Here is a 56,354-nt window from a genome sequence, read left to right on the forward strand (position 1 = left end):
CACGCCTTCGCTCGACAGCTGGGCGATCTCGCGCAACTGCACGACGTCGTGCATCGAGTAGCGTCGCGATTTTCCGGCCGTGCGGGTCGGTGAGACGAGCCCAAGCCGGTCGTACTGCCGCAGCGTCTGCGGGTGCATGCCCGCGAGCTCGGCGGCGACCGAGATGACGAAGAGCGGGCTCCGCTCGTTCATCTCCACCGCCCTACTCCCGAGCCTTCGCCAGCAGTTCGTCGCGCGGGTTCTCGTCGGGCAGCAGTGCTGCGAACTCCTCGAGCTTCTGCTCTGCGTCTTTCGAGAGGTGCGAGGGCACGGCGATCTGCACGACCGCGAGCAGGTCGCCGACGCCCTTCGTCGTCTCGACGCCTCGGCCCTTCACGCGCAGCACGCGGCCGCTCGGAGTGCCCGGTGCGACCCGAAGCTTCACGGGGGCGCCGCCGAGCGTCGGCACCTGGATGGTCGCGCCGAGCGCAGCCTCGGCGAAGGTCACGGGCACGTTGACGCGCAGGTTCAGTCCGTCGCGCTCGAACACCGGGTGCTTGCGCACGCCCACGGTGAGCACGATGTCGCCGGGCTCGCCGCCGTCGGGCGAGGGCTGGCCCTTGCCGCGCAGGCGGATCTTCTGCCCATCGGCGACGCCCGCCGGGATGCGCACGGTGATCGGCTTGCCCTCGGCGGTCTGGAGCGTGATCTGCTCGCCCTTGGTGGCGGTGAGGAAGTCGAGGGTCGTCGACGCCGTGACGTCCCGACCCCTGGACGGGCCGCCGGAGCCGCGGTAGCCGCCGGTCGGCTGGCCGAATCGGCCCCCGCCGAACAGCCCTCCGAGCAGGTCGTCGTATTCGCCGCCCTGCTGGAAGGTGTACTGCTGACTGCGGCCGCCGCCACCCTGGCCGAACATGCCGCCGAAGACGTCTTCGAAGCCGCCGGCACCTCCCGCGCCGCCCGGCGCGGTGAAGCGGGCACCGGAGCCCATGGCGCGTACGGCGTCGTACTCCTTGCGCTGCGCGGAGTCCGAGAGCACCGAGTTCGCCTCGCTGATCTCCTTGAACTTCGCCTCGGCGGCAGCGTCGCCGGGGTTGGAGTCGGGGTGGTACTTGCGTGCGAGCTTGCGGTACGCCTTCTTGAGCTCCGCATCGCTCACGTCTTTGGAGACGCCGAGCACCTGGTAGAAGTCCTTGTCGAACCAATCCTGGCTGGCCACTGGCACCTCCCTCTCGTACTGAAATCTAACCGAGTACGCCGGTCGAGGAGCGACGAAGCAGCGTACCGAGACCTCGTGAGGGGTCTCGATACGCGCTCAGCGCTACTCGACCGGCGGTTGCATCACTGCGGCGTCTTGACGACGACCTTCGCCGCGCGAAGCTGCGTGCCGCCGAGCATGTACCCGGTCTCGACGACGTCGGCGACCGTGTCGACCTCGACCTCGTCGGAGGGCTGCTGGAAGATCGCCTCGTGACGCTGCGGGTCGAACGGTTCTCCGACCTCGCCGAACGGGGCCAGACCGAGCTTCTCGACGGCCCCGCGCAGCTTCGCCGCGATGGTCGCGAACGGCGCGTCGCTCTCGAGGTCGCCGTGCTTCTCGGCGCGGTCGAGATCGTCGAGCACGGGCAGCAGCACGGCGACGGCCACGCCGACCGCGCGCTCGCGCTCGATCTCGCGGTTCGCCTCGGTGCGCTTGCGGTAGTTGGCGTACTCGGCGCTGACGCGCTTGAGGTCGGCGAGGTGCTCGTCGGTCGGATCCTGCACTTCGGCGTTCGCCGCGTTCAGGATGTCGTCGACCGTGAGCACCTCTTCGTCGACCGGCACCTCGCCGACGCCCTCAGGCGCCTCGCCGTCTTCGGGCATCTCGATATCGGGCCCCTCGGCCTGGATGAGTTCGTCATCCAGGCCATCGGGCTCGTTCTCATGCTGGTCGGACATGGGCTACTTCTTCTCGTCGTCGTCGTCGATGACCTCGGCGTCGACCACGTCTTCGTCGGACGGGGCCTGCTCACCGGTGGCCGTCGCGTCTTCGCCGGCGGCGGCGCTCGCGTCGGCCTGCTGGCCCTGCGCGTAGATCGCCTCTCCGAGCTTGCCCTGCGAGGCGTTGAGCTTCTCGAAGGCCGACTTCACTGCATCGTCGTCTTCGCCGGCGAGCGCCGACTTCAGTGCGTCGACATCGCCCTGCACCTCGGACTTGACGTCGGCGGGGAGCTTGTCGTCGTTGTCCTTGATGAGCTTCTCGATCGAGTAGACGAGCTGCTCGGCCTGGTTGCGGGTCTCGGCCGACTCGCGGCGCGCCTTGTCTTCGGCGGCGTGCTCTTCTGCCTCGCGCACCATGCGCTCGATGTCGTCTTTCGGGAGGCTCGAGCCGCCCGAGATCGTCATGCGCTGCTCCTTGCCGGTGCCCTTGTCTTTCGCGGACACGTGCACGATGCCGTTGGCGTCGATGTCGAACGTGACCTCGACCTGCGGGATGCCCCGCGGCGCCGGCGCGATGCCGGTGAGCTCGAAGGTGCCGAGCGGCTTGTTGTCACGGGTGAACTCGCGCTCGCCCTGGAAGACCTGGATCGCGACCGACGGCTGGTTGTCGTCGGCGGTCGTGAAGGTCTCGCTCCGCTTCGTGGGGATGGCGGTGTTGCGCTCGATGAGCTTCGTCATGATGCCGCCCTTGGTCTCGATGCCGAGGCTGAGGGGGGTGACATCGATGAGGAGCACGTCTTTGCGCTCGCCCTTGAGAACGCCGGCCTGCAGGGCGGCGCCGACGGCGACGACCTCATCGGGGTTGACGCCCTTGTTGGGCTCCTGGCCGGTCTCCTGCTTGACGAGTTCGCTGACCGCCGGCATGCGCGTCGACCCGCCGACGAGCACGACGTGCGCGATGTCGGAGAGCTTGACGCCGGCCTCGCGGATGACGTCTTCGAACGGCTTCTTCGTGCGGTCGAGCAGGTCACTCGTCATGTTCTCGAACTCGGCGCGCGTGAGCGTCTCGTCGAGGTTCGCGGGGCCGTTCTCGGTGAGCGAGAGGTAGGGCAGCTGGATGCTGGCCTTCATGTTGGAGGACAGTTCCTTCTTGGCCTGCTCCGCGGCCTCTTTCAGGCGCTGCTTGGCGATCTTGTCGTTCGAGACGTCGACGCCCGTGGTCTCCTTGAACTTCTTGATCAGCCAGTCGACGACGCGCTGGTCCCAGTCGTCGCCGCCGAGGCGGTTGTCGCCTGCGGTCGCGCGCACCTGGATGGTCGAGAAGTCGTCGTCTTTGCCCACCTCGAGGAGCGAGACGTCGAAGGTGCCGCCACCGAGGTCGAAGACCAGGATGAGCTCGTCTTCCTTGCCCTTGTCGAGGCCGTAGGCGAGGGCGGCCGCAGTGGGCTCGTTGATGATGCGAAGCACGTTGAGGCCCGCGATCTCACCGGCCTCCTTGGTGGCCTGGCGCTCGGCGTCGTTGAAGTACGCGGGCACGGTGATGACCGCGTCGGTGACGGTGTCGCCGAGGTACTGCTCGGCGTCTCGCTTCAGCTTCTGCAGGATGCGCGCCGAGATCTCTTGCGGCGTGTACTGCTTGCCGTCGACCTCGTCGGTCTTCCAGTCGGTGCCGACATGGCGCTTGACCGACGCGATGGTGCGGTCGACGTTGGTGACCGCCTGGCGCTTCGCGGTCTCACCGACGAGGACCTCGCCGTCTTTGGTGAATGCGACGACCGACGGGGTGGTGCGCAGCCCCTCGGCGTTGGCGATGACCGTGGGCTCGCCGCCCTCGAGGACCGCGACGACCGAGTTGGTGGTTCCGAGGTCGATTCCTACTGCACGTGACATGTGTTCTCTCCTTCTCTCCGCCCGCAGGCCGAGTCGCGCGACAGCGTCGCACGCTTCATGGCCAGACGGGCCGGATGCCGGTTCGACCCTTGCCGGCCCGCAACCGAAGTACCTGAGCCAAGACTTGAGCCTTGGCGACTCAAGCCTCTCAACGCCTCGTGAACGTGTCAAGTCGAGGCGGTGAAACTTGAGCGTACTCGACTCAACTCACAGGTGGCGTTCAGTATTCCGGCCTCCGCGGTGTCAGCGACATGTCAGCCACGACTGTATAGTCAGCGTGTGCTGACTCTTGCTTCTCGCCTCGACGTGATGAACCGACTCGGGCGCGCCATGGCCGACCCGACGAGATCCCGCATTCTGCTCACGCTGCTCGACCACCCGAGCTACCCGGCGGTCCTCGCTCGCGACCTCGAACTGACCCGGTCGAACGTCTCGAATCACCTGAGCTGCCTCCGCGACTGCGGCATCGTCGTGGCGGAGCCCGAGGGCAGGCAGACGCGCTACGAGATCGCCGACCCGCACCTCGCCCGGTCGCTCGCCGCGCTCGTCGAGGTGACGCTCGCCGTCGACGAGAGCGCCCCCTGCATCGACCCGGCGTGCACCGTCGACGGATGCTGCGGAGTAGACGAATGAGCGCCGAGCTGACCACGGACCGGCGACACCGCCTCCATCGCCGGGTGCGCTTCATCGTCGGCTTCACGATCGCCTACAACGTGCTCGAGGCGATCGTCGCGATCTGGGCCGGATCCGTCGCCTCCTCCGCGGCGCTCATCGGTTTCGGCCTCGACTCGGTGGTGGAGGTGCTCTCCGCGGCGGCGGTCGCCTGGCAGTTCACCCGCGCCGATCCCGAGCGGTGGGAGCGGGCCACGGTCCGCACGATCGGCATCGCGTTCTTCGCCCTCGCGGCATACGTCACGGTCGACGCCGTGCTCGCCCTCACCGGGGTGCAGCAGGTCGAGCACAGCCCCATCGGCATCGGCATCGCGGCACTGAGCCTCCTCGTCATGCCGGCGCTCGCCTGGTTCGAGTTCCGCACCGGCCGCGAGCTCGGTTCGCGCAGCGTCCGGGCCGACGCCAAGCAATTGCTGCTCTGCTCGTACCTGTCGGGCACGGTGCTCGTCGGCCTCCTGCTCAACACGTTGTTCGGTTGGGCCTGGGCCGATTCCGTCGCCGCGCTCGTCGTCGCGGTGCTCGCGATCCGCGAGGGCATCGAAGCCTGGCGCGGCGATCTCGAATCGCCCTTCGAGGTGCTCGAGGAGCTGGAAGAACGCGAAGCGCGCGAAGCAGACGAGGCGCCGACCGGGCGGTCGTGACCTGAGCCACCGAGCGGCCACCCCGGCGCGTTACGATGCCCGCATGCCGAAGCGGTCCATTGAGGATGACACCACCGGGCACGTCGTTCACCTGCTCGACCAGCTCGATGCCTCGGCGCCGGCGCCCGAATCGCTCCAGTTCCCGAAGCGGCTGCGCACACCAGGGCGGGTGGTCTTCGCGCTCGTCAGCCTGATCGCGACGGGCGGTGCACTGTACGCGATCTGGGTGCTCTGGACCGAGGAGACACCCGGTTGGTGGTTCAGCCTGCTCTTCACCGTCATGATCGGCGGCATCCCGGTGGCTCTGTGGGCGATCCTGATCGGCTCGATCCAGGAAGCCGGCGTCGAGCGTGCCATGCAGCTCGCCTGGAACGATGGGCGACACCGCGCCCGCGCCGAGACGGGCAGCGTGGCGGAACGGCGCACCGGCCTCTCCGACGACGGCTCGGTCTCGTCGTTCGACCTCATCGTGACGCTCGCTGACGGCTCGAAGCTGAGCGGAAGCTGGCGGCCGCGTACCGCGACGAGCCGCTCGCTGCTGCAGACCCAAGTGCCCGGCGTCGGCACGCCCGTGCGCGTCTGGCGCCTTGCGGAGGCCGACCGCAGCGCAAGCGCCGGCCCGGTCATCATCGAAGTGGCCGACCCGACCGTCGTAGTCCGGCCGTGATCGGACCGGGCCCTGTTCAAGTCGGCCGGTGGCCGATACGTTCGTCGTGAGCCACAATCGGTGTGGCGGTTGGTGCCATCGGGGGGTCGCATGCCGCACCACGCTCGGCGTTCCCGGCGTTCGCAAGCCTGCGGCGTCGCCGTCCTGTTCCTCCTGAGTGTCGTGGGCTGTGTTCCGTCACCTCCCGGCCCGGGCGAACATCCCTCCGACGGACCCGGCTCGGAGAATCGACTCGGTGACCGCCTCAACGACGACGGCACGATCCCGCTGGACCTCGCACTCGACCTCTTCGCTGCCGGCTTCGGCCCGATCGACGGGGGCGAACCCGACGCTGTCGAACCGCCCGCGCTCTCGGGCACCATGGCGATCCGCGGTCTTCTCGGGAACTGGGAGGAGTTGACCCCGGAGCAGCAGGCGACCGTCGATCGAGTGCTCGTGCCCAGCGAAGGCGGCGCAACGGACTCCGGCCTCGGCGCTCTCGTCGTGCCAGCCCTCCAGATGGAGCCGGACGAGAGCATCCGAGGCATCACTGCCCTGGTTGCGGAGTTGCAAGCCGAGTTCGAGGGGCTGCTCGGCGTCCGGCTGGGGGTCCCGATCGTGGCGGGCGCGAGCAGCGAGGCCACCGACCCGTCGTACCACGCGTTCGCCTGGGGCACCGTCGACGGCCGACGTGTCATGACCGGGCGGATGGATGCCTGCGAGATCTCCGTCCTGCAGCCGGGGTGGGACTTCATCGATACTCCCCGGTTCCGCACGATGATCGCCCACGAGGTGATGCACTGCTTCCAGTTCGACGGAGCCGGGGGTGTCGCCGACGTGCACAGAGGCGCCTCCTGGGTCGTCGAGGGCGCAGCGACGTTCGCCGCGATGGCCCTCGAACCGACCGACCACTACGACGAGCGCTGGGACTCCTGGTTGGGAGAGCCGGCCGTCGAATTGCACAAGCGCGACTACGACGCTCTCGGCGTGTACGCGGTGGCTGAGCAGGAGGGAGCAGACGTCTGGCGGCACCTCATCCCGCTGCTGCAGACGGACGGTCTCGATGCCGGGCTCGGCCGACTCTTCGAGCGCCCGGCAGACGCGGCGATGATGGCGATCGCGCGGCGCCTTGTGCGCGAGCCGGAGGTGGGTCCGTCATGGCAGTCGGACGGCCCCGGCATCACCGGCACTCGGGGCGCGGTCGGGATCGACGTCCGCAACGGGGCCTCGATGGACGACGAACTGTGGGTCCTGCCGTTCGCAACGGCCCCGTACCTCGTCGGCAGTGACGCTGCCACCGAGGTGATCGAAGTCGCCGTCTTCGGCGGAACGGGTGTGCTCGGCGTGCCGAGTGGCTCGACCGAGGAGATCGGTCCGGAGTTCCTCGGGCGCTACTGCGTGACCGGCTTCTGCGAGTGCCCCGACGGCGGCGACCTCGGCGGCACCGAGATCCCGTCGGGCGGGCCGCTCGGGATCGGCCTCATGAGCACGCACCCGAGCGATGCGGTGAAGGTGACCATTCAGGTCGCTTCGATCTCGCGGACCGAGGCCTGTGGCAACCGGGTTCCGGCAGAGGTTCTCGTCGTCCGGTTCCAGGAGCCGGAACCGTTCGAGGTCCACGGCGGCCACTGCATCCTCCAGGACAGCGGCGACCTCCTCATCCAGGCCGGCGACGGGCGGATGCCCGAGGGCTACGACGCGCCGCCCGAACATCGGGACGACGTCTCGATGTCGATCTACAAGAACCCCGCCTCGCCGCCGGAGGCAGGCAGCGTCGACCTCCGGGTCGGTGGCACCCAGCACGTCGGCGGGTCGACCATCATCGTCTCGCCCGACCGATTGAGCGGGAGCTTCGCGCTGGACGCCGGTTACACCGGCGAATGGGTGTGCACCGAGCTCCTCACTCCCGACGAGGCCTTCGGCACCGGCTGACGCGCCTACGATGTCCGAATGACCCGCTCGCTCGCGACTTCACCCGAGCCCGGGAGCCCGCTCGATGTCGCGCGAGCCTGGGACGCCCGCGCCGACCGCTACCTCGAGCTCTTCCGCCACGAGCTCGACGGCAAGCCCTTCGACCGGGCGATGCTCGCCGAGTTCGCCGAGCGGGTCGGCAGCGGAGGCCGGGTCATCGACGCCGGTTGCGGTCCGTGCGGGCACGTGGCGGCGCTCCTCGCCGACCGCGGTCTCGACGTGCTGGGCATCGACCTGGCGTCGCGCTGCGTCGAGCTCACCAGGGCGGAGCAACCGGGAATCAGGTTCGACGTGATGGACCAACGGACGATCACCGCGGCCTCGGTCGGCGGCCCACTCGACGGACTGGTCTCGTACTATTCGCTGCACGACCAGCCGAAGCGAGAGCTGCCGTCCACGTTCGCGGCATGGGCCGCGGCGATCAGGACCGGCGGCCGGCTCCTCGTCGTGGCCAAGGAGGGCACGGGCGACGGCGTCATCGCTGACCCGCTCGGCAGCGGCATCCGCGTCTACTGGGCGGAGTACTCGGAAACGGAACTCAGCGCCGCAGCGGAAGCGGCCGGCTTCCGTGTCGACGAGGTCCTGGGCCGCGATGCCTACGCCGACGAGATCGACGTGCGGCGAATCACCCTCTCGGCCGTGCGGCGCTGAGGCTCGTCGGAACCGCGCATCGCGACCGTCAGCAGCGACCGCAGCGCCGGCGGGATGCGCGACTCGTCGAGTGACTCGACCATGATCGGCGCGAACCGCGCCTTGCGCCCGCTGTGCGTGCCGAGGAAGCGGCGCAACTGCGCAGCAGTCGGCCGCTCGCGTTGCGCCGGCTGGTGCTGGAACCGGCGGAACCGAGCGATCTCGCCGTGCTCGGCGAGCAGTTCCTGCATGCGCTCGACGCCGAGCGCGCGAATCAGCTCGCCCTCGAGGTCGGGCTCGCAGGCGAAGAAGCCGAGCGCGGCGAGCTCCTCCGGTGTACCGGCCGGGCCGAGGCCGCGCTCTTCGAGCGCGCGCTGCACGTGGGCGATCTCGGGAGCGTCGAACAGGCCCATCACCCGCTGCGCCGATGCAGGGGGCACGAGCTCGACCAGGTGCCGGGACAGGTTGGTCACGCCGTCCATCGAGACGACGCTCACTCCCGCAGCGCTCAGGTCGTGTCCGAGCCGCGCGGCGAGTGCCTCGACCGCGAGCCGGTCGCTGTTCCCCTCGACGAGCAGCACGGTGACGGATGCATCCTGCTGCACCTCTCCGGCCATGCGCCGACCCTACTCCGGTCGGACCGTCGGACGAGCCGGAGGAGCGGAGCATTCCGCCCTCGCGAAATCGACACTGGACGACACGTGCGCGGCCCCCTAGACTGCCGAAGCTGCGTCATTCGCGCTGCATGGGTCCGGTGCATCCGGTGAAGAAAGGAGTCGATCATGGCTGTCGTTGTCGTGAACCTCCACGTTCCCTTCACCTGCGAGGCCCCCTCCCGCTAGATGCGGTCCGGTGGCCTCCGCGAATCCACGGAGATCCACCTTGCACATCACTTCGTCACTCGACGATTCCGCCGTCGTGCGTGCGCACGCGGCATCCGTTTCTTTCACGACCCCGCGTTTCGACGTGGGCGACCTCGCCTTCCAGACCGAGGAACCCGGCGAGGACCAACGCTGGTCGACCTGGCCTGCGACCACTCCCTCCGAACGCGGCCCCGAGCCGCGACCTGCCTGGCTCGTCACGGATGCCGCGGCGATCGACACCGAGCTCGGTGTCGTGAAGTCCGGCAAGGAGGCCGACCTGTTCCTCATCGAACGGGCCGTGCCGGGCGCCGATCACGGCACGCCCGGGCGCAGTTCACTGCTCGCCGCGAAGCGGTATCGCGGCAGCGAGCGCAGCGACTTCCACCGCTCCACGGTCTACACCGAGGGCCGCACCACGCGTCGCAGCCGCGACGCCCGCGCGCTCGCGAAGGGCACGACGTTCGGCCGCGAGGTCGCGCGCATGCAGTGGGCCTACGCCGAGTTCGAGGCGCTCAAACGGCTCACCGAGCTCGGCGCGGCGGTGCCGTACCCCGTGCAGGTGAGCGAGACCGAAGTGCTGATGGAGTTCATCGGCGACGGCCGAGTCGCCGCGCCCCGTCTCGCGCAGGTGCGGGCGAGCTCTGCGGAGTTGCACGATCTCTTCCAACAGATCGTGGAGTTCATGCGCACGCTCGCGCACTCGGGCCTCGCGCACGGCGACCTCTCGCCGTACAACCTGCTCGTGCACGAGGGCCGCATGATCGCGATCGACCTGCCCCAGGTGGTTGACGTGGTCTCCAATCCGCAGGGCTTCGAGCTGCTGCACCGCGACTGCGTCAACGTGTGCGACTGGTTCACGCGACAGCGCCTCGAGTGCGATGCAGAGCAGCTCTTCAGCGAGCTGATCGGCGAGGTCTACAGCTGAGGGCGAGAGGGGTGGCGCGCGGATGCCGGCGGCCCGCGACATCCGCCGCCCCTCCCTCGCCCTCGCCTCCCGTCTCAGGGGCAACCCTGAACGCAGGTCACGATTCGCGCACATCGGCTGCGAAGGGGGCAGACTCTCCCTATCGTCTGCGTATGAGCATTCGAAGCGCATCAATCGCGGCGAGCGCCGCCGGTATCGTCGTTCTCATCTTGAGCGGATGCGCCGCGCCCGCGCCTGCTGCGCCGGCCACCGCGACCGCCGGCCCGACCGCCACTGCCTCAGTCGAGCCGACCACGCCCGCGACCGAACCCGCCGACGCGCCGACGTGCGACACGGTGTTCACCGAAGCCGAGTACTCGTCGCTCGCCGAGGATAACCTCGAGCTCGACGGCGGGATCTTCCTGCTCGGTCCCGTCATGGAGCGCATGGACGCTGCGGGGGCACTCGTCTGCGGCTGGAGCAAACCGCAGAGCGATGTCGCCGTCTGGTACGCCCGGCTCGAGGTCGGAGCCGACGGCGACGCCTGGATCGCCGAGCTCGAGAGCGAAGGCTGGCTCGAAGACACCGAGCGCGGCGACGGCAGCTACCTTGCTCCCGCCGACTACGACGCGAACTACCAGCCTTCGGTGCGACTGCACGAGGGGGTGCTGCACTTCGCGAGCTACAACCTGCTCCTCACGTCGGTGCTCGAATTGCAGTGACCCGACAGCGCGGACGGCGCTTGGAAGAGCGTCCGGGGTCGGGCGTCAGCCAGTCGGTACCACGGGCACGACGCGCCGGGTCGTGCCCCGCGCCATCGGCGTGAGCATCTCGGCCACGGCGGCCGGTTCGGCCGAGTACTTCGCACGGAGGGCGTCATCGATGCGCAGCTCCAGCTCGGCATCGCGTATTGCCTGCAGGGCGACAGCACGCACGCCATTCGGCGCGCGGAAACCCACCCCCGGGTTCCGCGTCGCGCGCAGGAACCACTTGGATTCGGGGCCGTAGGCGGAGCGAACGTAGATCGAATCCTCGACGGCGACCGACCAGATGGGCGTCGAGAGCCGCCGTCCGTCGCGGGTCGTCGTCTCGATGTGCACCGTATCGGTGTCGCGGAGGTGGAGGAACAGCGGCGCGTCGAGGCTCATGGATGGTGCAGCGCGACACGTCGGCGAGGTATTCCGACGCCCGCCGGGAACGTTCGGCCGCGTGCCACTTTCCTCGCGGCATCTGGGTGGCGCTACAGTGCCCACAAGGTCGCCGTCGATCGAGCTCGAGTGAGCGTGCACGGTCGAACGACACCCGCGCCGCGGCATCCGCCACCGGCTGTTCACCTGAGAGAACGAGACTGCAGCCATGACCGACCCCGACGAGTCACGCTCGCCCGAGACGCCCCGCAACTTTCCTCCGTCGCACCTCACTCCCCCTGACGGTGCGGCCGCGACGATCGGGGTCGGCACAGCGCAGGTCGAAGCGGTCACGGAGGCCGGCGCACGCAAGGGGCGCATCTTCGCGTGGGGCCTCTGGGACTGGGGCTCGGCGGCGTTCAACGCGGTCGTCACGACCTTCGTGTTCACGGTCTACCTCACGAGCGAATCGTTCGGCCCGAAGGGCACGGTCGAGGCGCAGCTCGGGTGGGCGCTCGCGATCGCCGGCCTCTTCATCGCCTTGCTCGCCCCGATCACCGGCCAGCGATCCGATACGAGCGGTCGTCGCAAGCTCTGGCTCGCGGTGAACACCTACATCGTCGTCGCGATGACGATTGCGATGTTCTTCGTGCTGCCGGCGCCTGAATACCTGCTGCTCGGGCTCTTCCTGGTCGCTGCCGGCAACGTGTTCTTCGAGTTCGCCGGCGTCAACTACAACGCCATGCTCGTGCAGGTCTCGACCCCGCGCTCGATCGGCAAGGTCTCGGGCTTCGGATGGGGCATGGGCTACGTGGGCGGCATCGTGCTGCTGCTCATCGTGTACTTCGGCTTCATCCAGCCCGAGGTCGGCCTCTTCGGCGTCACCGGCGAGAATGGCCTCGATGTGCGCGTGACGATGCTCGTCGCCGCGCTCTGGTTCGGGCTCTTCGCCCTGCCCGTGCTCTTCGCAGTGCCTGAATACCGCAACCCCGCGGCGGTCGGCCGGGAGAAGATCGGCTTCTTCGCCTCGTACGCACGCCTCGGCCGCGACATCAAGCGGCTCTGGAACGAGCAACGCAACACGGTGTGGTTCCTGCTCGCGAGCGCCGTCTTCCGTGACGGGCTCGCCGGTGTGTTCACGTTCGGCGGCGTGCTCGCGGCATCCGTCTTCGGGTTCTCGGCCGGTGAGGTCATCATCTTCGCCATCGCCGCGAACGTCGTCGCCGGCATCTCGACGATCGCCGTCGGCGCGCTCGACGACAAGCTCGGCGCGAAGCCGGTGATCATGGCGGCGCTCATCGGCCTCGTCGTCAGCGGCCTGCTCGTCTTCCTGCTGCACGACGGCGGCCAGATCGTATTCTGGACGGCTGGCCTCGCGCTCTGCCTCTTCGTGGGCCCTGCGCAGTCGGCGAGCCGAACCTTCCTCGCCCGGCTCATCCCGGCCGGCCGCGAGGGTGAGCTCTTCGGGCTGTATGCCACGACGGGCCGCGCGGTGAGCTTCCTCGCGCCGACGGCGTTCGCGCTCTTCGTCACGATCGGCGGCGAGCCGTACTTCGGCATCCTCGGCATCGTGCTCGTGATCGCGCTCGGCCTCGCGCTGCTCATCCCGGTGAAGGCGACCGCGCCGACCCGGTGACCACGGACAGTACGGTGGAGAGGCGCGGGCGCTGGGCCGACGCGCGAGTGGGAGGAACGGGTCCGTGACGAAGCAGGAGCGGCTCCGGCCCCACGAGAACCGAAGCACGCGCACTCAGGGGCAGGGTGGCGCGCATGCCGAGGCCATACCCACACGGCGACTCGTGATCGTCGACGCGGTGAAGTCGATCGTCGGGGCGGCGCTCGTCGGATGCGCGGTGACGCTGATGCTCGACACGGCCGCGATGCTCATCGCGATCTCCGTCGTACCGGACGACGCGCAACCGGCGACCGAGCGACTCGGACGTGGGATCGTCGCCGCATCGGCGGCCGGCATACTCGTGTTGGGCCTGCTCACGGGCTATCTGGCCGCTGCGGGCCGACTCGCGCTCGGGGCGTTCTACGCGGGCCTCCCCCCGAAGGCCGGTCAACTGCGCGACACCATGATCGTTCGGGGACAGGTGAACCCCGCCCCCTACGCGCCGGCTTCCGCCAGCACGATCGTCCTCGGGTCGTTCGCTCTGCTCGCCGCGATCCCGTGCATCGTGCTCGCGGCCGAGCACGCGGGCCGGCTCGACGACGAGGTGCACCGTGCCGAGTTCGCTCAGTGGGCGACGTGGGCCGGTGTGCTCCTCGCCGTGACCGTCGCCTGCTCGGCGATGGTGTGGATGTTCTCGGTGCTCAACCGACGTTGGGCGGTCGGCACCGGTTCCCAGCTCCCCAAGGGAGTGCTCGGCGACCGCGGTCCCTCCGCCCGCATCACCACTCGTGCGCAGCGGCGCGTTGAGCGACGATCCTGGCGACCACTCGACTGGGCGGCCTGGGCCGGCAGGGTGCTCGTCGCCGTCGGTGCCGGCATCGTCTTCCTCGGCGTCTACCTGCGCCAACCCGGCCTCTATGCCGAGCAGATCAGCTACAGCGCCGACATCGAACGCGTGATCGACGCGGCGACTGCCGTTGGCGGCGCAGTGCTGGGCCTCGGCATCCTCGTCGTCGTCCTCACCGGCATCCTGGCCTTCCGGCAGACGATTCGGGCGCTCCGCCGCGCGAGCGATGGCCGCGCACTCACGCGCGACGACGACCGGATGCGCGTCAGGGCCGCAACGACCACGTTGACGAACGCCGCGACGGCGTCGTTGATCTGGTGGACGGTGTGCGGCATCGTCGCTGCCGGCTGGTGGTTCGCGACCCACGTCGACACCCCGGCGGATGGCGGCGCCGTCGCGCTCCCCTTCCCGTGGCCCGCACCGCCGACCCTGCTCCTGGTGGGGTGGCTCGCGATCGGCGTGCTGCTCATCGGGGGTCGCGTCGCCCTCGAAGCTGTCGGACCGACCGTGCGCAACCGCTTCGGCTATTCGCCTCCCAGTGAGGCCGACGACCGGGAGTTCCCGGACCTCCCCCTCCTCGGGCAGTGAGCGACTCGCGGGGCACCGCGTTCAGTCGCGGGGCCACGCGGCGATGAAGCGAGAGAAGAGCCGCGCGAATTCGGCGGTCTCCTCGGGTGTGAACTCGGCGAGCGCAGACTCCACGGCACTGCGCCGCGTATCGCGCGCGCTCGAGAGCACCCGACGCCCGGCGGCCGTGAGCACGAGCGCGCTGCGCCGCGCATCCGAGGGATCCGCTTCGCGGCGCACATGCCCGGCTTCGACGGCCGCCTGCACGAGCCGGCTCGCGCGCGGCTGGTCGACACCGATCGCCTCGGCCAGCTGACTCACCGACGGCGGGTGCTCGGCGCCGGCGAGCGCGTCGAGCAGTCGAAAGCGGGCGGCGTGCGCGAGGCCGTGCCGCGCCGGCCCTCCGCCTCGAGCATCGCCCCGTTCGGAACCGGGGATGCCCCGATCGCCGCGGCCGCCCCAGCCACTCCCGGGGCCGCCATGACGATGGCCGTGATCATGCTCGTGATCGAAATGCCCGCCCCTGCGCTGCAGGCGCCGCTGCTGCTGATCGCGACGCATCGTGATGAGCGACTGCTCGATCAGCGTGATCGGGTCGTTCGGCACGCCCCCCGCGGCATCCGACGCTGAGTGTTCGCCGGGAGGCACTTGACTCGATCGGTTCATGTATGTCATTGTACATATACATGTAATCAAGCATGCAAATGAACGGCCAGGCCGCGGGCTCGAGCGAGAGCCGCCCGCCGACACCTGCCAGAGCGAGCGCGCCTCCAGCGCCGCCGCAGCACCGACGCGCTCCCGCGTCACGAAAGGAACACCCATGTCGAACCACGACAACATCACCCCAGACACCACCGGCACCACGCCCTCCCCCGACGCACGGCGCCCCTTCGGCTTCTGGCTGCGGGTCATCGACCGTCGCCTCGACGACGCCATGCAGGAACTGTTCGCAGCGGAGGGCATCACCCGCCGCGACTGGCGGCGCCTCAACCTCATCGCCGGAACCGTCGCCGACCCACGCATGAGTGAGAAGCTCGCCTCGCGCCCCGAACGAGTGGAACCGCTCGTCGAACGCGGTTGGGTCACCGGCGAACCGGGCGCCTGGCGCCTCACCGAGGCCGGCGAGGCCGCACGTGCGTCATTGCACGAGCGGGTCTCGACGCTGCGATCCACGGTCGCCGGCGCCGTCAGCCCCGAAGATTTCGCGACGACCATCGCCTCGCTCGAGGCAATCGCCCGCGAGCTCGGCTGGAGCGAAGACGAGCGGATGCCGCGCCGCCACGGTCGAGGCTTCGGCCGCCGTCACGGCGGAGAGAGCTCGGGCCGACGGCACGGCAAGTGCGGCGAGCACGGGCATCACGGCCATCACGGCGAAGCTGCCCGTGCCCACCGCGGTGGGCACACTCCCGACCCGGCCTGACGACGGCCGCGCGGCTCACTCAGCCGTTCCCGACCCGAACCGAGAGGCCCGCTTCCGAGCGGGCCTCTCGTCGTTCAGCACGCGGCTCTCGACTCCATCGGCCGTCGCACTCACCCCAACCCGGGCCGGGCCAGCGCCGAGAGTACCTCCGCGAGGGCGAGCCGGGTTCGACCAGTGGGCTCTCGCGGGTCGTACCCGAGCGAGCTCACGAGCGACTCGAGCCGTGCCTGCACGCTCGAATGATGCAGGCCGAGTCTCGCGGCTGCCGCCCGCACGCTGCCCGTCGCCTCGAATGCGCCGAGCACGTCCCGCGCCCGTGGGTCGAGCCGGTCGAGCGCGGCCGCGTCGGGGTGCGGCTCCGCCCTGGCGTCGGCCGCCTCGGCGATGAGGAGCAAGGCGCCCAACTCCTCGGCGACCACCACATCACGATCGGGCCGACTCAGTCGCAAGGCGATGAGCGCCGACGCCCATGACTCGGGAAGATGTTCAGCGGTGACGGCCGACCCGACGCCGGCTCGCCCGCCCGACACGGACTCGAGGTCGCCGCCACCGCTCGACGCGATGACGAGGACGACCCGGGCGAGGCCCCTGGCTGTGGCGACGACCGCCGTGGGGCCGGATGGCAGGGCCTCGGCAGCGGCGGGCAGCGCGATCGCACGCACCGTGCGGCCGTCGAGGCGCAGGCGTGAGACGGCGGTGGCGCGTTCGTCGGCCGGCGCGCCCGAGCTGATCGCGAGCTCCACGGCGCCGTCGGTGCCGGCAGTGCGGCGAGCGCCGGTCAGCGAGACCGCGAGCGCGAGTCGTTCGAGCACCATCGCATCGTTGGCGTGCGGTTCACCGTGCCGTTCGATCCACACGATCGACCCTGCCCCGCTGGCGCAGTGCAGCCACTCTGCTGCGTCGTCGGCGTGACCGGCGACGCGTTCTCCGTCAGCCGCGATGCGAGTCACGCGGCTTCCCGCCCGATGGCCGGCGATGGTGCCGCTCAGCACCGCGGCTCCCCGCAGCAACGTCTCGATGCCGACACCGCCCGCGAGCAGCGTGTCGAAGTACGAGACGACCTTCAGCGTCTCGCTGGCCTCGGGGTCGAGGGCGATCAGCCGCCCGACGAGTTCCTGCATGTTCGGGGCTCCATCGCGTGTGGACTCACACTAGTCCGCATCGGCACCGCGGACACCCGTCGCGACCGCGAGCGGGCAGGCGTGCTGGCCCGCGGTCGCGACGCCTCAGGTGCCGAGCGCGCGCCCGACCCATTCCGTGCGGGCGGTCACCATGGCCCGGGACAGCGCGGCGTGGGGAGCCATCATGTCGAAGCCGTGGAAGCCACCCGGCCACACGTGGAGTTCTGCCTGCACGCCGGCGGCCCAGAGCGACGTCGCATAGGCGACATCCTCGTCGCGGAACACCTCTGCGCTGCCGCAGTCGATGAACGCCGGCGGCAGGCCCGCGAGGTCGGTGGCCCGAGCTGGCGCCGCGTAGACGGAGACTTCGGGTGTCGCGCGACGGTCGCCGAGGAGCGCGCTCCAGCCCGTGAGGTTCGAGGTGCGGTCCCACACGCCGATGCCGTCGATCTGGTGCGTGGAGATCGTGGCGTCCCGATCGTCGAGCATCGGGTAGATGAGCACCTGTCCAGCGAGCGCAGGTCCGCCGCGGTCGCGCGCCATGAGCGCCACCCCGGCGGCGAGGCCGCCGCCGGCGCTCGCACCGGCGATGATCAGCCGAGTCGGGTCGATGCCGAGTTCGTCGGCGTGCTCGGCGGTCCAGAGCAGGCCGGCGTAGCTGTCCTCGACGGGAACCGGGTCGGGGAACTCGGGTGCCAGACGGTACTCCACCGTGACGCAGACCGCGTCGAACCGCTCGATCCAGTCGACGACGCCGGCGATGCCCACGAAACGATCGCCGATGATCATGCCGCCGCCGTGGGTGTGGAAGATGCCTGGGCCGGCGCCCGTGCGTCCCTCGCGAGCGAGCACGCTCACCTCGATCTCGGCTCCGTCGTACCCGGCGATCGTGACATCTCGCCGTGTGATGCCGCGCTCGGCGAGCAGCTCGTCGACGGGCGCGATGAGCGGCACCTGTCGCATCATCGGGATCATCTCGGGCGTGATCGAGGGGGGAAGCGTCTCTCCGAGCAGCCCGAGCACGGCTTCGAGTTCGGGGTCGAACGGGGGTCTGGACATCGTCGTCGTCATCGTGTGCTCCTGCGTTCGTGCGCCACTTCGTCGTGACGTCGAGTCAATGCTCGGCCGACCGCGTGTTCGCGGGAACCGCCGCATGCACCGCATCAGAGGCAATTCTCCCGCCGACCGTCGGGGTCGCGGAATCGTCGGCGACTCCGTCCGTCACACGGTGCCCGACCGACTCGCGTCGAGCGAGCGGTGCACTGCTGCGGCGCGATGCCTCGACGGCGCGCTCGCACCGCCGAGCGAGCCCCCGGCCAGCTGCTCGAGCCGCCGGTCGTGTCAGGCTGCGAGGTCGTCGACGTCGGCGAGCGGCGCGAGCACCGCGGCATCCGCGCCGGCACTCTGCAGCCTGGCGACGAGCGCGCGCCTGGCGTAGACGTAGGGCTGGTTCGAGCCGCTCATCACCGAGCGGGTGTTCGCGGCATCGAGCAGCGCGGTGACCTCGAAGGCGAACTGCTCGGGGTCTTCGGCGGCGTCCACCTCGCCCTGCGCGAGCGCATACCCGAACGATGCGGCGATGTAGCCGTTCCAGTCGTCGAGCGCCGCGGCGAGCGCGTCGCGCACGAGCCCCGGCTTCGCGTCGAACTCCGCGGCGGCGGCGGCGAAGAAGCACCCACCCGTGAAGATGCGATCGCGCGAGTATGCGATCCAGCCGTCGAGCAGCGCGACGATGCGACGGATGCCGCGGGGCTCGACTCGTGCCGGCTCGATGACGCTCGCCACGAACCGAAGGCGGGCCGCTTCGACGGCGGCGAGCTGCAGGCGCTCCTTCGTGCCGAAGAGCGTCGCAACGCCGCTCTTGCTGACGTGCGCCGCGTCGGCGAGGCGTCCGATGGAGAGTCCATCGAGTCCCTCGACCGAGGCGAGGTCGACGGCGCGGTCGAGCACGAGGCGCCGGGATGCGTCGCCGCGGAGCCGCCGCCCGTCGGTTTCGATCATGTCTTGATTATACGCACGATCGTTCGTATAGTGTCCGTACGACCGTTCGTACTGTTGAGGAGAACCCGATGTTCGCTGCATCCGCCATTGCCGCAGGGATCCGCGCCACCGCGGCGATCTCCCCCACCGCCGGCGCCGCGCTGGCACTGCCGCTCTTCATGCGGGTCGGCCGGCGCACGCCCATCGCCCCCGCCGACCTCGCGACGCATCGGGTCGCGCGTCGAGGCACCGTGCACATACCCGGCATCCGCGGCACGGGCGTCGACGTCGTCACGTACGAATGGGGCAGTGGCGTGCGCACCGTACTGCTCGCGCACGGCTGGCAGTCACGTGCGAGCGTGTTCGCGCCGATCGTGCGGGAGCTCCGGAGCGAGGGGTTCCGGGTGCTCGCGTTCGACGCACCCGCCAACGGCGACTCCCCCGGGCGGCACACCTATCTCGTCGATCATCTCGACATCATCGAAGAACTGACGCGACGCGAGGGGCCGTGGCACGGCATCGTCGGCCACTCGTTCGGCGCACTCGCCGCGCTCATGGCCGTGCACGAGGGCGTCGACGCCGCTCGCGTCGTCGCGATCGCCGGCGCCGCCGAGCCGCGGCTGTTCGTCGACGAGTTCGGCGGAATGATCGGCCTCGACGCGCGCACGCGCGCGGCGCTCGCTCGGCGGTTCGCCGACCGCGTCTTCGCGGGCCGACCCGATCCCTTCGAGCGCTACTCGGCGCTGCGGCATCCGCTGCCCACTGATACCTCGCTGCTGCTCGTGCACGACCGCGGCGATCGACGGGTTCCGTTCACCGAGTCCGAGCGGTTGCTCGAGGCGAACCTCGACAACGCCCGGCTCGTCGCGACCGAAGGCCTCGGCCACAACCGGGTGCTCCGCGCCGACGCCACCCTCGATGCGGTCAACGAGTTCCTGCTCGCTCCCGACGCGACCCTCGGAAGTCGCGACACGACACTCGCGCGACCCGGCGATCACTCAGTGAGGGCGACTCGCTGACGGCGACCGCCTGATGGTGGCCGGCTGACACGACTCAGCTCGTGATCAGGGCGAGCAGCACGGCGAGGCGATCTTCGCCATCGCCAGGGACGCGACGAGTGCGTTGCAGCATCGTCAGTCCGTGCAGGCTCGCCCAGAGCACCTCGGCGAGCGTGTCGGGATGCTCGGTGAAGGGCTCCACCGCCGTACGGAGTTCGGCGAAGCCCGCCACCAGCTGCGGCGAGGTGCGCTCATCGGCGAAGACGAGGCCCGTGCCGCGAACGAACATCGCGTCGTACATGGCCGGATGCGCCTCGGCGTAGCCCAGGTAGGCGCGACTCACGGCCTCGAGCGCCCGTTCGGCGCCTGATGCACCGGCGCGGGCTCGCGCGAGCCCGGCGGCGAGCTCACCGAAGCCCTCGACCGCGACGGCGTCGATCACCGCGTCCATCGATTCGAAGTGGGAGTAGATGACCGGCTGCGTGTAGTCGATCGCGTCGGCCAGGCGACGCGACGTGACGGCGGCCCAGCCTTCGGCCTCGGCGAACTCGCGGGCGGCCGCCAGGATCGCGCCGCGCCGTTGCTCGCGCCGCCTCGCCATGCGTTCACTCGTTGCCACGAAGCCAGACTAGCGCGAGGTTGAAAGGAATGCTAGCGTCGCTATAAATCTTGCACTGAAAGGAAATCAATGGACTTCTCGCAGTTCTCCACAGCCACCTGGATCGGCGCCGCTCTTGCACTCGTACCCACTCTCGGCATCATCTCCGTCGGCATCGCGTATCTCACCGCCCCCGCGGCGACCTCCCGCGGCTTCGGCTTCACCAGTGCGATCACGCCCGAAGTGACGCCGTGGCAGCACATCAAGGGCCCGCGCGACATCGTGCTCGGGCTGGTGCCGATCGCGATGCTCCTCTTCTTCGGACCGGTGGCCGCGGCAGTGGTCCTCTTGCTCGAGGCGCTCGTTCCCATCGGCGACGGCCTGATGATCATCCGCAATCACGGTCGCCTGTCGGCTGCGCTCGGCATCCACTTCGCCACGGCGGCCGTGATGGTCGTCGCCGCCATCCTGCTGCTTCTCTGAACTCTGGCCTGTGCCGAGCTCGCGCTTGCGCCGAGCTCGGCACCCAGTCAGGCAATAGGCCGCCGCTCAGGCGAGTTCCTTCGATTTCGGCCTGAGTACGGCACTATTGCCTGAATCCACGATCATGCGACTGCGACCGGCGAGATCCACTCGACCGGACTCCGCCCCGAGTCAACCAGCCGGCCCGCCTACCCGGCCGGCCCGAGGCGTCAGTGGCCGGTCGCCCCGGCGTCGGTGACGCCGACATCCGTGCGGTGGAAGTTATGGAACGAGCGTGACGCCGTCGGCCCGCGCTGACCCTGGTAGCGCGAGCTGTACTCGGCCGATCCGTAGGGGCGCTCGCTCGGCGACGACAGCCGGAAGAAGCACATCTGGCCGATCTTCATGCCCGGCCAGAGCTTGATCGGCAGGGTCGCGACGTTCGAGAGCTCGAGCGTGACATGGCCGGTGAAGCCCGGGTCGATGAAGCCCGCCGTCGAGTGCGTGAGCAGGCCGAGGCGGCCGAGCGAGCTCTTGCCCTCGAGCCGTGCCGCGACGTCGTCGGGCAGCGTGACGGCCTCGTACGTCGATGCCAGCACGAATTCGCCCGGGTGCAGGATGAACGCTTCATCGGGCCGCACCTCGATGAGGTGGGTCAGCTCGGGCTGGTCTTCAGCCGGGTCGATGAAGGGGTACTTGTGGTTGTCGAAGAGCCGAAAGTACCGGTCGAGCCGCACATCGATGGATGCGGGCTGGATCATGCCCGGTTCGTACGGTTCCAGGCTGATGCGGTCGGCGTCGAGTTCGGCCCTGATGTCGCGATCCGAGAGAAGCACGGTGACAGCCTACTGGGGTCGGTCGGCCGGTCCGGGGCATCCGTCGATTGAAAACCTTCCATCTGGCAGGTATTAATGCGAGGCTGTCTGCACGCCCTCCCGACGGCTCACCGCCGACGGCCACCGGCCGAGTGGAGTCGAGAACGAAGGAGTTCCGCATGCGATTCAACCTGCGCGCCCTCATCGGCGTCGCCGCGGCGGCAGCACTGCTCGTGCCGCCGACCACCGCGTTCGCCGAGCCGGCCGTTGCCGCCGGCAACGGCGGCGGCAACGGGCCCGGCTCACCCGACCGGGTGCTGCGCGAGTACGCCGCCGACACCTGGACGTCGCTCACCGCGATGACCGATGAGCGCACCGGCCTCGTCGCCGACAACATCGAGGGCGACCTCAGCGCCGCGAGCGGATACACGAGCCCCACCAACATCGGCGGCTACCTCTGGTCGACGGTCACGGCCCGCGACCTGCACCTCATCACCCGCAAGGAGGCGCGCGACCGCCTCGCCACGACACTCGGGACACTCGCCGCCATGGAACGCCATGAGCCGAGCGGCATGTACTACAACTGGTACTCCCCCGCGGATGCCTCGAAGCTCACGACCTGGCCGAGCGACGGCAGCACGGTGCACCCGTTCCTCTCGACGGTCGACAACGGATGGCTCGCCACCGCCCTGCGCGTCGTGGCCGCCGCCGAACCGAAGCTCGCCGGCGAAGCCACCGCGCTCTACGACGACATGGACTTCGGCTGGTACCACGATCTCGCCGCCCGTCCCGAGGTGGGCATCAACCGCGGCGGGTTCTGGGTCGAGGCGCCTCCGGGCTGCTCGGTTCCCGGCAACTACGGCGACGACGGAGCCGACGTGTACTACACGTGCCACCACTACGACACGACCGTGAGCGAGGCGCGCATCGCGACCTACCTCGGCGTCGCCAACGGGCAGATCCCCGCCGAGGGCTACTACGGCACCCACCGCACGATGCCCGACCAGGGCTGCGACTGGGCGTGGCAGGAGCAGAAGCCCACCGGCGAGTGGCGCGAGTACCTCGGCGTGCCGGTCTACGAGGGCGTCTACGAGTACCGCGACCTGAAGCTCGTGCCGGCGTGGGGCGGCAGCATGTTCGAGGCGCTCATGCCCGACCTATTCGTGCCGGAGTCCGACTGGGGTGCCGAGTCGTGGGCGGTCAACCACCCGGCGACGGTGCGCGCCCAGATCGAGCACGGCATCGACGAAGCCGGCTACGGGTACTGGGGCTTCTCACCGGCATCCGACCCCTTCGGCGAATACCGCGAGTACGGCGTGGAGGAGATCGGCATCAGTTCGGACGGCTATGCGAGCGACGTCGAGCGCACGAACGTCGACAACGGGTACGAAGGATGCCGCGAGGCGACGAACCCCGAGCCGGAGTTCGGTGACGGGGTGGTCACGCCGCACGCCGCGTTCCTCGCGCTTCCCTACGCCAAGGACGCAGTGCTCGACAACCTCGCCGGCCTGAAGAACGAGCTCGGCGCCTACGGACCCGGCGGTTTCTACGACTCGGTCGCCGTCGGCAGCGGCACGATCGCCGAACGCTACCTGAGCCTCGACCAGTCGATGATCATGGCGGCCATCGGCAACGAGCTCGACGACGACCAGCTCAAGGAGTACTTCGTCGACGACGCGTTCGAGCAGGCGGTGCGGCCACTCGTCGAGGCCCTCGACTTCGGCTCCGAACTGCCGTAGTCGCTCACGACCGACAGCAACAGCGCGGCCCGTCTTGCTAGCATGGTGACGTGCATCCGCCAGACGGATGCCGCGCGCGGATGTAGTTCAATGGTAGAACTTCAGCTTCCCAAGCTGATAGCGCGGGTTCGATTCCCGTCATCCGCTCCATTTGCTGGGCCTCGAGGTACGCTGCGACACCCTTCCGGCATGACCTTCGAGTCGATTTTCGTGCGATGAGCCTCAGGGCAGTGTTCCGCGGTTGGGGCCCGGTCTGATTGTCAGCCGGCCGGGCGGGCGAGGTAGTTGACGAGGCGCCGGATCTCGTCGGGATCGATGGGTCGCCGCGCCAGGATGGGGACGATGATCGCCCCGAGGATCGCCAGTCCGAGTTGATCGACCGGAGTGTCTTCAGCGAGTTGGCCGATCCGGACAGCGCTGGCGAACCGGAGTGACAGAGTCTGGTCGATCCCGAGCGTCTCCGCGAGGCGGTCGCCCACAGCACCGTCCTCTGCGGCGGCAGCGACCAGTGAGCGGAGCAGCGACGCTCCCCGCGGGTCGGCGAGGAGCGCCATGATCGATTCGAGCCAGACGTTCAGATCGTGTCGGAGGTCCCCGGTGTCGGGGAGATCGATCTCGACCTGTACGAGACGGCCTTCGATCATGCAATCGGCGATCAGGGCGCCGCGGGACGGCCACCACCGGTAGATGGTCTGTTTCCCGACGCCGGCCTCCTTCGCGATGCCCTCCATCGTGAGGTGGTCGTAGCCCTGCTGGGTGAAGAGGCGGGCCGTCGCGTCAAGGATCGAGTCGCGAGCCGCTGCGCTGCGGACCGGACCGTTTCGATGTTCGCTCATACCCCACAGCCTATCTTCAGACTCTAGACGAGACGTACCGTATGCTCTATTCGTTCCCACTTCTCGACTGGAAGACATCCCCGTGGCATCCGTCCTCTCACGCTTGGCCCTGTTCGCAGCTCGACGCGCGTGGGCGGTGATCATTGCATGGGTCGTGATCCTGGGGGTCTCGATCGGAGCGTTCCTCGCGGCATCCGCCCGTTGACCAACACCTTCGACATCCCGGGCACAGCCTCGGGTGCGGTCACCGATCAGCTGGCCCAGAAGCTACCTGACGCTGCCGGCGGTACCGGCACGGTGGTCTACCGCACCGACGACGGCGCCGCTCTCAGTCCGGACCAGCGGAAGCAGATCTCGGAGCTCACGGCGTCAGCCGCCGACATCGACGGTGTTGCCGCCATCATCGACCCTTTCGAGGCGCAGCAATCCGTCGTCGACCAGACGAAGAAGCTCGACGACGGCCGTGCGCAGCTTTCGTCGGGCAAGGCAGAGCTCAAGTCCGGTCAGGAGCAGGTCGATGCAGGTCGCACGCAGCTCGACGCAGCTCAGCAACAGCTCACGTCGGCTCGCGAGCAGGCCGTCGCCGCCGGTGCGCCGGCGGAGCAGATCGCAGCGATCGACGCCCAGCAGGCGCAGCTCGACGGGCAGACCGCGGCCCTGCTGCAGCAGCAGGACGCGCTCGACTCTTCGCGCGCCAAGCTCGAGTCCGGTGTCGAGCCCCTCGATCTCGGTGAGAAGCTGCTCGGCTTCGCCGACGGGATCAGCGTGGTCTCGGAAGACGGTTCGACCGCGATCGTGAACATCTCCTTCACACAACCGCGTCTCGAACTGAGCACAGAGGTCAAGCAGAGCGTCATCGACCACTTCGAAAGGACACGCGTCGACGGGGCCAAGGTCTCCTTCGCGACCGACCTCGCCCAGGGCGCCCCCCAGCTCTTCGGTGTCGGCGAGGCTCTCGGTCTCGTGTTCGCCGCGATCGTGCTGATCGTCCTGCTCGGCTCCCTCGTCGCCGCATCGCTCCCGATCGTCACTGCACTGGTCGGCGTGGGCGTCGGTGTCACCGCCTCGCTTGCATTCTCGGGGATCATCAGCATGGCCTCCCCCACGCCGGTTCTCGGTCTGATGCTCGGGCTCGCGGTCGGCATCGACTACGCGCTGTTCATCATCAATCGGCACCGCAAGCAACTGCTCGCGGGGGTCGAGGTGCGCGAATCGATCGGCCTCGCCAACGGCACGGCCGGCACCGCGGTCGTCTTCGCCGGCTCGACCGTCATCGTCGCACTGCTGGCCCTGAACGTCACCGGCATCCCGTTCCTCGGGCTGATGGGAACCGTCGGCGCCGTCTGCGTCGCGGTCGCCGTCCTCATCGCGATCACCCTCGCACCCGCCATGCTGGCGCTGCTGGGCGAACGGCTGCTCCGCGGCAAGGCTCGAGCGAGCATCGGGCGCCAGTCCGCCGTGAAGCCTGCGCGGCCGATGTCGACCGCGCGCGCGATCGTGACGGTCGCCGTGTCGGTCATCGCTCTGCTGATCATCGCCCTCCCCGCCCTGTCGATGCGGCTCGGGCTGCCCGACGGCGCCAGCGAACCGGAAGGTTCCACCGCCGCGCAGGCGTTCGAGATCGTCGGTGACGAATTCGGCGCCGGCGCGAATGGTCCACTCCTCGTCAGCGCGTCCGTCCCCGGCGGCGTCTCAGACGACGATCTCCTCACCACCCAGGTCGACATCGCCCGCACACTCGCCGATCACGACGACGTCGTCGCCGTCGCCCCCATCGCCAACTCGGATGATGGCACGCTCCTCGCGTTCCAGGTGCTCCCGAAAGATGGCCCGAACAGCGTTTCAACCGCACAGCTTGTCCAGGATCTCCGCGCGTTGCCGCCCGTGCACGGCGACATCACCCTCGGCGTCGCCGGTCAGGCGGCGACGAATATCGACATCTCCGACGGACTCAGCGCGGTTCTGCCCCTGTACCTCACGGTCGTCGTCGGGTTGTCTCTGCTCATCATGATCGTCGTCTTCCGCTCGATCCTGGTGCCGATCATCGCCACGGCCGGGTTCATCCTGTCGCTGTTCGCGACCTACGGCCTGGTCACTGCCGTGTTCCAGTTCGGGTGGGGTGCCGACCTCATCGGCCTGCATGCGATCGGTCCGATCCTCAGCTTCCTTCCGGTCATCCTCGTCGGCATCCTGTTCGGACTCGCGATGGACTATCAACTGTTCCTCACCTCGGGGATGAGGGAGGCGTACGCGCACGGAGCAGACGCCCGCCTCGCCGTTGCGCAGGGCTTCCAGTCCGGGAAATCGGTCGTCATCGCGGCCGCGCTGATCATGATCGCCGTGTTCGGCGGCTTCATCTTCTCGGAGTCCACGATCATCCGTTCGATCGGCTTCGGCCTCGCATTCGGCGTGCTCCTCGACGCCTTCGTCGTGCGGATGCTGCTCATGCCCGCACTGATGCACCTCCTCGGCCGCACCGCCTGGTGGCTGCCGCGTAGGCTCGACCGCATCCTTCCCGACGTCGACATCGAGGGCGCCTCTCTCGAGCGCACGCACCCTCACCCGCACTCCTGATCAGCAAACGAACGCAAGGAGCCACGATGAACACAGCAGTCATCACCGGCGGCGCCGGTGGAATGGGCCTGGCGACGGCGAAACTGCTCGGACGCGACCACCGGATCGTGATCGCCGACCTCGGCCAGGAGAGGATCGACGACGCGGTCACGGAGCTGACCGGCCTCGGCATCACGGCATCCGGCGTCGTCTGCGACGTCACCGACGAGCAGTCGGTCCACGACCTCCTGCTCGCCGCCGCGTCCGAGGGAAACCGGGTGCGCACCGTCATCCACACTGCAGGCGTCAGCCCGCAAATGGGCAGGCCTGAGCTGATCGTTCGGATCAACGCGCTGGGCACGGTCAATGTCGCGAAGGCGTTCCTCCCGCTGGCGCAGGACGGCGACGCGCTCGTCAACGTCGCTTCCTTCGCCGGTCATGCACTACCGGCGATTCTCATTCCTTCACGGGCCTTCCCGTTGGCGGAGAGCGACCCCGTGAGGTTCGTGCGTGCACTGGTGCGCCGAGCCGGTCTCGTCGGACGCAAGCAACATGCTGGATTCGCCTACGCACTCAGCAAGGCCTATGTGATCTGGTACAGCGAAAGGCTGGCCGCGCGCTTCGGCGCGGAGCGCGAGTCGTGTCAGTATCCCCAGGAAGCTTCGACACGGCAATGGGCCGCCTCGAGGCGGACCACGGCGCCGCCGAACTCCTCAAAGTCGCCGCCCTCGAGCGCTTTGGCACAGTGGAGGAGATCGCTGCAGTGCTCGCCTTCTGTGCAGGCGAGACGCCCGGATACCTCACCGGCACCGACATCCTGGTCGACGGGGGAACGCGCGCCGGCCAACGCGACGGCCGGAAGAGCTCGGCGTGACCCATCGCGCAATGCACCGCATCACCTGAGCCTCACGGCGCACGTAGTAGTAGGGCGACTCCGCGTCCGATCGCACCGAGCGCCGACGCGGAACGGCCCGCCAGCTGGGGGGCTGGCGGGCCGTTCGTTGTTGGAGCTGAGCTACTCGGCGATCATGCGTCGGCGTCGCGCGAGCAGGAGCACTCCGCCGAAGAGCAGCAGCAGCACACCGCCCGCGACCGAGGCCATGACGGTCACACCGGTGCTCGCCAGGTCACCCGGCTCGACCGGGATCTCGAACGGCGCACATGCCGTCGCGTCGTCGCTGAGCCCGTTGTGGTCGACCGCGGCGACGTTGCGAACGCCACCGGCATCCGAACCCTCGGCGCAGCTCGCACTCGCGGGCGTCGCAGCATCCGTGATCGTCGCGGTCACGACGACCTGGAAGGTGTGCGAACCACCCGCTGCCAGCTCGACCGCGTCGGTCACCTGGTTCGCCGCATCCGTCAGCGCTGCACCCTGACCCGTGTAGCCGGCCAGCACCGGAACTCCGCCGGGAGCGGTGTTCGTCGCCGTGACCGTCTTGACCGTGAGACCGGCCCCGTACCGGAGCTGGTCGCGAAGCACGTACGCCCCCGAGGCAGCACCCGTGTTGGTGACGACGATCTCGTAGGTGGTCGTGACCCGGTCGCCGTTCGCGGCGGGCTTGCCGATGACCTGCTTGGCGATCTCGAATGCCGGCAGCTGTGCGCAGTCGGTATCCGTCTGCTCGTTGCCCGCCTCGTCGGTCAGGGTGGCCGCGTTGTTCAGCCCCTGCTCGAGCGTGTTCTCGCCGGCGGGAACCGTGCAGCCGGGTGCACCGGTGCCGTCCTCGGCGGGCTCATCGAAGGCCAATGGCACATCGACGGTGACGGTGACGCGGTAGACGTGCGCCGCGTACCCCTCGTCGTCGAGCCCCGCGATGCCGACCCCGGTTGCGATGCGCTGGTTCGCGTCACCGTCGAAGTCACCCGCGAGATCGACGCCGTCGGGACCGGTCACCTCGACGGTATCGACGGTCACGACCGGGGCGAAGAGGAACTCGTCGTCCAGGTCGTACGTCGTCGACTCGTGCCCGACGTTGCCCACGGTGAGGTCGTAGACGACCGACCACTGTCCACCGCCGATCGGCGTCGCCGAGACGAGCGCCTTGTCGAGCGTGGGCTTGCCGGGGCGGATGCACTCGTCATCAGCGTCGTCGATGCCGTTCCAGCCGACCGTCGCGACATTGTTCAGCGCACCGTTCACCGGGCCCGAGTCGTCGGTGCACTGGTCGCCTGCCGGGATCTCGATATCGGCGAAGTCGGCCGAGTAGCGAACCGTCACGGTGTAGGTGTGCACGATCGGGGCGCTGTCGGCACCGGCGATCGGCTGATCGGTCACGATGCGGATGTCCCCGAGGCCGTCGTAGCCCGCGTTGAGACCCACCGGCTCCGGGGCATCCGTGGTCACCGACTGGATGCCGACGACCTCGATGCCGGCACCGGCCTGCAGCTCGTCGTCCAGCTCGTACGAGCCGGCACCGGGGCCGCGGTTGGTGACGGTCAGCTCGTAGGCCACGTCGTACACGCCGGGCTGTCCGTCGACCGGCGTCACAGCTCCAGAGATCGACTTGGTGATCTCGATCAGCGGCAGGGAGGCGCACACGTCGTCGTCCTGGTTCTCGCCGTTGTGCGTCAGCTCGGTCGTGTTCGCCAGCCCGCCGGGCTCACCCGAACCCGGTGCCGGGCAGGCGAGGGAGTCGGGCGTCACCGTGGCCGCGTCGAGCGACACGACGACCTGCACCTGGTAGGTGTGGGCCGTACCCGCCGGCAGGGTGACCCCGGCCGCGATCTCGTTCTCCGCCGACTCGAGCGTGGCGCCCTGACCGGTCCATCCGGCATTCGGGGTGACCCCGGCCGGTGCGCTGCTCACCGTCGCGGTCTGGATCAGGATGCCCTCGCCGTACTGCAGTTGGTCGGCCAGATCGTAGTCACCCGCTGCAGCACCGGTATTGGTGGCGACGAGCTCGTACGTGATCATCCAGGTGCCGTCACCGTTCTCGGTGGGGCCGGCCGAGATCGACTTGTCGATCTCGATCAGCGGCAGCGATGCGCAGACCTCGTCGAGCGCCTCGATGCCGTTGTGCGTCAGCGAGGTCGAGTTCGCGAGGCCGCCGTCGGCGCCCGAACCGGGAGCGGGGCATGCCAGGTCGCTCGGCTCGACGGTCGACTCGTCGAGCCCGACCACGACCTGCACCTGGTAGGTGTGCACGCCGTCGACATCGAGGCTGACGCCCTCGGCGATGACGTTCTCGGGCGCGTCGAGGTCGGCACCCTCACCCGTCCAGTCCGCCTCAGCGGTCACGCCGTCGGGCGTGGCGGTCACCTCTGCCGAGACGATGTCGATGCCATCGCCGTAGCGCAGCTGATCGCTCAGGTCGTAGTCGCCCGACGCAGCGCCGATGTTCTCGGCGACGAGGTCGTACGTGATCGTGTAGGTTCCGTCGCCGTTCGGCGTCGGGCCCTCGCTGATCGTCTTGTCGATCGTGATGAACGCGATCGTGATGCACGCCGTCGCGTCATCCGTCAGGTCGTTGTGCTCGATGCCTGCGGAATTCGACAGTCCGCCGTTCTCACCGGGCTCGGCCGAGCAGTCGGTGATGACCGGTGCGCCGCCGGCGGCGGGATCGATGCCGATGACGACCTCCACCTCGTAGGTGTGGATGCCTCCGGCAGGCAACGTGATGCCCGTGGCGATGACGTTCTCGGCAGCGCCCTCAGCGCCCAGTCCGGTCCACGTCGGCGACGCGGCGACCCCGTCGGGGGCGCTCGAAACCGCACCCGAGACCACGGTCATGTCCCCGTCGGCCGTCATGCGGTCGGTGACCTCGTAGACGCCCTCGAACGAGCCCGTGTTGGTCGCGACGATGTCGTAGCTCACCGTCCACGTGCCGTCACCGTTCGGTGTCGGACCGGACGAGACGCCCTTCGTGATGTCGATCGAGGGGATCGGCGCGCACGCCTGGTCGTCTTCGGTGCCGCCCGCCGAGTCCGTGAGCGTCGAAGTGTTGTTGAATGCGCGATCCGCGTCGTCCCCGTCGGGGCCGCACTGGGTCGGGTCATCCGCCCCCGAACCGGCGCCGTCGAGTTGCAATGGCACGTTCGCCACCACGGTCACCTCGTAGTGGTGCACCGCGTAGCCCGCGTCGTCGTTGCCGAGCAAGGGCACGTCAGTCGCGATGCGGGGCTCGCCCTGTCCGTTCCACGCCGGGTCGGCGAGCGTCACATCGGCGGGTGCCGTCGTGACCGTGGCCGAGGTGATCGCGGCCTGGTCGGTGAAGTGCAGCTCGTCATCGAGCGAGTACGACGTCGAGGCACCCGAGGTGTTCGACACGTCGATGCCGTACACGAGCTGCCACTGGCCGCCGCCGATCGGCGTCGCCGAGAGCAGCGACTTCACGTGCGTCGGCTCGCCGTCGATGATGAAGCCGGCCGGATCGCAGTTGATCGTCGCCGGCAGCTCGGGATCCGGCGGGAGGTCCGCCGTGCCGCACGCCGTGTTCACGACGGTGTCGCCCATCGCCGCATCCGCGACGACCTCGAACTCGTGCGTCTCGCTCTCGCCGCGGGCGAGGGACTCGACCACGAACGAACCCAGCTCGGGCTGCAGGTCGTCGGAGACCGTGAGGTTCGTCAGGGTGCCCTGGCCGACGTTCTCGACCACGATGCGGTACTTGACGGTGTCGCCGACCTTGAACGTCGGGTACTCCGCGATGGTGTTCGCGTCCTGCCAGTCGCCGTCGGAATCCTGCACGTACTTCTTCAGGTTCGCGGCGTAGCAGCTGCCGATCTCCGTCACCGCCGAGGAGAGCATGGGCAGCGCCGTGTGGCCCGCGTAGGAGCCGGCGGAGTTGACGAGGATCTGACCGGGCTTGTTGTCGCCTTCGGCCGGGTCCTCGCAGCTGCTGCCGGCGGGAGTCGTGAACTCGATGCGGATCGAGTGGCTCGCGCCGGGCGCGAGCTCTCCTGCGATCACTCGGATGGCGGTCGGATTCGGGATGGCGGTGGTCGACCATCCGACGGTGTTGCCGGCGACGGACCCGGGGGTGCCACCGTTCGACGCCTCACGCGGATCGCTGCTCAGCGAGGCCAGCGGCGCGGAGGTGTAGTACACCGTCGAGCCTGCCGGCGCATCGACGCCGGTGACGGTGTAGCTGCCGTCGATGTCGGTGCCGCGACCGTCGCCGACCGCGGGAAGGATGTCGATCGTGTCGGTGAACTCATTGACGACCGGGTCCTGCGAGTTGATCGTCAGCACCCAGGCCGAGCTGTCGCCCTCGAAGGAGAGCACGTTCGCCTCGGCGGACTTGCCGAAGATCGTGGCGGAGGCGCTCGGCACGGTCACTGTCGCGCTGGCGCTGCGGCCCGGCGTGGTGGCCGGCCGGTTGTCGCCCACCACGTTGATCACGGCGGTGTTGGTCAGTCGAGTTCCCGGCGCGATGACGCTGTCGGCGGGTCGCTGACCCTGGTACCGGATCGTCTGGAACACGTTCGGCGTGACGCTCGGGTAGTTCCAGGTGAGCGTGCGGCCATCCGGACTGACGCTCGTCGGTGCCGGGTCGGCCGTGCCGGGCACGTAGACCATGCCTTCCGGAAGGGTGTCGACGACGGTGAAGTTCGCCGGCGGCGGGCTCGTCACGAGGTTCTGGGCCTGTGCGCGAATCGTGTAGGTGACCGGCACTCCCGGCTGGGCGGTCGTGTCGGATACGACCTTCTCGATCAGCCCCTGGGCTCCTTGGAGGCGGTAGGCGTCTCGAGCACCGTTGGTGTTCGGCCCGTACGTGCTGCCCGGGATGACGGTGCCACCCGGACTCGAGCTGATGTTGACCCAGTTGTTCAGTGTCGGGTGGCCGGGGAAGGCCGTGGCGACGTTGTACGGCGCGTTGAATGCACCAATGGTCCAGCCCTCACCGGAGGTGGGCGCGGCCGGGTCGATGTGACCGAAGGCGCGGAGGAAGGTGTGCGCTGACTGGTCCACGGCGGGGTTCCAGGTCATCTTCACTCCGGTCACGCCGGCGGGCAGGTCCATCAGGATGGAGCTGGCGATGCGGGGGTCCGTGAGCGATTCACCGGCCGCAGGAACGATTTCGATCCACTTGGCGCTCGGGGCCGCTTCGCCGCACGTCTCCGTCTTCGTGTTGAGTGCCTGCGTCGTGTAGAAGAACCGTGCCGTCTCGTAGTTCTCGTACCCTTCGAGACCGCCACCGTTCCAGCCGCCGCCGTCGAATGAGGTCGGGACGAACACGGGGTTCTGGTTCAAGGTGCAGACGCCTGCCATCTGCGCACCACCCGCACCCTGGTAGCCGTTCCACGTCAGGATGTTGGCCTGGTGGTACAGGGGGATCACGGGCTGTGCAGTGCCGTCCGCGACTGCGTCGACCCAATCCTCTTCGGTCTCGATGCCGGGCTGCGGCAGGGGGACGCCTTGACTCGTTCCGGGGCTCACCCACAGGTTCGCGTCCCAGGGGGTTCGAGACTGGGCCGGGGTGCCGATCCAGTGGTTGCTGAAACCACCCGGAGGGGTCAGGGTGGCGCTCGAGACGTTGTTCGCCGGGTTGGCATCGGGCTCCGAGACGCCATCGTCGAAGACGAACGAGCCGGGCGCGGCGCTGAACGTGTAGGTGGTGATCGCGGTCACCGCGGTGGGGATGCTGAATTCCACGGTTCCCGAAGCGATGTAGACCCCGTTCCCGGGGAGCGGCTGCCCGAAACTGTCATTGGTCGGAGCGTTCACGAGCGTGTAGTCGAGGTTCGAAAGCGAAACGGTGTAGTTCGTTCCCGTGCCATTCAGGCCGCATGTGGGGAAGTTGGTGCGGTCTTCCTGCGCCGGGTCGGAGAACGGCTGACCTGTCGCCATCGACTTGTCGCTGATCGGCAGACAACGTTCCCAAGCGAGCCCGTTGGTCGCCCCCGCGATGTTGGCGCTGATGCTGACCGGGAACGAGTACGTCGCAGGACCGGGGCGGCTGCCTGCGTCGAGGATGAGCGAGTAGTTCATCTGGAGGGTGGGGCGGTTGCCGCCGAGGCGACTGGTCTTCACCGCGCCCTGGGAGTTGATTCCGGGAGCCTGGGCGAGCGACAGGTCCATGCCGTGCACATAGGTGATGGGCAGGGGTCCGGGGTCGGCGGGGCCGGCCTCGGCAATGGCCGAGTCGGAGGTGGCGGTGCCGACGATGGTCAGGTCGCCGCCCTCGGTGGACGTGGCGCGCACGGGCGTCTGGATGACCGTCGCGGTGCCCTCCTTGATCGTGCCGAGGTTGCAGAGCAGGCTCGTTCCGTCGGCCGAGATCTCGGAGACGGGAGTGACATCACTCGTCTTGCAGACCTGCGGGATGCTGGTGAAGGCACCGTTGCCCACCGTGAGGGTGGCGCGCACGTTCTCGACCGGTTCGTTCGAGAACGGGTCTTCGGTGTCGTTGGTGTTCACGTGGAACTCCGCGGTCACCGGCTGCCCGAACGGCGCCTCCGTCGGCACGGGGTCACCAGCCCAGTTGGCGGTGATCTCGTGCACCGACTCAGGAGCGGCGACCGCCGCTGGTGCGCCGATGAACACGCCCGCGCCGATGGTCGCGAGAGCGACGATCGCAGAGAGCGTGCCCCGCAGTCCCCCTCTCGACGAATGCTGATCGTGTGCGCGCCGACGATTCGTGCTGACGCGTTCGCCCGTAGCTGTTCCCCTGAGCCAGTTCACCTGGACATCCCCCTTATTGCTCGTCGCGCAAATGCAGCCCCCACCGGACGCATGCGCAGCGACACTGCTCCCTTTCTAGGGAACGGAGCGACACGAGCACAGGCCGACCATCAGGAATGGTCCACGAATGGTCCGTCGCTGGTCCGCCGTCGGCGTGGTCTCTGGCGCGGTCATCCGGCACGATGAATCCGGCTGTGCGCGCCGCCGAGGCATCCGCCCTCTGAGGACGGGCGGTGTCAGCGGGCGGCCGTTCCGGATTCGCCCGATCGCCGCCCTGCGGCCTGGCCTGCGTCGTCGTCGGCGCCGTCGAGCAAGCCGAGCCGCCTCGCCTGCGCGAGCGCAGCGCGCCGGTCGTGCACGCCCAGCTTCGCGTTGATCGCTGCCAGGTGCTTCTTGACCGTGTTGACCGAGAGATGCAGTGAGCGCCCGATCTCGGCGACGGTACCGAAGTGCTGCATCCGCTCGAGTACTTCGAGCTCCCGTGGCGAGAGCGCGATGAAGGATGCCTCGACCGGGTAGATCCCACCGTGCGCGGCGAGATGTTCCTCGACCGCGTGCGGCAGCGAGAACTCCATCGCCGCAGCGAGCGTCCGCAGATCTCCCTCGGCGATGATGAGGTACGGGTGCGCCGAGCCGATCTGTTCGGCGAGCACCACCGACTGCCGGAACGCCTCCACCGCCTTCGCGCGCTCCCCCAGCCGCCACGACGCGGCTGCCTTGATCATCAGCACGTCGGTACGGTCGCGCACTACGACATCGGGCGCCCAGAGCGCGGCCGTCGCGAGCCGCAGCGCCTTCTCGTGGTCACCGGTGATGAGGAACAACTGCGCGTGGGACACCCGCAGCCACGCGAGGTCGGCGGGGGTGGTCTGGTGCTCTGGCGCGCCAGACCGATCGACGGAGTACTGGGCAGCGATGTCGAGCATCATCCGCTCGGCGCGATTCACCTCACCCATCGCCATGAGGGTGTCGATGGTGCACCGGTCGAGCACGCGCGTCGCGGTGCGATCGTCGACGAGGTCGCGTTGACGAACGAAGCGGAGGTGGTCGAGTCGGGCGAGGGACACCTGCGGTTCCTCGAAGAGTTGCGAGTACGCCGTGATCGCGATGGCGGCGAACGGCCACATCTCGATCGACAGCGCATCCGTGTCCAGTAGTCGGCGGGCCGGGCCGGGATCCAGCCGCGTCGCAGCCAGGTAGGCGTCGACGATCGCGACCGGATACTCGGCAAGACTCTCGAACGGATGCCCCGCGACTTCGGTGGCGCGTGCCACCTCGAGCCAGCGCTCCGCTTCTGGCGGGCTCCCCACGAAGGTGTGCAGCATCGCCAGGTGGCCGGCCGCCAGGGCGGCGATGAGTTCGCCGTCGGGTACGTCGGCGGTCTCATAGGCTCGAATGCTCTGGGCGATCCCCTCGGCGAGACCGGATCCGAGGATCGAGGTCACGGCCCAGTGATGATAGAAGGCGGCGGTGCGCGCGGGGTCGGCCTGTTCTCCTGCCCGGCCGCGGCGTTCGAGCTCCGCGGCGATCTCCTCGCCCGTGCGTGCGGCTTGGCTGAGCTGCCCTCGCAAGCGATGATCGGCCATGACCGCCGTCATGGCGGTGAGGTAGGTGTCGATGCCGGCGGTGCGATGGTCGGACGCCTGCAGGGCGGAGCTGACCTCGATGTACACCCGCTCGATCTGGCTGGCGCGCTGACGACCGCTGCCGGCGATCCGCACGACCGCGGCAGCGAGGACGAGCACCGGCTCGGCCCCGGTCGCGGCGCTCGGCGGGTCCGAGTAGGCGAACCGCGCGGCACCGAGGTGACGGGCGACGATCGTCATCGCGTGCTTCGACCAGAGCAGCGAGAGCATGCTCCAGTGCTTGCCCGCACGGGCGTGCTCGAGCACCTGCGCGAGGCCTGCACCGTGTTCGTAACCCGCTTCGGCGAAGTGGCGCTGCAGTGCGCCGGAGTCATCGCGCCGATGACTGGTCATGACGTCGAAGAGCACGTGCCGAAGCAGCATGACGAACGCCCAACTCGCCTTCGGGCCCGGCAGCAGCGTCAGGTAGCCCTCGAGGCGCAGCCGGTCGCTCGATCGCGACCCGGCCGCACGGAGGTCGCGGGAATGATTCGTCGGACGATGGAGCGCCGTGAAGTGCCACGGCTCGACGACGGCGGTCAGAGAGAGCGACAGCGACACGTCGAGCAGGTCTTCGGCGGCGAGATTCGGGAGCACGACGTCTCGCAGGTACGACTCGGCGGCGGTGGTACGAAGTGCCCCGGGTGCGGATTCCGCCAGGATCCGAACGCAGAGTTCGGGCCAGCCACCGCAGAGTGCCAGAATCTGCTGCAGATCGGGTTCGCTGAGCGAGATGCGCCAGGAATCTGCGATGAATCCGAGTTCGGCCCGACTCAGCGCGAGATCGTCCGAGGTCACAGACGTGAGGTCGAGATGCCGGCGGGCCGCGACGGCCGCGAGCGGGTGCTTTCCGCGTGACGCGAGCACGAGGTGCACCGCGGGCGAGCGGTCGACGAGGTCGACGAGGTCTGCCACGAGTGCATCGTCGGTCAACTGACCGGCGTTGTCGACGATCACGACGAGTCGCTCGATGTCGTGCTCCTCGATGGCGTCGGCGATGGCACCGGACGGCATCAGCGATGGTCCGCGTGCCGTACTCGTGGTGGCAGCTGCGGACCCCGCCCGGTCGAGGCGATCGAGCAGTTCGAGAGCGAACGCGTCGGGGGTGTTCAACTCCGGTGTCGCAACGACCCAGACGACCGTATCGCCGGCCTCGGCCCGGTGCCGCGCCCACATCGCGGCGAGCGTGCTCTTCCCGTATCCGGGCGGTGCCTGGATGACGGAGACGGCCGCGAGATGATCGAGCCGCTCCATGAGCGCCCCTCGAATGATCGAGCGCTTCGATGCACGCGGCAAGCCCCGGCTGGTGGCTCGTCGCGGTTCGGAGCGCGACCCACCGGCGTCAGCAGTCCCATCCAACGACACGTTGTTCGTCCTTCCCGGTAGGGCGGGAATTGGGCATTCGCCCACACTCAATCCTCCAACAGCCTCTGTGCTTCGACGGTCGCGTTTCCCACTCGTGCGTCCCCACTCGTCCGCATCCGCGCCGAAGCCTCGGCATTCCCATCATTCACACATCACACATCACGCGCATCGCTCCCCCGGCGGAGACTCCAAGTTGGTCCACGGATGGTCCGTGCCTGGTCCGTGCTTCACACGTGACCTCGAGACTGGCTCACGACGCCGACCATGCGAGCGGATTTCACCCTCGGATTCACCCCGAGTGGAGAGGCAGGCGGGCATCCGCGAATCATCGCGTGAACGAACCGCGCACGCCTGCCCGTCGAAGACTCCCGACCACGCGACCGGCGAGCACGGATGCTCCGGCCTCTCCCACCATCCGACCCGCGAGCGTCGCGGCGAGCATCGGCCACGTCAGATGCTCGGCCGAGAATACGGGCAACGAGACGGCGAACAGGGCGACGCCCGCGATCGCTCCGGCCGCCACATTCCCCGCAGTTCCCGCGAACTTCGTCGCCACCCGACCGCTGTCTCTCCGGAGCAAGGCCAGTGCGACATCGTACGCGGCGCCGCCCACGACGAGCGGCACGATCAACAGCATGCCGATGGGCGAGAACGGCCCTGCGAGGAATCCTGCGATGAATGCGGTGAGCGTCGCGGTGCCGGTCGCGCCCAGGTAGTGCCGTGCAGCGAACGGCAGGAGGCTGTGCAGACCGGCGACGAGTGCATACACGGGCGGCAGCGCGGCGGCGAGCGTCGCGGTGAACGGGGCGACTGTGATCAGAACGAGCACTTGCACGGCCGCGAATGCGGCGCAGGTGAGCAGCACGCGCGTCGTGAACGACCGTGCGGGGCGCAACGGCGCGGGCACGTCGGGCGAGCTCGGCGAAATGCTCATTCCTCGGCCGCGAGCAGGTGTCGATCCAGGGTGATCGCAATGGCCTCTTCGCGATTGCGTGCGCCGAGCTTGCGGTACACGCTTCGCAGTTGGGTCTTGACCGTGTTGACCGAGACGACTGCCTCGGCCGCGATCTCCGCGGCCGAGGCAGTCGTCATGAGCGCCCGGAGCACCACGAGCTCGCGCGGGGTCAGCAGCGCGGGCGTCGAGATCTCGACGAGGAACGAGGGCGTCGGGACCTCCGTGACGAGCCCCTTCGATCCGAGCTCGCTCGCGGCCGCACGCACCCGCTCCAGATCTGCAGGTTGGAGGAGTGCGAGCGGCAACCGCAGGGCGGTCGCGTTCAGTGCGGCGCACAGATGGTCGACGACCGACCGCGCGCGCCTCGCGTCGGAGAGACGGAGCAGCACCGCCGCCTCGAGCGTCGCCGCTTCGGCGGCAGTGCGGGCCGATTGGGATGCTCCCGCGATGGCGCGAAGTTCGTGGAGCGCCGCGCCGGGCCGGGACAGCGCCAGTTCGATTCGCGCGCGGTCGACGCGCGTCTGCGGGGTCGGCGGCGCATCGCGGAGCAAGATGTGCCGCGCGGCATCCGGCTTGCCCAACGCCAGGTGCAGCACCGAGCGCACCGACGCCAGCGCACTTCGTGCCGACGACGAGCGCCCCTCAGCGCCGCGCGAGCTCACGAACACCTCGAGCCGGGCGAGCGCGTCGGCCGGTCGGCCGGCGGCGAGCGCGGCGAGCGCCTCGACTCGGGCGATCGCCGTCCAGTGCTCGATCGTGCGCCGATCGTGCATGAGCGCCGCCAGATGCGTTTCAGCGGCCGGCACGTCGAACCGCTCGAGCGCGAGCAGCGCCTCCGCCAGACGATAGAACGTGCCCGGGTACATCGAACGTTGCAGGTCGGTCCATGGCGCCGACCGCGCGAGCACCAGGTACCGCTCCGCTTCGCCCAGATCGCCATCGAACGCGTGGATGCCGGCGAGCATCGAGACGTTGGTGAAGCCCGCCCCGTCGCCGGAATCGGAGGTTTCGGAGAGACCGATGGTGAAGGCGCCCATGGCCTCGTGGAGCTGGCCGGCGTAGTACAGGCTGGTGCCCAACTGGGCGTACAGCCGCGGAAGCTGGCTGAGCATCTCGACCCTGTCCGCCGCCGGCATCGACTCCAAGACGCGCAACGCACTCCTGGCCGGCCCCGCCGCCGTCGATGCCCGCCCGATGAGCCGGAGCGCAGCGCTCTCGGTCGCGAGGATCAGCACGCGATCGGCCGCGCTCGTTCTCCCTCCTCGGGTGCGCATGGCCGCCGAAGCCAGCGTGAAGTACTGCACGGCCTTCGCGCGACGGTGATCGACGCCGTTGTAACAGAGGCCGAGCAGCATCGCGAGCAACGGGTGTGCGGCGAGCTGGCGCAGCGGGACTCGCTCCAGCAACTCACGCGCGAGTTCGCCGTGTGCGACGAGCAGCTCGAACCACGCCCCGCGAACGACCTCGGTCGCGGCATCCAAGTCGTCGTCGGCGACGGCCGTCGCAAGTGCGTGCACCGGCTGGATTGGATCAGTGATCATGCTTGCTACGTACCGTCGCGATTGTCGAACCGGAATCGCTCCCATGGTATCGAGTACGTCCAGCCGGATCCGCCTGGTCAGGCGCGACGTCTCGCCGCCGGCATCGACACGGTGATGGCTCAGCGCTCGAGGGCTGATGCCAACCGGAGTGCCAGCTTCCCGACGTAGTGGTCGCGGAGCGCCAGGTGCGCGTCCCGTACCTGCGCCAGTGGGAATGTCTGCGCGACGTGCGGCATGAGGGCGCCTGCTTCGATGACGGCATTGAGGCGCTCGAAGGCGGCCTGGCTTCGAGCGCCGTCGTAGTACGAGATCGGCGCGTCGACGGGTGCCGCCGGCAGCGGGTGGACCCCGTTCGGCCAGGCGATACGCCCCGAGCTCTTCATCGCGCGAAGCGAGCGCTCCGTCGTCTCTCCGCCGACCGTGACGACGGCCGCGTCGAGTCCGTCTGGCGCGAACTCGGCCGCCGCGAGAAAGACATCGTCCTTGCGTCCGTCGACGACCGCATCGGCGCCCAGGCGCTCGCACAGCGCGACGCCGTCATCGCCGGAAGCGACCGCCAGCACCCGAAGCCCCCGGTGCCGGGCGAGCTGTACGGCCAGGTGCCCGATTCCTCCACTGGCGCCGAAGACCATGAGCGTCGCACCCGGCCGCAGGTCGAGCAGGTCGAGGCCGCTCAGCGCGGTCAGCGCATCCCACGCCATCACGCCGGCCTGCTCCGTCGGCAGCCGGTCGGGCGCATGCGCCACGTGCTCCGCCGCGACGACCGCGTACTCGGCGTAGAAGCCTCCACGCGGAACCGGCATCGTCGCCGCGTAGACGCGGTCGCCGACTTCGAATCGCGTCACGTTGCGCCCGACTGCCGCCACCGAGCCGGCCGCATCCCATCCGAGAACATACGGGAAGGCCGAAGCGACTCCGAAGACCCCGTCGTACCGCCCCTCACGCTCGACGGCATCCCAAGAGGCGACACCGGCGACCTCCACCCGGACGAGGACGTCATCGTCCGTCACTTCCGGCTCTGGTATCGCGCGCTGGGTGAGCTGTTCCACTCCGCCGAATCGGTCGAGCACCGCGGCGTTCATCGTCGAAGCCGGGATCGCACTGATCGCCGCGCTCCGGGAGGTCGTGTTCGTCATCCGTACTCCTCATTTGCTTGATTCAATAAAGCAACATTGGAACACGATTACTTGAGCGAATCAAGCAGTCCGCCTATGCTGGCCCGATGGCATTGCCGAGCGGACCGATAGCGACCTCATCCGAGGCGGAGGCTGCCCTCTTCGACCTGGTCGACGCGTACGACCGCGCCTATGAAACAGCCGCAGCCCGCCTCTCGCTCAGTGCCGCACAGGCGTGCGTGCTCGGGCGCCTCGAGGAACGTCGCGGCATGGGTGCACTGGCCGTGGAACTCGGCTGCGACGCCTCCAACGTCACGCAGATCGTCGCCCGGCTCGAGGCTCTCGCCCTCGTGACGCGTGAGCCGAATCCTGACGATCGCCGCGCGCGACTGGTGGCCCGAACCCGACGCGGAGACGAACTCACCCGCCGCTTCGAGCGGGAGTTCGCGTATGCCCGTGCCGCGGTCGGACGCTTGACTGCGGACGAGCAGCACCGATTGACCGAACTGCTGCGCAAAGCGCTCGGGTAGTCGCATCAGGCGCACCACTGTCGAATGCCGGTGGGCGGGTGCAGACTGGCTGCATGTGCGGACGATTCGCGAACGACGCCAAGATCGACGAGCTCATTCAAGAGTTCGTGGCCCAGGGCAACGACTACCGCGACTGGAGCCCGCAGTACTCCATCGCCCCCACCGAGGTCGTGCCGATCGTGCGCGAGCGGCGCAACAGCCAGACCGGCGAGGTCATCCGCTCGATCGATCCGGCCGTGTGGAACTTCCATCCCTCGTTCATGAAGGAGTCGAAGCGACCGCAGTTCAACACCCGCATCGAGACGGTCGCCACCAACGGGCTGTGGAAGGGTGCGTTCGCATCGTCGCGCTGCCTCGTGCCGATGCGCGGCTACTTCGAGTGGACGGGCGAGCCGGGGCACAAGCAGGCCTTCTTCCTGCACTGCGAGCAGCCACTGCTCGCCGCCGCCGGCATCTACACCGCGCGCAAGGTCGACGACGAGTGGGAGGTCTCGACGTCGATCATCACTCGTGAGGCGAGGGATGCCTCGGGCGAGGTGCACGACCGCATGCCGGTCTTCCTCGGGCGAGACGCCTGGCAGGAGTACCTGGCGCCGGTCAAGCTCGACGACGACGGCAAGGGCGAGATGGTGGCGATGCTCACGGCCGAGTCCGAGCGCCTCGCCGCGACGATCTCGAACTACGAGGTCGACCGCCGCGTCAACAACTCACGCGCCGTCGACCCGGGCGACGCGACGCTCATCGAACCGCTCGCCTGAGGCGGCCGCCGCGGAGTGCGGCGCCCTTCGGGAAGACGACTCGCGCTGCACCCTCGGTGTCCCACTCGCCGGCAATTGGTATGACGGCAGCCCACGGCGACGGATCAGCCACTCGGCGACGATCAGGTTCGGCACCCAGCAGAGGAACGGCACCGCCATGTACGCGTTGTCGAAGGCCGCACCGAAGTCGAACTCGCCGCCGGGGAGCGCTTGCACCCCGAGCAGTACGCCCACCCAGAGCCGCAGGGTGACCGCCGCGTAGGTCAGTGCGAAGTTGCGCATCATCCAGGCTCGGTGGCTCGCGACATCCCCGGCCCGAATCGCCCGGTAACCGCGCCAACCGGTTAGGAGCCAGAGCGCGGCGAGGGCGCCGAACCCGAAGAATCCGGCGAAACCGGCGCTGTTGAACGGCGCCATGATGAGCCCGGCCGTGCCCGCGATCGCGATGGCGAGCAGTGAGCTCCGGCCGATCCAGCGGTGCACCCGGGGATGCCTCGTGCGCAGGCCGCGCCAGAACTGGAGCGGCCCTGCCGCGAGCGCGAGACCGCCGGCCACGATGTGCACATAGAACGCGAGCTGCACGAACACCGGCCGGCCGTCGTAGTTCGCCGCGAGTCCGACGCCCTCGTCGGAGAGGTCGGCGAGCGCGGCGGTGAGGTACGGCACCACCGCGTACACGGTGATCGCCAGCGAGGAGAGCAGCACCCAGGTCCAGGCGATACGGGTGGCGATCTTGCGGGACCCGGGGCGCCGTTCCGTCACTCGGTCGGTGCTCACTCGGCCGGTGCTCGTGCGGGTTGAGTTGTTCATGCGCTCAGCCTGGCGAGACGGCCGATGCGCCGACATCCGGCATTCCCCCTGACACGAGTAGGGCTCACCCCCACCGCACGCCGAGCGCGGGCGTGCGCGGGCCGTGGCTTCTTGGGAGTTCCCGCAGAGTCGGTGCGTTCGCCTTGCGTCATCCGCTCATGCTCGGCATCGTGGCTGACTCATCGCCAGACAGGAAAGGGGAGCAACATGCTCACACTCACCGAATCGGCGACGACGGTCGTGAAGGCTATCGTCGAGCAGAGCACCGGAACGACTGACGGCGGCCTGCGGATCAACAGCGAGAACCCCGAATCGACCGACTTCGCCGTGCGTGTCGTCGAGTCGCCCGAAGAGCTCGATGCGGTCGTCGAGAACAACGGCGCGCGCGTCTATCTCGGCACGAACGCCGTGCTCGCCCTCGACGACAAGGTGCTCGACGCCGAAATCGGCGCCGACGGCACCGCCCGTTTCGCCATCGCAACCCAGAGCTGAGGCCAGGGGCCGGTCCGGCGGCGCTCCGAGTGAGGCCGCCGGTCAGGCCGGGCCACCCTGAGCAGCCGGGGATAGAGTGTGGAGATGATCCTCGCTCGGCCGGTCAGGCAGTGGTTCCCGCTCACGGCGTTGTCGCTGGGATTTGTCGGGAGTGCCATCGGGGCAGCCGTCGGCCAGCCCAACTCCTGGCTCTGGTTCGGCGCCGGCGTGCTAGCCGCGATCGTGCTCGTCCTCACGACGAGCTCGCTGAGGGCGCGCAAACGCTCCGACTGAGTCGGTGCGCCGTCAGGCGTTCACGCCTTCCATGAACGGCTCGTACCGATAGCCGTCGGCGCCGAGGATCGCAACGGTCGACTCCGGCACTTCGACGAAGGCGCCGGGCAGGTTGTTGAGCGGCTCGGAGACCACGACGCGCGCGTTCTGCCCGAAGAGTCGCAGGCGTGGCAGATCCGGGTACATCTCTTGAAGCGTCGGAATGTCGACGGAATGGAAGAGCGTGCGCGACCTGCCCTCCGATGAATACCGGAACGCCCAGATCGTCGCACCGTCGGCGATCGCGATCGTGCCCTGCATCGGATAGCCGATGCCGTGTTCCCGGCCGGTCCGCTCGACGAAGCGCACCGCCTCGGTCATGCCCGCGATCGGGTCGTCCTGCAGGCCGAAGGTCAGCGCGAGGTGGAAGAGCACCTCCGAGTCGGTCGTTCCCTGAACGTCGGGGTAGAGCGACGGATCGATCGCGAAGGTGAGCTCGCGCTTCATCGCACGGAAACCGTGGATCACCCCGTTGTGCATGAAGAGCCAGTTGTGGTGGCGGAAGGGGTGGCAGTTCGTGCGCTGAATGGGCGGCCCCGCGGCGGCGCGCACATGGCTGAAGAAGAGCGGGCTCTCGATCGCCTCCGTGAGCTCTCGGAGGTTCTCGTCGTTCCACGCCGGTTCGACGCTGTGGAACAACGACGGATGACTCCCGGCCGTCGCCCCGGCGGGATACCAGCCGACGCCGAAACCGTCGCCGTTGACGGTTTCGGCGCCGAGCGGCGAATCGAGCGATTGGGCGACGAGCGAGTGCTGTGCGTCGAGAATCACGAGTGAGGGTTGGAGCGGTTCTCCTGAGTAGGCGAGCCAGCGACACACACGCCCCACCTCCTTCATCCACCGTCGGCGTGAGGATGCTGCCATCGTACAGCGTTTCGATGATTCCTCATCTACGTGCAGCGATGCCGCCTGGCGAACCCCGGACTCTCGCCCTCGTCAGCCCGCGGGGGCCGGCTCGGGTTCGGGGGCAGGCTCGGCCGCAGGCTCCACACGCGGGCACTTCGCCAGTTCGCGCATCTTCGTCGTCGCCTGCTCGAACGACCACGGCAGCTCGACGAGCGGCTGTTCGTGCTCTGCTGCAGCCGTCGCCTTGGATGCGAGTGACGCGAGTGCGAAGGCCGCCTCGCGGGCGAAGTCCGCACCCGACGTCGAGTTGTTGAGGGCCACTACGACGGTGAGCCCGCTCTTCGGATCGGTGAACGCGGCGGTCAGCGCACCGGCGGACTCGCCGGCCAAGCCGCGCATCGGTCCGTACTCGGCGCCGCCGAGCCCCCAGCTCTGCCAGGCAGGGGCATCTCCGCCGAGCGGAATCGCGGTCCACTGGGCGCGAACCGTGCCCTCGTCGAGCAGTGCGCCGGTTGCGAATGCGGCGCTCAGACGATGCACGTCATCGAGGTCCGAGACCGCACCCGCCGCCGCTCCTCCCATCGAGCTCGACTGCGACGTGTCATCTCGCAGCACGGCGCAGTCGACCGAGCCGTCGCCGGCGACCGCGGCCGAGTATGCGCCGAACCCGCCCTCGAGCTCGGTGTCGGTCGGTGACGGAAGTGAAGTGGCGTCGAGGCCGAGCGGGTCGAACACGTACTGCTCTGCGAGCTGGTTCCAGGACTTGCTGGTTCGACGCTCGAGCGCCATCGCGAGGAGGAGCACTCCAGTGCGCGAGTGCGCCCAGTGTTCCCCCGGCGGGCCAGTGCGCGGCAGCGCGAGGCCACTCGAGAGCAGTTCGTTGGGCGGCCAGATGCGCTCGGGGTTCGCGACAAAATGACTGCGCAAGCCCGGGTAGTAGTCGGCGATACCCGACGTGTGCTGGCACAGCTGGCCGAGCGTGATGCCGTCGAGACCCGGCACCCAATCGACGATGTCGGCCACCTCGTCATCGAGCGCGACCACGCCCTCGTCGACGAGACGCAGCAGCACGGTGCACGTGACCTCGGTGGTGAGGGTGCTCAGGTGGAACCGGGTGTCGACGGTGACCGGTGCGGCTGCCTCGCCGAAGTCGACCACGCCCGACGCGCCGGTCCACTCCCCCGACCACGGCGACCACGCACCCGCGACTCCGCCACTCGAGCCGCTGAGCGCGACGGCTTCGTCGAGCACCGCCTGCAGTTCGCCCGCGAGCGGTTCACCGAACTCTGCATCGACGGGGTCGAGAGCGGCCATGGGATCGACGACTCCGCCGGTGCATCCCGCGATTCCGAGCGCGCCGACGAGCACGGCGGCGAGAACGCCCCGCCGCCACTTGACCCGCTTTTGGCCAGCCACCAAGCTCCCCTCAGCCGTGTGTCCGTTGAAATTGTATCCGCCGTCGCTGGGAAGCCCTGCCATCCGCCCGCGAGCCATCCAGGGCCGGCGTCGCTCGATGAACCCGCCACGATCGGCGGGCTCCATGCGAGCGACGGATGCCGCGGCATCCGTCGCTCGACCGGGGCGGTCAGCTCTTCGGCGACGCGATCTCGCGATTCGCGCCCATCATGAAGCGCTCGACGTTGCGATCGACGATGATGTCGCTCGGCCGCAGCGGGCGTGCGAGGTAGAGGCCGTCGAGTGAGGTCAGCCGACTGAGCGCGACATACGTCTGGCCCGGGCTGAACACCCGCTGACCGAGGTCGACGATCGCGCTGTCGTAGCTCGCGCCCTGCGACTTGTGGATCGTAACCGCCCATGCCAGTTTCAGCGGGAACTGGGTGAACTCCGCCACGATCTGCTTCTCGAGCTTCTTTCGCACGGGGTCCCAGGTGTACTTGTACTTCTCCCAGGTCACCTGCTCGATCTCATGCTCCTCGCCGTCGATGTCGACGCGCACGGCGCGGTCGAGCGACGTGACCGTGCCGATCGTGCCGTTCACCCACCGCTGGCCTTCCGGCCCGATCGCGGTGTCGTTGCGCAGGAACATCACCTGCGCGCCGATCTTCAGCTCGAGATTCTCGTCGGCCGGGAACGCCCGGCCGCCGAAGTCGCCGGCGACTTCGGCCTCGTTGCCCTGCGACTGGCCCGGCAGGCGGTGCAGCTGCGTGCGGTTGATGCGGTTGACCGTGTCGTTGCGGGTCGCGAGGGTGATCGCACCCTGCTCGGGCAGCGGGCGCCGAGCGCCGACGCTGTTGAGCACGCCGGCGATCTCGGCGGTGACGCGGCCGTGCCGCACGGCGTTCAGCATCTGCTTGAAGTCGTCGTCGTGCTGGCGGTGGATCTCGCCGAGCTCGAAGATGCGCAGGTCGGTCTCGCGCCACACCTTGGCGTCGAAGAACCACATGGAGTCGTAGGTGTCGGCGAAGTACGCTCGCTCATCGGCATCGCCGGGCACCGGTGCGAGCTGGTACGGGTCGCCGAAGAGCACCACCTGCGCGCCGCCGAACGGTTCGAGCGGGCGCTGCCTCGCCTGGCGCAGCGAGCGGTCCATCGCGTCCATCAGGTCGGCGTTGACCATCGACACCTCGTCGAGCACGAGGGTGTCCATCGCGTTCAAGATCTTGCGGACCGTGTCGTTCTGGTCGATGACGTGATCGGCGATGACGCCGATCGGCAGGCGGAACAACGAGTGGATCGTCTGGCCGCCGACGTTCAACGCGGCCACGCCGGTGGGCGCGCAGATCACGATCTGCTTCTGCGTGTTCCAGTTCAGGTGGTTGAGCAGCGTCGACTTGCCCGTGCCCGCGCGCCCGGTCACGAAGACGTGCTCACGCGTGCCCTCGATGGCCTGGAACACCGCGGCCTGTTCGCGGCTGAGGGTCACGTTCTGCACTGGAGCGCTTTCGGTTCGGCGGGCGGATGCCCCGGACGGATGCCGCAGGCGCTCCCACTGTAACCGCCTCGGCCCGGGCGCCGTGCCCGCGCTGAGGATATCCCCAGTCCCCACCGAGGCCGCCCATCTAGACTGGCTGGGTGGGGAGCTCCGGGGTGCGCGGTAGTCGAATCTCACCGTTGTCCGTCGCCGGTTGGGCGGGGCTCGCGGTGCTCGTCGTCGGCGCCTTCCTCGCCGCGCTCGGTGGGCTGAATCAGACGATCTACGGCGCCTCGAGTTTCATCGAGCGCTACCTCTCCGCCATCGCGAGCGATGACATCGCCACAGCGTCGACGACGCCGGGCGTCGCGCTCGACGCCACAGAACTCGAGGCGCTCGGGCTGCCGGCGAACGTGTCGACGGCGATGCTGCGCACCGGCGTGGTCGAGTCGGGGCCCGAAGACGTGCGCATCATGAGCGACATCGCCCACGGCGACGGCACCCATACCGTCACGGCGAGCTACCGGCTCGAAGACGCGATCGTCGAGTCCTCGTTCGATGTACGGCCCATCACGCCGCTCTACGGCGTGCTCAATCGGTGGGAGTTCGCCGTCAGCCCGCTCGCGATCGTCGATGTCACGGCCGCGCACAATCCACTGTTCTCGGTCGGCACCCTGCAACTCGACTCCCGCGCCACGAAGACGGGCGACGAACTCGCCGCATTCACGCAGGTCACCCCGTATCTCGCGATCGCGCCGGCCGTCTACGAGTTCTCCCACAGTTCGGTGCTGCTCGAGGCGGTGCCCGCGAAGCTGCAGGCGGATGTCTCGGCCCGCGTGCCCGTCACCGTCGATGCGCAACCGACCGCGGCCTTCGTCGAACGCGTGCAGGTCAAGGTCGACGAGTTCCTCGCGGAGTGCGCGACGCAGACGGTGCTGCAGCCGGCGAAGTGCCCCTTCGGCATCGAAATCGACGATCGCGTGGAGGGCGTCCCCGCCTGGAGCATCGTGACCGTGCCGCTGGTGACGCTCACCCCGGGCGAGACCTCGTTCGACATGCCGCCGACCGAGGGCGTCGCCCATATCTCGGTCGAGGTGCAGTCCCTGTTCGACGGGCACCGCTACACACTCGAAGAAGACCGGCCGTTCACGCTGGCCCTCGCGGCCACGATCCAGCCCGACGACACCATCGCCATTCAGCTCAAATAGCGAGCGCTACGCTCGGCCGTCGCGCTCCGCGATCGCCGCGAGCTGCGCGTTGTACGCCTCGAGCTCAGCATCCCCGGTGCGGTCGGCATGCCGGTCGCGGCGCTTCGACTCCTTCTCGTCGCTGCGCGCCCACTGCACGGCCACGGTGATCGCGAGCGCCACGGTCGGAATCTCGCCGATCGACCAGGCGATGCCGCCGCCGAGCTGCTGGTCGACGAGCGCATCGGTGCCCCAGCCCATCGCGCCGTACCAGTCGGCCAGCAGCAGTCCGGTGCTCGACATGATCGTGAGTCCGAAGAACGCGTGGAACGCCATCGTGCCGAGCAGCAGCACCAGCCGGAATGCGTACGGCAGTCGGTACGGCACGGGGTCGATGCCGATGAGCGACTGCACGAAGAGGTACCCCGTGATGAGGAAGTGCACGATCATCCACTCGTGGCCGATGTGGTCTTCCATCGTCCAGCGGAAGAGCGGCGAGTAGTAGAAGACCCAGAGGGAGCCCGCGAACAGCACGGCGGCGACGATCGGGTTGGCGATGATGCCGGCGAACTTCGAGTGCACGGCGAGCAGGATCCACTCGCGACCGCCGCGGCTGCCGTCTTTCCGGGCACGGATGGCGCGGGCGGCGAGCGTCACCGGCGCGCCCGGCACGAGCAGCACCGGCACCGCCATGGTGAGCACCATGTGCGCGAGCATGTGCGCCGAGAAGAGGTACTGCTCGTAGACGCTCACACCGCCGCTCGTGATGTACGCGAGCAGCAGCAGCCCGGCGACCCAGAGCACGGTTCGATACGCGGGCCAGTGATCGCCGCGCTTGCGCAGGCGTCGAACCCCGGCGAGGTAGAAGAAGATGCCGAACGCGCAGGCGAGCACCCAGATCAGGTCGGGCTTCCACTCGGTGAAGAACCGGATCACCTCGGGCCACGGGGGCAGCGGTTCGCCCGTCAGGATCTCCGCGGGAGTGCGCGCGAGTGAACCGGTCTCTTCCGACACGGGGGTCGCCGTGCGAGCGAGGGCGGCCGCCACGCCCGACGCGAGTCCCATGAACGCGAGCTCGGCCACCACGAGCCACCAGAACGCGCTCCCACCGGCCGGTCGAGCAGCGACCGACGAACCACTCGCCGGTCGAGTAGCGACCGACGAACCACTCGCCGGTCGAGTAGCGACCGACGAACCACCCGCCGGTCGAGTAGCGACCGACGAACCACTCGCCGGTCGAGTAGCGACCGACGAAGGAGGACGCGTATCGAGACCCGCCGCACCTCCACTCGCGCCCCGCGACATCCGGCCGATCAGGAATCGTCGCTGCGCCGCACCGAACAGCCCGAGCGCGACGAGTGCCGCGACCTTGACGACCACGAGCCCGCCGTACGGCGTCGCGAGCTGCTCGAGCGTTCCGATGCGCAACGCCGCACCCGCATATCCCGAGAGAGCCACCACGATGAAGCAGATGAGGGCGACGCTCGAGTAGCGCCCGAGCACCACGGGAAGCCGCTTGGCGCCGAGCTCGCGCCGCAGCAGCACGATCGTCACGAGCCCGCCGAGCCAGGTCGCAGCGAACACGAGGTGCAGGCCGAGCGCGGTGATCGCCGCTGCGTGTCCCGCCGCACCGGCGGCGTGGCCCTGCTGTGCGAGCGGCACGAGCGACGCCACGGCGAGCACCGTCACGAAGACGAGTGCCGTGTGGTTGCGCACCGCGAAGCACAGCACGGCGACGGCCGCCGCCACGAGAGTCGTCGTGAGCCAGGCCTGCCCGAGCTCGATCGTCGTGACGAACTGCCCGAGCTTCTGGCCGAATGCGTCGCTCAACTCGAACGGCACGCTCGTGACGAGCAGGAAGGTGAAGAGGCCGCTTGCGGCGCTCGCGACCGTCAGCACGGCGGCGGATGCCGCAGCGACGTCGAGTGCCACGTCGAACTCGCGTCGCTTCGGGCTGAGGGCCCAGACGGCGAGCACGAGCGCGCCGATCATGCCGGCCGCCCCGAGGTTGACGAACAGCTTCGCGACCGGCACGCCGTAGCGGGCGACCGGGCCGGGATCCTGGATCAGCTGCTCGGCCGCTCCCCCACCGAACGCGAGGCCGACGAACGTCGCCGCGAGGGCGACGGCGATGAGTGCGGCGGGGCCGAGCACTCGGACGGAGCGAGGCACGCGCACCAGCCTAGACGGCGCCAGCCGAGCGCCGGCCCAGAGCGGCGCGGCTGCGCTCGGTGCGAATCGCGTCGCCCCGAGGCATCCGCCGCCGCACCTCTGCCCACGGTCACACCCCACCTCGAGCTCAGGAGAAAGATCGCTACTCAGGATGAAATCGGCGCATTCGTCCTGAATAGCGGCCTTTCTCCTGAAATCGCGTCGACGAGAGCGACGGGAACGTCGAAGGGGCGCGCGGCTCACGCCGCACGCCCCTTCGGTGAAGTCGCAGTTACTTCGCAGCAGCCTTGAGCTTCGAGCCGGCCGAGATCTTGACCGAGTGACCGGCCGGGATCTGGATCTCGGCGCCGGTCTGCGGGTTGCGGCCGGTGCGTGCAGCACGCGACGTACGCTCGACGGCGAGCCAGCCCGGGATGGAGACCTTGATGTCCGAGCCCACGGACTCGGCGAGCGCCTCGAAGAGGCCGCCGAGAACGGCGTCGACGGTTGCCTGGCTCTGTCCGGTCGACGCTGCGACCTTCGCGACGAGCTCGGTCTTGTTGAGCGACTTGTCAGCCATTGAATGTCCTCCTCGGACGTTCGCTGTTCGGTACAGCAGTTGTGAGTTCTCGGGAACGATCGTTCAACCGCCCCCGTGGCCGATCAGGCCGCCTTGAATGTAACAGAGTTCCCCGGAATCCCGCGGATTTCCGGCCGTTTCGGGCAGCTTCGCCCCGGCGTGTCGCACACGAGTTCGCTCTCGGCGCAGCCTGTGGGCATGCGACGGCCTGCCCGATCCACCTGCGCGGCCCCCCGGGGGCGGCTCCCCCGGCCCCGCCCGGAAACGACGAACGGGACGCCCGGAGGGGCGTCCCGTTCGTCGGAATGCTGTGGTGCTGTGCTGCTTACCAACTCGCGCCAGAGCGCGAGTCGATGTGCTCGGCTGTGCCTATTGTCGTCGTGTTACCACGACGACTTCGTGATGCCGGGAAGCTCGCCACGGTGCGCCATGTCGCGGAAGCGAACACGGGAGACACCGAACTTCGTGAGCACGCCACGGGGGCGGCCGTCGATGGCGTCACGCGAACGCACGCGGATCGGCGATGCGTTGCGGGGAAGCTTCTGGAGGCCCCTGCGAGCCTCTTCGCGGCTCTCGTCGGTGCCGTTGGGGTCGACGAGCGCCTTCTTCAGCTCGAGGCGCTTCGCGGCGTACCGCTCGACGATCACCTTGCGCTGTTCGTTGCGCGCGATCTTGCTCTTCTTCGCCATGTCTTAGCGCTCCTCTCGGAAGTCGACGTGCTTGCGCACTACAGGGTCGTACTTCTTGAGCACGAGACGGTCGGGGTTGTTGCGGCGGTTCTTGCGGGTCACGTAGGTGTACCCGGTGCCGGCGGTCGACCGAAGCTTGATGATCGGGCGGATGTCTTGTGCTTTCGCCATTAGATCTTCACCCCACGTGCCTTCATGTCCTTGACCACTGCCTCAATGCCACGAGCGTCGATCACCTTGATGCCCTTGGCGGACACGTTGATGGTGATGTTCCGACGAAGCGACGGCACGAAATAGGTCTTCTTCTGCACGTTCGGGTCGAAGCGGCGCTTCGTCCGGCGGTGCGAGTGCGAGATGTTGTGCCCGAAGCCGGGAACGGCTCCAGTCACCTGGCACACTGCTGCCATTGGTTTCCTCCAATACCGAGGGGCGGATGCCCCTCCCAAGGTCTCTTGTCTGCTGACCTTCCCCACTCGAAGGTCCGCGATCTCTCGCGTAGTTTCGATGGACGCTGCCGGTGGGGAGTGTCGCGGCGTGGGCAGTGGAAGTGCCCAGCCAACGAGCCAGCTTACCAGATGAGGCCCGAGGGGCCGAACCGGGCCGACGGTGCACCCGCCCATGGCACGACGAAGGCGGGTGACGGATGCCGCAGCATCCGTCACCCGCCTGTTCGTCGCGCGCTACTTCGTGAGCGAGTCGACGTACTCCTGGTTGTCGGCGATCCACTGCTCGACGATCGGGGCGTAGTCGTCGGAATCGGCGTCGCTGTTGAACATCGCGTTCTCGAGCGAGAAGAGCAGCTCGGAGTCCATGGCGAAGTTCTTCAGCCAGCCGGCGACCGTCGGGTAGCTCTTCTCGAAGCTCTTGCCGCCGAAGGAGTGGATACCCTCGGCGTCGCCGAGCGTGCCCTCGGGGTCTTCGAGGTCCTTGATCGGGAAGGCGTCGTAGGCCCAGTGCGGGCGCCACAGCGTGACGGCGACGTTCTCGCCGTTCTCGGTGGCGGCGGTCAGCTCGGCGAGCATGGCCGGCGTCGAGCTCGTCAGGTATTCCATCTTCTCGAGCCCGTACGTCGGGATCACCGCGTCGGTCGTGACCCGGTTCAGGCCCGAACCCGGCTCGATGCCGATGAGCTTGTTGCCGAAGAGGTCGGCGTTCGCGGCGAGCTCTTCGAGCGAGTCGATCGGGGCGTCCTCGTTCACGGCGATGGTGAGCTTGGCGTCCTCGTTCCACGCGCCGAGGTCGACGAGGTCGTCGCCGTACTGCTCGATGTAGTCGGCGTGCGTGACCGGCAGCCAGGTGTCGAGGGTCACGTCGTAGTCGTCGGTCGAGAGGCCCGTGTAGACGGGAGCCGGGTCGGCGTACTCGAGGGTCACGTCGTATCCCTGCTCGGTGAGGACGGCCTTCCAGAGCTCGCTCGCGGCGACGCCCTCATCCCAGCCGTTGAACACGGCGATCGTGATGTCCTTCTGGTCGCCGTTCTCGAGGGTCTCCGCCGCTGCGCCGCCGGCGCAGCCGCTGAGTGCCAGAGCGGAGACCGCTCCGAGTGCAAGTGCTCCGGTGAAGGTGCGCTTCTTCAATGTGTTCCTTTCCTCCCGTGTGCTGTGCACGGGTGTTGGGGATGGCCGCCGAAGCGACCCTTGGGCGCGCGGATGTCACGCGCCCGAGCTTTGGCGGTGCGGCGCGGGTCAGGCGGTGGCGGATGCCGCGGGCACGCGCTCGTGAGCGGCGGGTGCCGCTTCGGGAGCCGGGGGCTCCGCGGCATCCGTCGGCCCTGTCGCATCCGCCGCCGACTGCGCAGTGCGACGACGCGGGCTGCGCGACCGGCCGAGCGCGCCGGTGACCCGGTCGAGGATGATCGCGAGGATCACGACAGACAGGCCGGCCTCGAAGCCGAGCCCGACGTCGATGCGGGTGAGCGACTGCACGACCTGGCCGCCGAGCCCGCCCGCGCCGACCATGCCGGCGATGACGACCATCGAGAGCGAGAGCATGATGACCTGGTTGACGCCGGCCATGATGCTCGGCATCGCGAGCGGCAGCTGGATCTGCCGGAGGATGCGCCACGGCGAGGAGCCGAACGCCTGACCGGCCTCGACGACCTCCTTGTCGACGCCGCGGATGCCGAGCTCGGTGAGCCGCACGCCCGGCGCCATCGCGAAGATGATCGTCGCGACGATGCCCGGCACGACGCCGACCCGGAACAGGATGAGCGCCGGGATCAGGTAGACCATCGCGGGCATCGTCTGCATGAAGTCGAGGATCGGCCGGATGACCTTGGACGCGACGTCGGATCGAGCGGCGAGCACGCCGAGCGGCACCGAGACGACGACCGCGATGAGCGAGGCCACGAGCACCAGAGCGAGCGTCGACATGGCGTTGTCCCACTGGTCGACGCCGACGATCACGAGCAGGCCGACCACGGTGCCGAGCGCGAGCTTCCACCCCTTGGCGAGCCACGCGATCGCTGCGAGCACGAGGATCACGGCCCAGAAGGGCGGGGTCTGCAGCACGAGATCGATGAGTTCGTAGAAACCCGCGAAGACGCCGCGCACGACAGTGAAGAACCCGCCGAAGACGTCGGTGATGAGCTGGATGAACGCGGCGGCCCAGTCGCCGAGCGGAAGACGGAACTCGCTCATGCCGGGCTCCTCTCCCCCGCGGCATCCGCTCGCATCGCATCGGCCGGCTGGTCGCCGAGTTCGGCGGCATCCGCGCTCTGCAACGTTTCGGCACGGATGTCGGCGGCCTCCGCGACGGCTGCGGCCACGGCGCTCGCGTCGGCGGCGTCGGCGGCCGCCGTGTCGGGGCGCGCGGTGCGGTGCAGGGTCGCCGTGATCACCTCGACGGGGATGGTTCCGGGCATCTCGATGATGGCGTGCTCGGAGGTGTTCGCCGAGACGTTGCCGAGCGCCGCGAGCAGCGTGACCCGCGGCACCGCGCCGAGCAGACGCCCCTGTTCGTCGACGACGGCGAGGGGAAGCTGGCTCTCGACGGCGCTCTCGAAGAGTTCGGACAGATGCTCGTCGGCGCCGACGACGGGGTGGTCATCGCTGATCGCCGCCTCGAGGGAACGCTCGCCGCGCTGCACGAGTCGCAGGACATCGCGGTCGTGCACGACGCCGAGCAGCCGCCGGCCGCTGCCGACCACGAAGACCATCGAGGTCTGCAGATCACGCATCGAGCGCAGTGCCGCCCGCGGCCCGGCCGAGGCGGTGACGACGGCGCGCGGCGCCTCCATGACGTTTCCGGCGGTGAGTACGCGCGAGCGGTCGACGTCGTGCACGAACTGCGCGACGTAGTCGTCGGCGGGGTCGGTGAGGATCTCCTCGGCGGTGCCGAGTTGCACGATGCGACCGTCGCGCATCACGGCGATGCGGTCGCCGAGGAACATCGCCTCGTTGAGGTCGTGCGTGATGAACACGATCGTCTTGCCGAGTTCCTGCTGCAGCTCGACGAGCTGCTCCTGCATCTCCTTGCGGATCAGCGGGTCGAGCGCGGAGAAGGCCTCGTCCATCAGCAGGATGTCGGTGTCGGACGCCAGCGCACGGGCGAGCCCGACGCGCTGCTGCATGCCGCCCGAGAGTTCTGCGGGCAGCTTGTCGCCCCATCCCCCGAGTCCGACGCGCTGGAGGATGTGCTCGGCGCGCTCACGGCGCTCGGCGGCCGGCACCCCCTGGATCTCGAGGCCGTAGGCCGCGTTCTCGCGCACCGTGCGGTGCGGTAGCAGGGCGAAGTGCTGGAAGACCATCGAGACGTGGCGGCGGCGCACTTCACGCAGCCGTTTCGGGCTCATCCCGGTGATGGTCTCCCCCATCACCGTCACCGAACCGCCCGTCGGCTCGAGCAGCCCGTTGAGCGTGCGGATGAGCGTCGACTTGCCCGAGCCAGACAGGCCCATCACGACGAAGATCTCACCGCGCTGCACATCGAAATCGGCGTCGATCACCGCTGCAGTACCGAGCGGCGCGAGCTCGGACCGGCTGGCACCGGCCTGCAGGCGCTCGAGCGCCTCACGCGGCTTGCGGCCGAAGAACTTGGTGAGGCGTCGAACCTCGAGTGCGGTCGTGTCGGTCATGTACGGGTGCTCCGGAGCTCGCCGGAGTCGGCG

The 56,354-nt window shown here is 68.9% G+C and carries 51 protein-coding genes, 1 tRNA gene and 1 pseudogene (1 of these 53 cut by a window edge); 23 read left to right on the top strand and 30 right to left on the bottom strand.

The window, feature by feature from the left end:
* The 4 genes from AC6CH0_RS04215 to dnaK all read right to left on the bottom strand — a co-directional run.
* On the bottom strand, nt 1-192 hold the start of the coding sequence (locus AC6CH0_RS04215) for a heat shock protein transcriptional repressor HspR (RefSeq protein WP_498098473.1). 222 nt of this gene lie to the left of the window's left edge; the window shows 192 of its 414 coding nt (coding positions 1-192); the start codon lies at nt 190-192; its stop codon lies beyond the left edge, outside the window.
* Nucleotides 193-202: 10 nt separating this feature from the next.
* Nucleotides 203-1,198 carry a DnaJ C-terminal domain-containing protein gene (locus AC6CH0_RS04220; protein WP_498098474.1) on the bottom strand — a complete coding sequence of 332 codons (996 nt, stop codon included), beginning with the start codon at nt 1,196-1,198 and terminating at the stop codon, nt 203-205.
* 122 nt (nt 1,199-1,320) lie between these two features.
* Nucleotides 1,321-1,917 carry a nucleotide exchange factor GrpE gene (locus tag AC6CH0_RS04225; protein ID WP_498098476.1) on the bottom strand — a complete coding sequence of 199 codons (597 nt, stop codon included), beginning with the start codon at nt 1,915-1,917 and terminating at the stop codon, nt 1,321-1,323.
* Nucleotides 1,918-1,920: 3 nt separating this feature from the next.
* Nucleotides 1,921-3,789, bottom strand: coding sequence for a molecular chaperone DnaK (dnaK, locus tag AC6CH0_RS04230; protein ID WP_498098477.1), 1,869 nt, complete (start codon nt 3,787-3,789; stop codon nt 1,921-1,923).
* 279 nt (nt 3,790-4,068) lie between these two features.
* On the opposite strand from dnaK, the gene cmtR reads away from it, so the two are divergent.
* From cmtR to AC6CH0_RS04255, 5 genes are all read left to right on the top strand, one after another.
* Nucleotides 4,069-4,422, top strand: a complete 354-nt coding sequence (gene cmtR, locus AC6CH0_RS04235) for a Cd(II)/Pb(II)-sensing metalloregulatory transcriptional regulator CmtR (RefSeq protein WP_498098478.1) — start codon at nt 4,069-4,071, stop codon at nt 4,420-4,422.
* The gene (locus tag AC6CH0_RS04240) at nt 4,419-5,102 is read left to right on the top strand and encodes a cation efflux transmembrane domain-containing protein (protein WP_498098479.1); all 684 of its coding nucleotides are present in this window, start codon (nt 4,419-4,421) and stop codon (nt 5,100-5,102) included. The genes cmtR and AC6CH0_RS04240 overlap by 4 nt, the downstream gene beginning before the upstream one ends.
* 43 nt (nt 5,103-5,145) lie before the next feature.
* Complete coding sequence (locus AC6CH0_RS04245) at nt 5,146-5,769, top strand: hypothetical protein (RefSeq protein ID WP_498098480.1); 624 nt, start codon at nt 5,146-5,148, stop codon at nt 5,767-5,769.
* A gap of 90 nt (nt 5,770-5,859) precedes the next feature.
* Complete coding sequence (locus AC6CH0_RS04250; protein ID WP_498098481.1) at nt 5,860-7,680, top strand: hypothetical protein; 1,821 nt, start codon at nt 5,860-5,862, stop codon at nt 7,678-7,680.
* Between the two features lie 18 nt (nt 7,681-7,698).
* A complete protein-coding gene (locus AC6CH0_RS04255; RefSeq protein WP_498098482.1) occupies nt 7,699-8,370 on the top strand; it encodes a class I SAM-dependent methyltransferase in 672 nt (223 codons plus the stop codon).
* Here the strand turns inward: AC6CH0_RS04255 and AC6CH0_RS04260 are convergent.
* Nucleotides 8,316-8,966: a TOPRIM nucleotidyl transferase/hydrolase domain-containing protein gene (locus AC6CH0_RS04260; protein ID WP_498098483.1), complete on the bottom strand. Its 651-nt coding sequence runs from the start codon at nt 8,964-8,966 to the stop codon at nt 8,316-8,318. The two genes, AC6CH0_RS04255 and AC6CH0_RS04260, sit on opposite strands and share 55 nt — an antisense overlap.
* 265 nt (nt 8,967-9,231) lie before the next feature.
* On the opposite strand from AC6CH0_RS04260, the gene AC6CH0_RS04265 reads away from it, so the two are divergent.
* The gene (locus AC6CH0_RS04265) at nt 9,232-10,137 is read left to right on the top strand and encodes a serine protein kinase RIO (protein ID WP_498098485.1); all 906 of its coding nucleotides are present in this window, start codon (nt 9,232-9,234) and stop codon (nt 10,135-10,137) included.
* A 152-nt stretch (nt 10,138-10,289) separates the two neighbouring features.
* Nucleotides 10,290-10,838 (top strand): hypothetical protein, encoded by a 549-nt coding sequence (locus AC6CH0_RS04270; protein WP_498098486.1) that lies wholly within the window; start codon nt 10,290-10,292, stop codon nt 10,836-10,838.
* A 45-nt stretch (nt 10,839-10,883) separates the two neighbouring features.
* Here AC6CH0_RS04270 and AC6CH0_RS04275 read toward each other — a convergent pair whose 3' ends face one another.
* Nucleotides 10,884-11,264 carry a DUF2255 family protein gene (locus AC6CH0_RS04275; protein ID WP_498098487.1) on the bottom strand — a complete coding sequence of 127 codons (381 nt, stop codon included), beginning with the start codon at nt 11,262-11,264 and terminating at the stop codon, nt 10,884-10,886.
* Nucleotides 11,265-11,472: 208 nt separating this feature from the next.
* Here AC6CH0_RS04275 and AC6CH0_RS04280 point away from each other — a divergent pair, with 208 nt between their 5' ends.
* On the top strand, nt 11,473-12,879 hold the full coding sequence (locus AC6CH0_RS04280) for an MFS transporter (protein WP_498098488.1): 1,407 nt from the start codon (nt 11,473-11,475) through the stop codon (nt 12,877-12,879).
* Nucleotides 12,880-12,943: 64 nt separating this feature from the next.
* Nucleotides 12,944-14,293, top strand: coding sequence for a hypothetical protein (locus tag AC6CH0_RS04285; RefSeq protein ID WP_498098489.1), 1,350 nt, complete (start codon nt 12,944-12,946; stop codon nt 14,291-14,293).
* Between the two features lie 21 nt (nt 14,294-14,314).
* Here AC6CH0_RS04285 and AC6CH0_RS04290 read toward each other — a convergent pair whose 3' ends face one another.
* Entirely contained in the window at nt 14,315-14,938 is a 624-nt protein-coding gene (locus AC6CH0_RS04290) for a MarR family winged helix-turn-helix transcriptional regulator (RefSeq protein WP_498098491.1), read from the bottom strand.
* Nucleotides 14,939-15,092: 154 nt separating this feature from the next.
* Here AC6CH0_RS04290 and AC6CH0_RS04295 point away from each other — a divergent pair, with 154 nt between their 5' ends.
* The gene (locus AC6CH0_RS04295; protein ID WP_498098492.1) at nt 15,093-15,692 is read left to right on the top strand and encodes a winged helix DNA-binding protein; all 600 of its coding nucleotides are present in this window, start codon (nt 15,093-15,095) and stop codon (nt 15,690-15,692) included.
* 110 nt (nt 15,693-15,802) lie between these two features.
* Here AC6CH0_RS04295 and AC6CH0_RS04300 read toward each other — a convergent pair whose 3' ends face one another.
* The 3 genes from AC6CH0_RS04300 to AC6CH0_RS04310 all read right to left on the bottom strand — a co-directional run bounded on the left by AC6CH0_RS04300 (nt 15,803) and on the right by AC6CH0_RS04310 (nt 18,814).
* Nucleotides 15,803-16,813 carry a helix-turn-helix domain-containing protein gene (locus AC6CH0_RS04300; RefSeq protein ID WP_498098493.1) on the bottom strand — a complete coding sequence of 337 codons (1,011 nt, stop codon included), beginning with the start codon at nt 16,811-16,813 and terminating at the stop codon, nt 15,803-15,805.
* Nucleotides 16,814-16,918: 105 nt separating this feature from the next.
* Nucleotides 16,919-17,884 carry an alpha/beta hydrolase gene (locus AC6CH0_RS04305; protein WP_498098494.1) on the bottom strand — a complete coding sequence of 322 codons (966 nt, stop codon included), beginning with the start codon at nt 17,882-17,884 and terminating at the stop codon, nt 16,919-16,921.
* A gap of 270 nt (nt 17,885-18,154) precedes the next feature.
* Entirely contained in the window at nt 18,155-18,814 is a 660-nt protein-coding gene (locus AC6CH0_RS04310; protein WP_498098495.1) for a TetR/AcrR family transcriptional regulator, read from the bottom strand.
* A gap of 68 nt (nt 18,815-18,882) precedes the next feature.
* Here AC6CH0_RS04310 and AC6CH0_RS04315 point away from each other — a divergent pair, with 68 nt between their 5' ends.
* Complete coding sequence (locus tag AC6CH0_RS04315) at nt 18,883-19,812, top strand: alpha/beta hydrolase family protein (RefSeq protein WP_498098496.1); 930 nt, start codon at nt 18,883-18,885, stop codon at nt 19,810-19,812.
* Between the two features lie 34 nt (nt 19,813-19,846).
* Here the strand turns inward: AC6CH0_RS04315 and AC6CH0_RS04320 are convergent, their stop codons facing one another.
* A complete protein-coding gene (locus AC6CH0_RS04320; RefSeq protein ID WP_498098497.1) occupies nt 19,847-20,410 on the bottom strand; it encodes a TetR/AcrR family transcriptional regulator in 564 nt (187 codons plus the stop codon).
* A 69-nt stretch (nt 20,411-20,479) separates the two neighbouring features.
* Between AC6CH0_RS04320 and AC6CH0_RS04325 the strand changes: the two genes are divergently transcribed.
* Nucleotides 20,480-20,872: a DUF4267 domain-containing protein gene (locus tag AC6CH0_RS04325; protein WP_498098498.1), complete on the top strand. Its 393-nt coding sequence runs from the start codon at nt 20,480-20,482 to the stop codon at nt 20,870-20,872.
* Nucleotides 20,873-21,081: 209 nt separating this feature from the next.
* On the opposite strand, the gene dcd is transcribed toward AC6CH0_RS04325, so the two are convergent.
* A complete protein-coding gene (gene dcd / locus AC6CH0_RS04330; RefSeq protein ID WP_498098500.1) occupies nt 21,082-21,687 on the bottom strand; it encodes a dCTP deaminase in 606 nt (201 codons plus the stop codon).
* A gap of 158 nt (nt 21,688-21,845) precedes the next feature.
* On the opposite strand from dcd, the gene AC6CH0_RS04335 reads away from it, so the two are divergent.
* Complete coding sequence (locus AC6CH0_RS04335; protein WP_498098501.1) at nt 21,846-23,405, top strand: glucoamylase family protein; 1,560 nt, start codon at nt 21,846-21,848, stop codon at nt 23,403-23,405.
* 76 nt (nt 23,406-23,481) lie between these two features.
* Nucleotides 23,482-23,555 (top strand) — tRNA-Gly (locus AC6CH0_RS04340).
* Nucleotides 23,556-23,665: 110 nt separating this feature from the next.
* Here AC6CH0_RS04340 and AC6CH0_RS04345 read toward each other — a convergent pair.
* Nucleotides 23,666-24,241, bottom strand: coding sequence for a TetR/AcrR family transcriptional regulator (locus AC6CH0_RS04345; protein WP_498098502.1), 576 nt, complete (start codon nt 24,239-24,241; stop codon nt 23,666-23,668).
* An 82-nt stretch (nt 24,242-24,323) separates the two neighbouring features.
* Here AC6CH0_RS04345 and AC6CH0_RS04350 point away from each other — a divergent pair, with 82 nt between their 5' ends.
* From AC6CH0_RS04350 to AC6CH0_RS04365, 4 genes and pseudogenes are all read left to right on the top strand, one after another.
* Entirely contained in the window at nt 24,324-24,446 is a 123-nt protein-coding gene (locus AC6CH0_RS04350; RefSeq protein WP_498098503.1) for a hypothetical protein, read from the top strand.
* Nucleotides 24,443-26,815: an MMPL family transporter gene (locus AC6CH0_RS04355; protein ID WP_498098504.1), complete on the top strand. Its 2,373-nt coding sequence runs from the start codon at nt 24,443-24,445 to the stop codon at nt 26,813-26,815. The genes AC6CH0_RS04350 and AC6CH0_RS04355 overlap by 4 nt, the downstream gene beginning before the upstream one ends.
* 62 nt (nt 26,816-26,877) lie before the next feature.
* Nucleotides 26,878-27,174 (top strand): annotated as a pseudogene (locus AC6CH0_RS04360) (SDR family NAD(P)-dependent oxidoreductase); the annotation flags it as partial.
* A gap of 179 nt (nt 27,175-27,353) precedes the next feature.
* Nucleotides 27,354-27,668 (top strand): SDR family oxidoreductase, encoded by a 315-nt coding sequence (locus AC6CH0_RS04365; RefSeq protein WP_498101024.1) that lies wholly within the window; start codon nt 27,354-27,356, stop codon nt 27,666-27,668.
* A 141-nt stretch (nt 27,669-27,809) separates the two neighbouring features.
* Here AC6CH0_RS04365 and AC6CH0_RS04370 read toward each other — a convergent pair whose 3' ends face one another.
* The 5 genes from AC6CH0_RS04370 to AC6CH0_RS04390 form a co-directional block, all read right to left on the bottom strand.
* Nucleotides 27,810-34,418: a hypothetical protein gene (locus AC6CH0_RS04370; RefSeq protein ID WP_498098505.1), complete on the bottom strand. Its 6,609-nt coding sequence runs from the start codon at nt 34,416-34,418 to the stop codon at nt 27,810-27,812.
* Nucleotides 34,419-34,654: 236 nt separating this feature from the next.
* On the bottom strand, nt 34,655-37,297 hold the full coding sequence (locus tag AC6CH0_RS04375) for a LuxR C-terminal-related transcriptional regulator (protein WP_498098506.1): 2,643 nt from the start codon (nt 37,295-37,297) through the stop codon (nt 34,655-34,657).
* Nucleotides 37,298-37,733: 436 nt separating this feature from the next.
* Nucleotides 37,734-38,342: a hypothetical protein gene (locus AC6CH0_RS04380; protein ID WP_498098507.1), complete on the bottom strand. Its 609-nt coding sequence runs from the start codon at nt 38,340-38,342 to the stop codon at nt 37,734-37,736.
* Nucleotides 38,339-39,904: a helix-turn-helix transcriptional regulator gene (locus AC6CH0_RS04385; protein ID WP_498098508.1), complete on the bottom strand. Its 1,566-nt coding sequence runs from the start codon at nt 39,902-39,904 to the stop codon at nt 38,339-38,341. The genes AC6CH0_RS04380 and AC6CH0_RS04385 overlap by 4 nt, the downstream gene beginning before the upstream one ends.
* Before the next feature lie 119 nt (nt 39,905-40,023).
* Nucleotides 40,024-41,040 (bottom strand): quinone oxidoreductase family protein, encoded by a 1,017-nt coding sequence (locus AC6CH0_RS04390; protein ID WP_498098509.1) that lies wholly within the window; start codon nt 41,038-41,040, stop codon nt 40,024-40,026.
* A gap of 86 nt (nt 41,041-41,126) precedes the next feature.
* Here AC6CH0_RS04390 and AC6CH0_RS04395 point away from each other — a divergent pair, with 86 nt between their 5' ends.
* Entirely contained in the window at nt 41,127-41,549 is a 423-nt protein-coding gene (locus AC6CH0_RS04395; RefSeq protein WP_498098510.1) for a MarR family winged helix-turn-helix transcriptional regulator, read from the top strand.
* Nucleotides 41,550-41,602: 53 nt separating this feature from the next.
* Entirely contained in the window at nt 41,603-42,307 is a 705-nt protein-coding gene (locus tag AC6CH0_RS04400; RefSeq protein ID WP_498098511.1) for an SOS response-associated peptidase, read from the top strand.
* Here AC6CH0_RS04400 and AC6CH0_RS04405 read toward each other — a convergent pair.
* Nucleotides 42,257-43,117 (bottom strand): DUF2306 domain-containing protein, encoded by an 861-nt coding sequence (locus tag AC6CH0_RS04405; protein WP_498098512.1) that lies wholly within the window; start codon nt 43,115-43,117, stop codon nt 42,257-42,259. The two genes, AC6CH0_RS04400 and AC6CH0_RS04405, sit on opposite strands and share 51 nt — an antisense overlap.
* A 207-nt stretch (nt 43,118-43,324) precedes the next feature.
* Here AC6CH0_RS04405 and AC6CH0_RS04410 point away from each other — a divergent pair, with 207 nt between their 5' ends.
* Nucleotides 43,325-43,609: an iron-sulfur cluster assembly accessory protein gene (locus AC6CH0_RS04410; protein WP_498098514.1), complete on the top strand. Its 285-nt coding sequence runs from the start codon at nt 43,325-43,327 to the stop codon at nt 43,607-43,609.
* A gap of 84 nt (nt 43,610-43,693) precedes the next feature.
* A complete protein-coding gene (locus AC6CH0_RS04415) occupies nt 43,694-43,882 on the top strand; it encodes a hypothetical protein (RefSeq protein ID WP_498098516.1) in 189 nt (62 codons plus the stop codon).
* Nucleotides 43,883-43,894: 12 nt separating this feature from the next.
* Here AC6CH0_RS04415 and AC6CH0_RS04420 read toward each other — a convergent pair whose 3' ends face one another.
* The 3 genes from AC6CH0_RS04420 to AC6CH0_RS04430 form a co-directional block, all read right to left on the bottom strand.
* Nucleotides 43,895-44,785 carry a class II glutamine amidotransferase gene (locus AC6CH0_RS04420; RefSeq protein ID WP_498098517.1) on the bottom strand — a complete coding sequence of 297 codons (891 nt, stop codon included), beginning with the start codon at nt 44,783-44,785 and terminating at the stop codon, nt 43,895-43,897.
* A gap of 72 nt (nt 44,786-44,857) precedes the next feature.
* The gene (locus AC6CH0_RS04425; RefSeq protein ID WP_498098518.1) at nt 44,858-46,183 is read right to left on the bottom strand and encodes a serine hydrolase domain-containing protein; all 1,326 of its coding nucleotides are present in this window, start codon (nt 46,181-46,183) and stop codon (nt 44,858-44,860) included.
* A gap of 169 nt (nt 46,184-46,352) precedes the next feature.
* The gene (locus tag AC6CH0_RS04430; RefSeq protein WP_498098519.1) at nt 46,353-47,660 is read right to left on the bottom strand and encodes an ATP-dependent DNA helicase; all 1,308 of its coding nucleotides are present in this window, start codon (nt 47,658-47,660) and stop codon (nt 46,353-46,355) included.
* 179 nt (nt 47,661-47,839) lie between these two features.
* Between AC6CH0_RS04430 and AC6CH0_RS04435 the strand changes: the two genes are divergently transcribed.
* On the top strand, nt 47,840-48,847 hold the full coding sequence (locus AC6CH0_RS04435) for a hypothetical protein (RefSeq protein WP_498098521.1): 1,008 nt from the start codon (nt 47,840-47,842) through the stop codon (nt 48,845-48,847).
* Nucleotides 48,848-48,853: 6 nt separating this feature from the next.
* Here the strand turns inward: AC6CH0_RS04435 and AC6CH0_RS04440 are convergent, their stop codons facing one another.
* The 8 genes from AC6CH0_RS04440 to AC6CH0_RS04475 form a co-directional block, all read right to left on the bottom strand.
* Entirely contained in the window at nt 48,854-50,998 is a 2,145-nt protein-coding gene (locus tag AC6CH0_RS04440) for a bifunctional copper resistance protein CopD/cytochrome c oxidase assembly protein (protein WP_498098523.1), read from the bottom strand.
* 271 nt (nt 50,999-51,269) lie between these two features.
* Nucleotides 51,270-51,557 carry an HU family DNA-binding protein gene (locus tag AC6CH0_RS04445; RefSeq protein ID WP_498098525.1) on the bottom strand — a complete coding sequence of 96 codons (288 nt, stop codon included), beginning with the start codon at nt 51,555-51,557 and terminating at the stop codon, nt 51,270-51,272.
* Nucleotides 51,558-51,940: 383 nt separating this feature from the next.
* The gene (rpsN, locus tag AC6CH0_RS04450) at nt 51,941-52,246 is read right to left on the bottom strand and encodes a 30S ribosomal protein S14 (protein ID WP_498098527.1); all 306 of its coding nucleotides are present in this window, start codon (nt 52,244-52,246) and stop codon (nt 51,941-51,943) included.
* A gap of 3 nt (nt 52,247-52,249) precedes the next feature.
* Nucleotides 52,250-52,417, bottom strand: coding sequence for a 50S ribosomal protein L33 (gene rpmG, locus AC6CH0_RS04455; RefSeq protein WP_022892462.1), 168 nt, complete (start codon nt 52,415-52,417; stop codon nt 52,250-52,252).
* On the bottom strand, nt 52,417-52,653 hold the full coding sequence (rpmB, locus tag AC6CH0_RS04460; RefSeq protein ID WP_022892461.1) for a 50S ribosomal protein L28: 237 nt from the start codon (nt 52,651-52,653) through the stop codon (nt 52,417-52,419). The genes rpmG and rpmB overlap by 1 nt, the downstream gene beginning before the upstream one ends.
* A 273-nt stretch (nt 52,654-52,926) precedes the next feature.
* Nucleotides 52,927-53,823: a glycine betaine ABC transporter substrate-binding protein gene (locus AC6CH0_RS04465; protein WP_498098529.1), complete on the bottom strand. Its 897-nt coding sequence runs from the start codon at nt 53,821-53,823 to the stop codon at nt 52,927-52,929.
* A gap of 108 nt (nt 53,824-53,931) precedes the next feature.
* On the bottom strand, nt 53,932-54,885 hold the full coding sequence (locus tag AC6CH0_RS04470; protein WP_498098531.1) for an ABC transporter permease: 954 nt from the start codon (nt 54,883-54,885) through the stop codon (nt 53,932-53,934).
* Nucleotides 54,882-56,321: a quaternary amine ABC transporter ATP-binding protein gene (locus tag AC6CH0_RS04475; protein WP_498098533.1), complete on the bottom strand. Its 1,440-nt coding sequence runs from the start codon at nt 56,319-56,321 to the stop codon at nt 54,882-54,884. Before AC6CH0_RS04475 ends, AC6CH0_RS04470 begins: the two co-directional genes overlap by 4 nt.
* Nucleotides 56,322-56,354: the final 33 nt, after the last annotated feature.

This window comes from Agromyces sp. GQ35, from assembly GCF_059758475.1.

What these genes read in the sequence shown, in the direction of transcription:
- AC6CH0_RS04225 (WP_498098476.1), bottom strand. Translation starts at nt 1,917, where the DNA reads ATGTCCGACCAGCATGAGAACGAGCCCGATGGCCTGGATGACGAACTC.
- dnaK (WP_498098477.1), bottom strand. Translation starts at nt 3,789, where the DNA reads ATGTCACGTGCAGTAGGAATCGACCTCGGAACCACCAACTCGGTCGTC.
- AC6CH0_RS04240 (WP_498098479.1), top strand. Translation starts at nt 4,419, where the DNA reads ATGAGCGCCGAGCTGACCACGGACCGGCGACACCGCCTCCATCGCCGG.
- AC6CH0_RS04245 (WP_498098480.1), top strand. Translation starts at nt 5,146, where the DNA reads ATGCCGAAGCGGTCCATTGAGGATGACACCACCGGGCACGTCGTTCAC.
- AC6CH0_RS04250 (WP_498098481.1), top strand. Translation starts at nt 5,860, where the DNA reads ATGCCGCACCACGCTCGGCGTTCCCGGCGTTCGCAAGCCTGCGGCGTC.
- AC6CH0_RS04255 (WP_498098482.1), top strand. Translation starts at nt 7,699, where the DNA reads ATGACCCGCTCGCTCGCGACTTCACCCGAGCCCGGGAGCCCGCTCGAT.
- AC6CH0_RS04260 (WP_498098483.1), bottom strand. Translation starts at nt 8,966, where the DNA reads ATGGCCGGAGAGGTGCAGCAGGATGCATCCGTCACCGTGCTGCTCGTC.
- AC6CH0_RS04270 (WP_498098486.1), top strand. Translation starts at nt 10,290, where the DNA reads ATGAGCATTCGAAGCGCATCAATCGCGGCGAGCGCCGCCGGTATCGTC.
- AC6CH0_RS04275 (WP_498098487.1), bottom strand. Translation starts at nt 11,264, where the DNA reads ATGAGCCTCGACGCGCCGCTGTTCCTCCACCTCCGCGACACCGATACG.
- AC6CH0_RS04280 (WP_498098488.1), top strand. Translation starts at nt 11,473, where the DNA reads ATGACCGACCCCGACGAGTCACGCTCGCCCGAGACGCCCCGCAACTTT.
- AC6CH0_RS04290 (WP_498098491.1), bottom strand. Translation starts at nt 14,938, where the DNA reads ATGAACCGATCGAGTCAAGTGCCTCCCGGCGAACACTCAGCGTCGGAT.
- AC6CH0_RS04295 (WP_498098492.1), top strand. Translation starts at nt 15,093, where the DNA reads ATGTCGAACCACGACAACATCACCCCAGACACCACCGGCACCACGCCC.
- AC6CH0_RS04300 (WP_498098493.1), bottom strand. Translation starts at nt 16,813, where the DNA reads ATGCAGGAACTCGTCGGGCGGCTGATCGCCCTCGACCCCGAGGCCAGC.
- AC6CH0_RS04305 (WP_498098494.1), bottom strand. Translation starts at nt 17,884, where the DNA reads ATGACGACGACGATGTCCAGACCCCCGTTCGACCCCGAACTCGAAGCC.
- AC6CH0_RS04310 (WP_498098495.1), bottom strand. Translation starts at nt 18,814, where the DNA reads ATGATCGAAACCGACGGGCGGCGGCTCCGCGGCGACGCATCCCGGCGC.
- AC6CH0_RS04315 (WP_498098496.1), top strand. Translation starts at nt 18,883, where the DNA reads ATGTTCGCTGCATCCGCCATTGCCGCAGGGATCCGCGCCACCGCGGCG.
- AC6CH0_RS04325 (WP_498098498.1), top strand. Translation starts at nt 20,480, where the DNA reads ATGGACTTCTCGCAGTTCTCCACAGCCACCTGGATCGGCGCCGCTCTT.
- AC6CH0_RS04335 (WP_498098501.1), top strand. Translation starts at nt 21,846, where the DNA reads ATGCGATTCAACCTGCGCGCCCTCATCGGCGTCGCCGCGGCGGCAGCA.
- AC6CH0_RS04345 (WP_498098502.1), bottom strand. Translation starts at nt 24,241, where the DNA reads ATGAGCGAACATCGAAACGGTCCGGTCCGCAGCGCAGCGGCTCGCGAC.
- AC6CH0_RS04375 (WP_498098506.1), bottom strand. Translation starts at nt 37,297, where the DNA reads ATGGAGCGGCTCGATCATCTCGCGGCCGTCTCCGTCATCCAGGCACCG.
- AC6CH0_RS04380 (WP_498098507.1), bottom strand. Translation starts at nt 38,342, where the DNA reads ATGAGCATTTCGCCGAGCTCGCCCGACGTGCCCGCGCCGTTGCGCCCC.
- AC6CH0_RS04385 (WP_498098508.1), bottom strand. Translation starts at nt 39,904, where the DNA reads ATGATCACTGATCCAATCCAGCCGGTGCACGCACTTGCGACGGCCGTC.
- AC6CH0_RS04390 (WP_498098509.1), bottom strand. Translation starts at nt 41,040, where the DNA reads ATGACGAACACGACCTCCCGGAGCGCGGCGATCAGTGCGATCCCGGCT.
- AC6CH0_RS04395 (WP_498098510.1), top strand. Translation starts at nt 41,127, where the DNA reads ATGGCATTGCCGAGCGGACCGATAGCGACCTCATCCGAGGCGGAGGCT.
- AC6CH0_RS04400 (WP_498098511.1), top strand. Translation starts at nt 41,603, where the DNA reads ATGTGCGGACGATTCGCGAACGACGCCAAGATCGACGAGCTCATTCAA.
- AC6CH0_RS04405 (WP_498098512.1), bottom strand. Translation starts at nt 43,117, where the DNA reads ATGAACAACTCAACCCGCACGAGCACCGGCCGAGTGAGCACCGACCGA.
- AC6CH0_RS04410 (WP_498098514.1), top strand. Translation starts at nt 43,325, where the DNA reads ATGCTCACACTCACCGAATCGGCGACGACGGTCGTGAAGGCTATCGTC.
- AC6CH0_RS04415 (WP_498098516.1), top strand. Translation starts at nt 43,694, where the DNA reads ATGATCCTCGCTCGGCCGGTCAGGCAGTGGTTCCCGCTCACGGCGTTG.
- AC6CH0_RS04420 (WP_498098517.1), bottom strand. Translation starts at nt 44,785, where the DNA reads ATGGCAGCATCCTCACGCCGACGGTGGATGAAGGAGGTGGGGCGTGTG.
- AC6CH0_RS04445 (WP_498098525.1), bottom strand. Translation starts at nt 51,557, where the DNA reads ATGGCTGACAAGTCGCTCAACAAGACCGAGCTCGTCGCGAAGGTCGCA.
- rpsN (WP_498098527.1), bottom strand. Translation starts at nt 52,246, where the DNA reads ATGGCGAAGAAGAGCAAGATCGCGCGCAACGAACAGCGCAAGGTGATC.
- rpmG (WP_022892462.1), bottom strand. Translation starts at nt 52,417, where the DNA reads ATGGCGAAAGCACAAGACATCCGCCCGATCATCAAGCTTCGGTCGACC.
- rpmB (WP_022892461.1), bottom strand. Translation starts at nt 52,653, where the DNA reads ATGGCAGCAGTGTGCCAGGTGACTGGAGCCGTTCCCGGCTTCGGGCAC.
- AC6CH0_RS04470 (WP_498098531.1), bottom strand. Translation starts at nt 54,885, where the DNA reads ATGAGCGAGTTCCGTCTTCCGCTCGGCGACTGGGCCGCCGCGTTCATC.
- AC6CH0_RS04475 (WP_498098533.1), bottom strand. Translation starts at nt 56,321, where the DNA reads ATGACCGACACGACCGCACTCGAGGTTCGACGCCTCACCAAGTTCTTC.